Raw genomic sequence first — 57,671 nt, 5'->3', positions numbered from 1 at the left:
AAGGGAAAGAAGGCATTCGGAGCTTATACAAGTTTGGATTAAAAGAAGGGATTATTCAGGCCATCCTTTCGCCACTTGTTTCATCGTTAATTATTGTCGTGCTTGTCCTTATCATTGGATTCGGTGGGATTCGCGTGACGTCAGGTGCGATGACGGCCGGTGAGCTCGTTGCCTTTTTCATCTACTTATTCCAAATAATTATGCCGATTATGCAAATTGTCGTGTTCTTTACCCAGTTTCAAAAAACGATTGGAGCGACAGAGAAAATTTTATCGATTCTCCAGTTAGAAGAGGAACAATTGCATGAAGGGATGGAGGCAACCATTGAAGGGTCTGACATCCATTTTCAAAACGTGACATTTGCTTATGGCGATGAACAGGTGTTAAAAGATGTATCCTTTTCAGCTGATAGTGGGAAAGTGACCGCCATTATTGGGCCGAGCGGTAGTGGGAAAACGACGATGTTCTCGTTAATTGAACGGTTTTATCACCCGTCAAGCGGTCAAATTTTATTAGGGAACAAACCGATTTCAACTTATTCGTTAGCCTCATGGCGTCAAAAGATTGGGTACGTATCCCAAGATAGCCCTATTTATGCTGGAACCATTTTTGATAACATTACGTACGGTTTGGAAGGAAACGTGACGATGAAAGAGGTTGAAGAGGCCGCAAAGATGGCATTTGCCCATCCTTTTATATCGGAACTTCCTGAAGGGTATGAAACAGAGGTCGGGGAGCGAGGAATTAAATTATCTGGTGGACAACGACAGCGCATTGCGATTGCGCGAGCCATTTTACGTCAACCTGAACTGTTGTTGCTTGATGAAGCAACATCTAATTTAGACAGTAAGTCGGAAATGCTCGTTCAACAAGCATTGAGAGAACTAATGAAGGATCGAACAACACTTGTCATTGCGCATCGCCTTTCCACGATCATTGACTCCGATAACATCGTGTTTTTAGAAAAAGGAAAAGTAACTGGAATCGGTAATCATGCACAATTGATGGACCAACATCCATTATACCGTGACTTTGTGGAGCAACAATTAATGCTTCAAAAATAAGTGAATAGTTTGCGAGATGAGACAAGAAAAGCGCAAGCACCTTGCTCATTAGCGTCTTAGCACAAAAAAATACTGGTGCCTGCTTCCCGACTGACTTAACGTGTTGGGGGATAGGCACCAGTATCATAATGTTGACGTTTTTTCAATGAAGTCCATACAACAAGCGGGATTAATAATAAGGATAAATAAGCTCCTATAAATCCTAATATTGCATAGCTTGAATACGCAACAATAATACCTGACAATAAACGACCTATAGAGCCACCAAGTGCAACACCAACATCAACAGAGCCTTGTGTTTTTGCGCGGTTTTGAATGGATGTTGAATCGACAATAATAGCTGTCCCGCTAATTAATCCAAAGTTCCAACCAAGTCCTAACAACATAAGTGCTACTGTTAGGAGGATTACAGAATCTCCTGGTGCAAAAGCTGCTAAAAAGCCAGATACGGTTAATGTAATAGCAGAAGCAATAACCATTTTTATTCGGCCAACTTTATCTACAAGTGCCCCTGTCACTAATGAAGGTAAGAACATAGACGCTACATGTAATCCAATGATTAATCCAATTGCTGATAGTGAACTCCCGTGATGCTTCATATGAACGGGCGTCATCGTCATAATGGCAACCATGACAATTTGAGATAATTTAAGTACGGTAGCTCCAACGATCACACCGGTTCGTTGTACATGTTGTTGTGCTGATGGTTGAAGTGTTTATGTCGCCATCTGTGCTTTCTTTTGTTCAATAAGACGTGCAATAATTAATGGATCTAGCTTTAAGAATAGGAAAAAGACAATCCCCGTTGCACTATAGGCAACTGCTGCTAAAATAAAGGGTCCGGCAAGTGCGGGGATAAAAAAACAAGTAACAATATATTGATTAGCCCATAGCATATGTATAATGAAAGCTTATCAAGAAAAGGAGCATGTTATGTATTATTCTAGGGCTAATCTAAAGCAACCGTGTATTGTTTCGTTTGCAACGGGCGACGTAACCGGGGATGGAGTATCTGATTATGTATATTTAACCGGAATAAAGACTCCAGATAGTCCATTTACTCAAAATATAACCCTTCTTATACAGGATGGAAGAACAGGAATGGTAACAAGTGTCCCACTTCGTGAAAATGCAGGTTATAACCCTTCATTATTCTTAGGAGATTTTACTGGGAATGGGGTAGCTGACATTTTTATCAGTATGGGTACAGGTGGTAGTGGTGCAACGATGTACCATTATATTTATTCCTTTTTAAATAATAGGGCGCAAATACTCTTTGATTTTCAAGTATACAATGATCAATACCAATACGAGGTTACTTATCAAGACAACTACAAAGTGAAAGTTAGTAGTAAGAAAAATAATAAAACGTACATCATTGACATATCGACAAGGGATACGGAGTATTTGCATGAAATCTATGATGAAAACGGAAAGCTCAAAAGTCCAATGACCGGGTTTGTAAATCCTTTGAGTGGCTTATATCCAGTCGATTTTGATTCAAATAACGTTTTTGAGCTATTAGCCTATCAAAAAATAGCTGGAAGATATAATGCAGACTCTCTTGGGTATATATTAAACACTTTAGGATGGAAAGAGAATCGATTTGTTTTGGAAAATCAATATGTAGCGATCTTTGGATCTTAGCAAAAAAACTGATGCCTTTTCTCCACTACTTCACTTTTCTTGCATAAAGAAGTGAAGATTGGCGGAAAAGGAGAGGTTGTGACTAGTTTTAAGAACCTTTGTCGATTTGCAGGAAAAAGCTTCATTACCCCAAGAATATAATAGGAAAGGCTATCTTTTGAGGGGTGAATAAGATGAAGGAGATGAAATTGACGATTTCAAGGGCCGCGAGATTACTTGGTGTGACGACACATGTTTTAAAAAAATGGGAAACGGAATTTCCCTCATTTTTAACAGTGAAACGGGATGAAGATAATGCTCGGGTATATACAGAAGAAAGTATGGATTTCCTCCTTCTCATTAAAGAATTGAAAGATCAAGGGTTGGACGATGGTATCATTCATCAAGAGCTAAAACAGTTTAAGGAAGATTTACTAAAGCAAGAAGAGCATATAGATCCAGAAGAAACTCCTGAAGTGTGTAACGTTTCGGCTACCTTAGAGAAAATTGAAAAGTATTTAGCAGATAAGGAAAAAGAAGAGTGGGAACAGCTTGAGTCTCGTTTTAAGCATTTGGAAAAAAGCTTAGTTGAACAAATTCAGGAAGTCATTAGTGGGAAGGTAGAGGTCGCTCCATCATCAAAACCAGTGATCGATCAAAAAGGCTATTCCGATATAAGCGATAAGGAAGATGATTTAGTCGAATCCACTTTTCAAGAGCAGGATTTACAAGAAGAGATGGAACAGGAACGAGAAATGATCCGAAAAAATATAGAAAAACGAGAAGAGCGATTTGTCGCCTTTGTGCAACGACATCATCGTCGGAAAGAAAAAAAGATGAATGGGCAAAAATCAAGACTAGGTTTTTTGAAAAACTTTATTGAATTTGCTAAGTAGGAGCTGGAGAGTAAATCTTCAGCTCTTTTTCGTATTATCAATGGAAATTAATTTTATGTATGAACGGATTCTTTTTCGTTCAACGAAAGCTATCTAACACCTTTGAGCCAAAAACGCATGAGGCTCACGAATCAAATGTTCGTCGGTTTGACTTTTTACATGAGTTTTATTCGTTGACAAAATACCATACGGGGTATATTATAGTGTTGTAAGTTTTCTTCTCACGTCATTTAGGAGGGTGTATGATATGACGATTTTTGTTCTAAGTTTTATCGTTATTGGTTATTTTGTTTTTATTAGAAATTTTCCAGTCTTAAGATTACGCAATATAAATATGGAAAATTTAGATTTAACTACGATGAACATAGTCGATATAAGGGACTATAATGACGCTTTTAAAAGCCCTGTCCATGGCGCAATTAATGTTCCAGTGGCATACTTTAACAGGTATTTCTCAAAAATACCACAAAGTGATTTAGTTGTCGTTGCTTCTAATCGTCTTGAAAAGAACATAGGAATTCGTTTCTTGCGTAAAAAGGGATTTAAGGTCGTAGGATATACAATGATTAACCAATAAAGAAATTTATCATTACGAGGAGGGAAAAATTTCGCGGATTATATACCCCGATGGGTAAAATCGAATGGATTATTTAGTGGTGATTACGATAAAGCAATGTTAAGGCAGCATATTAAGCTCATGCAGAAATGGGGGATATGTCCCACTACAGTAAGGAGGATTTAGACTTGGAATATGTAAATTATTTATTGATTGCCCTTTTCACTTTTTTTCTCATTACACGAATCATGCCAGCTAAAGGTGTTAGGCAGCTTTCAACAACCGATCTAAAAAATGAGTTAAAAGAAAAGAATAAACAATTTGTTGATGTCCGAACACAAGGTGAGTTTAAAGGAAATCATATTAGAGGCTTTAAAAACCTCCCCCTTCATCAACTCGTACAAAGAGCAGAAAAGGAGCTCTCAAAAGACAAAGAGGTAATCGTAATATGTCAAAGTGGAATGAGAAGTCAAAAGGCTTGTAAAATGTTAAAAAAATTAGGATTTAATAGTGTGACAAATGTAAAAGGGGGAATGAGCACCTGGAGGTAGGAGTAGGAGATTTATAGACCGATCAAGTTTTGAAAATTCAAGAAACGACGGAGTGGACGTTTGTAAAGTACACTACTTTTATATATTTTTTTACTAAAAATAATACCACAGGGGGTAAATAAAATGACAGTAAAAGCAATGACTTCTAAAGAAGTGACAAAAAAATTAATGAACAAAGAGGAGTTATTTATTTTAGATGTGCGAAACGAAAGTGATTTCCAAGATTGGAGAATTGAAGGGGAAAACGTAACATCTGTTAATGTTCCTTACTTTCATTTGATTGATGGAGTAGATGAAATTTTAGATAAATTACCGAAGGAAAATGTGCTAGTTGTTTGTGCAAAAGAGGGATCTTCACTATTTGTTGCAGAGCAGTTAAGTGAAGCAGGTATCGAAAACGTTTCTTACCTTAAAGGTGGTATGAAATCATGGAGTGCATATCTTTACCAAACAAAAGTATATCATGATGAAAATGTAAAAGTTTATCAATTTATTCGGGTAGGCAAAGGTTGTTTATCGTACATGGTTTTATCCGGTAATGAGGCATTAGTGGTCGATCCACTTCGCTTTACTACTGTATATGAAAATGTAGCGAAACAAGAAGGGGTTCAAATTACACATGTTGTCGATTCTCACTTACACGCAGATCATATTTCAGGTGGGAAAGAACTGGCTGAGAAGACTGGAGCAATTTATTACTTAATGAAGAGTGAAGGAGCAATCTTTGACTTCGCTGCCCTCGAAAACTATAGCCAAATCCAATTCGAAAAAGTGAATCTTCAAGTTTTAGCTGTTAAAACACCAGGTCATACACCAGGAAGTGTGTCGTTCTTCATAAATGATAAGCTGCTATTCTCTGGAGATACTATTTTTGTAGGTGGATTAGGACGTCCTGACCTTGGTGGGAAAGCTCATGAGTGGGCACATGATTTATACGATACAATTTATGAAAAGGTAGCCTCCATTGCAGATGATGTAGTTGTGTTACCAGGTCACTATGCTAGTTTAGATGACGAGTTGAATGATGAAGGATTTATTGGAGCTAACCTTGGAGAGATTCGTTCAAAAGTTGAAATGATGCAAGGTAAAAATAAGGAAGAGTTTGTAGAGATGGTGGCTGCAAATGTAAATACCGAGACACCACCAAACTTTGAAGATATTGTTGCGGTGAACCGTGGCGTTAAGGAAGTAACGGAAGAGGAAATGGTAGAGCTAGAAATCGGACCGAACCGTTGTGCACTTCACCATAATCATTAAAAAATAGGAGAGTTGAAGCAACGAAGGTTTTAGCATATCCAATGCCAATTGAATAGGACTAACGACTGTTTTGGGAACAGATAACAATGGAAAAAATCTACCCTTTTAAGCGAATATATGTTAACTTTATGTTATCATAAGGTTACATATGGAGGGGTTAGATTGAAAAATCAGAATTCTAAGCTTAGAGCCATCATAAATTGTGCCATTTTTGCGGCTATTACAGCAGTGCTAGCACAAGTGGAAATACCGTTGCCAGTCGTTCCAATTAGCGGACAAACATTAGCAGTGGGTCTAACAGCAACCATCCTTGGAAGTAGGTATGGTGCTATGGCAATGATTTGCTATGCAGCATTAGGTGCTGTTGGAATCCCGGTTTTTGCAGGGATGAAAGGTGGCCCCCAAGTATTGGTTGGTCCTACAGGTGGATATATTTTTGGGTTTATTGCCACAGCTTTCGTTACAGGACTCATTCTTGAACGTACGAAATACAATCTACAGATGGCAATGGTCGCGAATACAGTAGGAATGATCATTACATTAATATTTGGAATGGTTCAATTAAAGTTTGTTCTCGATTTAAGCTGGGGGCAAGCACTCGCTATCGGCGTATATCCATTTATTGTAGTGGGCCTTATTAAAGCATTTTTAGCAAGCTGGATTGGCATAACGGTACGACATCGTTTAGTTCGGGCCAATCTGTTGACAGATTCAAAGAGTGTAGCTTAATAGCATATAAAAAGTACAAGTGCCTGTCCCCGATCAATTGGGAAACAGGCACTCTTTTTTACACCATAATTTTGCAAATATCGTTTGTAAACTCAACAGGGTCATGAATTGGCAATCCTTCAATGAGAAGGGCTTGATTGTACAATAGGTTCGTGTATAAGGCTAATTTCTCTTTATCTTGTTCGAAAGCTTGTTTTAATGATTGGAATACTTCGTGATTTGGGTTTATTTCTAATACTTTGTCTGCTTTGACGTTTTGGTTGTTTGGCATCGCGTTTAGGACTTTTTCCATTTCGATGGACACTTCACCGTCAGTTGCTAGGCAGACAGGGTGTGATTTCAATCGTTTGGAAAGTCTCACTTCTTTTACTTTGTCAGATAAAATGTTTTTCATCGAATCAAAGAGGTCTTTGTTTTCCTTTTCTTCTGATTCTGAACGCTTTTGATCTTCAGACTCGTCAAATCCTAAGTCACCACTGGATACAGATTTAAATTCTTTTTCGTTGTAGTTCATTAACATTTTGATCGCGAATTCATCAATATCTTCAGTGAAGTATAAAATTTCGTATCCTTTGTCTAAAACGACTTCTGTTTGCGGCAGCTTCTCGATACGCTCAATGGATTCACCAGAAGCGTAATAAATATACTTTTGATCTTCTGGCATTCTTGATACATATTCATCTAGTGTGACAAGCTTCTTCTCTTTAGACGAGTAGAACATGAGTAAGTCTTGTAATACTTCCTTATGCGCTCCAAAGTCACTGTACACACCATACTTTAACTGTCTACCGAATGATTCATAAAATTTTTCATACTTTTCGCGGTCATTTTTCAACAAGCTCTTCAGTTCATTTTTAATTTTTTTACTGATGTTTTTGGCAATGAGCTTTAATTGACGGTCATGCTGGAGCATTTCCCTTGAAATGTTCAAGGATAAATCTTCAGAATCGACCATCCCTTTGACAAAGCTGAAATGATCCGGGAGTAGATCCGGGCATTTGTTCATAATTAGAACGCCGTTGGAATAAAGCTCTAAGCCTTTTTCAAATTCTTTCGTATAGTAATCAAACGGCATATTTTCCGGAATGTATAAAATCGAATGATATCTTACAGCACCGTCCACACTAATGTGAACAGATTTAAGCGGCTTGTCAAAACCGTAATGCTTTTCTGCATAGAACTTTTCATAATCTTCATCTGTTAGTTCATTTTTATTTTTTCGCCAAATCGGCACCATGCTATTGACTGTCTGTTCCTCACGAACATCTTCAAACTCATTTTCGCTTCCTTCTTTGAGTTTTCTCTCGGTTATATCCATTTTAATTGGATAGCGAATGAAGTCCGAATATTTTTTAATGATCGCTTTTAATCGATACTCCTCAAGATACTCGTCATAGCTTTCTTCTTCTGTGTTTTCTTTGATTTTTAAAATAATTTCTGTTCCAACTGAATTTTTCTCATGTGGTTCAATTGTGTAACCGTCAGCACCAGAAGATTCCCATTTATACGCTTCATCACTGCCAAGTGCCTTACTGATCACTGTTACTACATCAGCAACCATAAAAGCAGAGTAGAATCCGACACCGAATTGACCGATAATGTCAAAGCCATCCTTCAGCTCATTTTCATTTTTAAACGCTAATGAACCGCTCTTCGCAATCGTTCCAAGGTTATTCTCAAGCTCTTCCTTTGTCATCCCGATACCAGTATCGATCATTTTAAGCGTACGGTTATCCTTATCCGGTACGATTTTTATGTAGTAATCGTCCTTATTAAACGTCAACGTGTCATCTGTCAATGCTTTGTAGTAAATTTTATCAATGGCATCACTTGCGTTTGAAATTAACTCGCGTAGAAAAATTTCTTTATTTGAATAAATCGAATGAATCATTAAATCCAATAACCGTTTGGATTCTGCTTTGAATTGTTTTTTTGACATGGAAATCTCTCCTTTCAACAAAAAAGCTATGATTATATAGGAAACGAAAAATAAAAAACAATGGATTAGCACTCTGTTCCTTCGAGTGCTAATTCTTATTTAACATATTCTGTTTTTCTATGTCAATATCATACCGCGAAGTATTCATATCATTCTCGTTTAGGTATCGAAATGGGGAATTGAATCAATATAAAAGATAGAATAGAATAAATATTAATAATTTTTGAAAAATAATTATTTAGAAAATTATGAAAAACGATTGGAAATATGGAGGAATGAGTGTGGAATTTGAGTTTTTACCATTAAGTGAAAACAGTATAACGATTAAGCTAGGAAACGAAATGACACGAACCGTTCATGAACAGGTGAGAGGTGTGATGAACCATTTAACAACGCCCCCATTAAAAGGAATTATCGATGTTGTTCCAGCTTATACAACGGTAACTGTTTATTTTGATCCGATGTATTTTTACGATGGTGTAACACTTCCATATGAAAAAGTTTGTTCCACTTTAAAAGAACGACTCGAATCGTTGACCGTTGTGCACATAAAAAAAGGAAAAGAAGTGGTGATTCCGGTTTGTTACGGGGAAGAGTTTGGACCAGATTTGGAAGAAGTAGCAAAATACCTTAACTTAACGCCAAAAGAAGTTGTGAGCATTCATACGAGTGGCCGTTACGATGTGTACATGCTCGGTTTTGCTCCAGGTTTTGCCTACTTAGGAGGAATGTCTGAAAGAATCGCTACCCCAAGAAAAAAAACACCACGGTTACGAATTCCTGTTGGTTCAGTAGGAATCGCTAGTTTACAAACGGGGATTTATCCGATTGAGAGTCCCGGTGGATGGCAATTGATTGGGAAAACACCACTGCCACTGTTTCGACCTAACCACAAGCAACCGAGTCTTTTGCAAATAGGAGATTGTGTGATCTTTCAATCTATTTCAAAAGAAGAGTATCGGCAATTAGAGGAGGAGTATGATGGGAATTCTTGTTATCCGTAGTGGATTACTCACCACCATTCAAGATTTAGGTCGATTCGGCTTTCAAAAAGATGGGGTCATTGTAAGCGGTGTGATGGATTCGTTTGCACATCGCGTTGCGAATATTTTAGTTGGAAATGCTGAAACCGAAGCAACCATTGAAATGACGATGATCGGTCCGATTTTGAAGTTTGAGGAAGATGCGCAGATTGCAATTTGTGGTGGTGAATTTGAAGTCAACCTAGATGGGGAAGAAGTTTCATTTTGGCGTCCCATTTATGTGCAGAAAGGATCGACTCTTACGATTAACCAATGCCAAAAAGGGTGTAGAGCTTATTTAGCCGTCGCTGGGGGATATCAAATCCCGAACGTTATGAACAGTCAATCGACATATTTATTGGCAAAGGTCGGTGGATTAAACGGGCGAGCTATCCAAAAAGGGGACACGATACCGCTAAGGGAGACTAGTAAAAAAAGTTCACACCAAAAAAATTTTGGCGTATCCCATACTCTTCGAAACTATTTCGGTGGTTCAGAGAGAGACATCCGGGTCATTCGAGGGGACGATTTTAACGATTTTACAGAACAAAGTCAAAATCAATTTTTTCACCAGTCATATGAAATCACAACGCAATCAAATCGTATGGGCTATCGTCTTGATGGGTACCCCCTTATTAGAAAAGTACAAAAGGAGATGGTTTCAAGTGCTGTAACGTTTGGAACAATTCAAGTTCCATCAGAAGGTAAACCGATTATTTTAATGGTGGATCGTCAAACAACAGGTGGATATCCAAAGATTGCACAAGTGGCTGCAGTTGATTTGCCTACCCTTGCTCAAATGAGACCGGGGGAAAGAATAACGTTTCAAGAAATTTCATTTAAGGAAGCGCAACAATTATTCGTGGCGCGTGAAAAGGAGATTCAACTTTTAAAGAAGCAAATATTTTTTCAAGCGGAGGTGTAAAGAATGGTTCGTGTCGATTTAAATTGTGATATGGGAGAAAGTTTTGGGATATATCAGATTGGAAATGACGAAGAAATATTAAGTTATGTAACGTCTGCGAACATCGCATGCGGCTTTCATGCTGGGGATCCGACAACCATGCGAAAAACGGTCTCCTTAGCGTTAGAAAAGGGAGTGAAAATTGGCGCACACCCGGGGTTGCCAGACTTACAAGGATTCGGGAGACGGAATATCGCGATCAGAGAAGAAGAGGCATATAATCTCGTTTTGTACCAAGTTGGTGCGTTAAATGCTTTTGTGAAAGCCGAAGGAGGAAAAATGCAGCACGTCAAACCTCACGGAGCGCTATACAATATGGCAGCAAAGGATCGGAACCTTTCTGAAGCGATTGCCAAAGCTGTTTATGACATTGACCCAACACTTGTTATATATGGCCTAGCAGGCAGTGAGTTAATTCACGCAGGTCAAAAAATCGGTTTACAAACAGCGAGTGAAGTATTTGCTGATCGTCGCTATCAGCAAGATGGATCGTTAACATCAAGGAAAGAACCGAACGCCCTCATAACGGATAAAAAAGAAGCCGTACAACAGGTGATACGAATGGTGTTGGAAGGAAAGGTTCGTTCAACATATGGAACCGACGTAGAAATCAAAGCCAATACAATTTGTATTCACGGGGATGGCGAGCATGCACTGCCCTTTGCCAAAATGATTCGTGAAAAGTTAGAAGAGGCAAATATTCGCGTAGCATCTATTTCGTAAATCTTAAGATTAAATAGCTTCCGTATTGGGAGCAATTGTTTTAAAGGTTGGACATAATTTGAACGATCTAGCAGGGAGAGCGTTATATCTAATACTAATAGTGGGGCTGTCCGAAAAGGAGTATTTACGCCCCGGAATCTAAAAAAGTAGACCGAAAGAATGTTGATTTTACAGCATTCCTTCGGTCTTACTTTTGGAGCATTTTACCCTAAAATCGTCTTTTTAGACAGCCCTCCTGTTCCTGAGATTTGGGCCATATTCTAAAAAAGTTGCGGTACTTTTCTCTACTCAATTCCAAAATGCTGTTTCGCTAGTTTTCTGAACGTTTTGTCATCAATCTGTTCTTTTGTGACATGTCCATTTTTCCATTGTGTAAAAGTTGAATTTGTTAACGTAATATTACCGCTACTTGTTAGCCGGGTAATAAGAGGATGTTTGTTAAAAGGAGACTGTTCTTTTTCAATTAAAGTTTTTTGGATTTCATTAAATTCAGATACATCGTTTATAGGGCGAGTTGAATCAAAGGCATAACCTATTCTCCAATCTGTATCCTTATATTTGAGCTTCATTTCGAGAAGATAGTTACCATGGTCGCTATCTTCTTTTTTGATCCGGAATTCTCCGTTAGCCGTTTGAACCATCTTACCGTTTAACGGAACGAGTGTTAATGGTAAATTCCCACCAAATCCAGTATCAACTAAATACTTTTGTTCTTCATACGTTAAAAGGATGGCTACGTGCGTTCTCCCAAGTGTAGGCCACTTTTGTGCAACATGATCATATACGACTCCACGAACTAAAACGACACTAAAACCATTTTCAATTAAGAAAAAATAAAGAAGCGAATTTAATTCATAACATAGTCCACCTTCATTTTTTACGAGCATTTTGTTGATTAAGTTCTCTTTTGTGACCTCAGTAGTATTGTTTGTCATGATGCTTAAATTTTCAAATGGAATCGAGTATGCTGTTTTTTCTAAAATTTGATCCAACGTCTCGAAAGTAATTTTTTCGTTTTCACTGATGCCGATTCGTTTACGAAATAATGTATTGAGCTCACTTGTCATGAGTCATTCCCCCCCCAATGTAACAAAAATAAATGTCTATTTCGATATTAACTTCTTTCTTCATTAAAATATATGGCTTTTTACGTTGTTCATACAAGAAGAGTTTGAGCAGGGGATTGTGACGACATCAATGTAGAAAAAGTCATACCACATCAAATGGCGACCATTTTTTCGCTCTTTGTCATGCTGAATCGTTTAGTCCGTTCAAGACTTTTCGTAAAATTCTTCCAACATATAACGGTTGAAAACTTCTTTTTTTCTGACAGCTCGTGTCATTGTTTCCTATTTTCTGAGAAAGTAAGATAGATAACAAGAGATATTATTTGATATTTCAGAAAAATCTATGTAAGGGTTTACAAAAAAGGGGAGTGAAAAAGATGTTAAATGGTCAGGAGTATTTAGAAAGCTTAAAGGATGGCAGGGCGGTGTATTTAAATGGGGAAAAGATAGCCGATGTAACGGAACACCCGGCTTATCAAAATTCAGCACGCTCGATCGCTCGTATGTATGATGCGCTTCATGATCCTGAGATGGGAAAAATTTTAACGACGGAGACGGAATACGGTGACCAGACGCATAAGTTCTTCAAGACGCCTAAAAGTGCACAAGACTTATTAGAATCAAGGGATGCGATCGCTCAATGGGCTAGATTGAGCTATGGATTTATGGGACGCACCCCTGATTACAAGGCATCGTTCACTGCTCATTTAGATGCTTACTCCACATATTACCAAGGATTTGAGAAAAGTGCAAAGGGTTGGTACAAAAAAACGACGAAAGAAGTGCCATTTGTCAATCACACGATTATTAATCCACAAGTCGATCGCTCGAAGCCACTTCATGAAAATAAAGATGTATTTGTTCGGGCGGTAAAGGAGCGGGATGATGGAATTGTTGTAAGTGGTGCGAAAATGGTTGGAACAGCAGCGGCGCTTACTCATTATAACTTTGTTTCGAACTATGGACCGATGGATTTAGGGGATGGCGATCAAAGTCACGCACTTATTTTCTTTGTGCCGATGAATGCTCCAGGTGTGAAAATGATTAGTCGTCAATCTTATGAGTTGCAGGCGGCAACGACAGGATCCCCTTATGATTATCCATTATCGAGTCGCTTTGACGAAAATGATGCGGTCATTGTATTAGACAATGTTTTTATTCCGTGGGAAGACGTTTTGGCTTACAAAAACATCGATATTACTAATAACTTTTTCGTTCAGACTGGCTTTTTTAACCGTTTTACGTTCCACGGCTGTACACGCTTTGCGGTAAAGCTAGATTTCATGGCAGGGCTATTATTAAAAGCGACAGAAGCTGCAGGCACAAAACAATTTAGAGGGGTGCAAGCGAATATTGGTGAGGTGCTTGCATTGCGTAATATGTTCTGGGGATTAACAACTGCAATGGCGACAGATCCAGAGTTTGGTCAAAACGGAGTCGCCATTCCGAATGGATTCTATGCAAATTCCTATCGTGTGCTTGCGCCAATGACATGGGTACGAGTGAAAAATATTTTCGAGCAAGTAGTCGCAGGAGGATTAATTCAGTTACCATCGAGTGCCAAAGATTTCTTAAGTCCAGAGCTTCGTCCTTATTTAGATAAATATTATCGTGGTTCAGGGATTAATGCTGAAGAACGCGTGAAGTTGATGAAAATGATTTGGGATGCGATAGGTACCGAGTTTGGTGGACGTCATGAACTATATGAAGTGAACTATGCTGGTAATCACGAAAACATACGATTAGAGGCGTTAAAGCACGCTGAAGGAACCGGAGCGGCAAATCAATTCAAATCATTTGTTGACACAGCACTAGCAGATTATGACTTACATGGCTGGACCAATTCTGTTTGGAAAGAAGCTGGTCAAAAAGAGCTAGTTAAATAAGTTTATCCCACTTTTAACGGGAAGTAAGACCCCGAAGATAAGTGGGGGACAACTGTCCGTAAAGGTTCGATTGGTTTAACTAAAATCAGTGGGGGATGAAAAAACACTGAATGAAGTTACACTGTATTCCATTTTTACGGGCAAGTAAAAAGAAAGAAGGAGGAGTCCGAACATGGATGATCGGCAATTTCGAAATGCGATGGGGAAGTTTGCTACGGGAGTGACCGTTATTTTAACGGAAGTAGAGGGCGATGTGCATGGCATGACGGCAAATGCGTTTATGTCCGTCTCGCTTGATCCAAAGCTTGTGGTCATTTCCATCGGTGAAAAAGCGCAAATGCTAGAAAAAATTAAAAACAGTCAAAAATTTACTGTCAATATTTTAGCTGAAGATCAACAAGACCTTTCGATGATTTTTGCAGGACAGATCAAAGAAAAACGAGAGGTGTCTTTTGGGAAACTTGCAGGACAGTCAGTGCTTCCAGGTAGTGTGGCCCAAATTACATGTGAAGTGACAGCAGAGCATGTGGAAGGGGATCATACATTATTTATTGGAAAAGTGACGGCAATTCAAATAGAAGAACGAGAGCCGCTCATTTACTTTAGTGGTCGCTACCGTTCATTGCTACAGGAAGTGTCAACCACTTAAAGGAGGGCTACACTTGAAAACCATTCATTTAGATCCGCAAAAGTTGAGCGAGCTAGAACGACAATCGACACCTTGTGTCGTTGCTCTTGGATTTTTTGATGGTGTACATCTTGGTCATCGCCAGGTAATTCGTGAAGCAAGGGAAATTGCACGAAAAAAAGGTGTACCGCTCGCAGTCATGAGTTTTTTTCCGCATCCGAAAGAGGTGCTATCAAAAGGAAAACAACAAGTGGATTATTTAATGCCGGTCAAAGAGAAGCAACGAATTTTTGAAAAGCTAGGGGTCGATCTTTGCTACATTGTTCCTTTTGATCAGTCATTTGCTTCCTTGAAACCTGAAAGATTTGTAAAGAACTATTTGCTTAATCTTGGCGCACTTCATGTCGTAGCAGGTTTCGATTATGCTTACGGCTACCGTGGCGAAGGGCATATGGATCGTATGAAAATGGACGCACGCGGTCTTCTTGAAGTAACAAAAGTAGAAAAAGTAGCTTGTCATGGGGAAAAAATTAGCTCCACGTTGATTCGTGAGAAAATTCGTACTGGAGCAGTAGAGGAACTTCCTTCTTGTTTAGGTGAAACATATCGCGTGGAAGGTCGAGTTGTAGGAACTATGATTTTGATGAAACCATATTATATGCTTCCTTCCTCAGGACGGTATGTAGTAACGATTCATAGCCAAAAAGGAAGTTTCAATACGGAGGTAGTTGTGTTGAAAAAGCCGGATCAAATTTTAATACGAGATGTGGAAATTTCGAATCTTGTACAAGGGGAGCAAGTCACGATCGAATGGAAACGCTGTCTTTTTACCCAATGGCAAGAAAAAGAGCAGTTACTTGTTTAGGAGGAAAAAAGATGTTTCTTGAACAAAAAACAATTTCCAGAGATCTTGCGATGAGGATGCTAGAAGCGGCTGTGAACAAAGCAGAGGAGCTTCAAATTGCTGTCAACGTTGCGGTTGTGGATAATGGGGGGCATTTAATTGCGTTTACAAAAATGGATCACGCTCCATTGTTAAGTGCAGAAATTTCTCAAAATAAGGCATATACAGCAGCGGCCTTTGGTTTACCTACTCATGAATGGTACGAGTTAATTAAGGATGAACCATCGTTGAAAACAGGGATCGTCCACACGAATCGGCTCACTGTATTTGGTGGGGGCTATCCCGTTCGTTGCGGCACGACACTTGCCGGAGGAATTGGTGTGAGCGGTGGAACGTTAGAAGAAGATCAAGCTTGCTGTGAGGCGGCTTTAATACAAATAAAGGAGGAGGTTAACAAATGAGTAGCATTATGCGGATTGGGCGACTGGAGCTGCGCGTGATGGATTTAGAAGAGTCGGTGAAATATTATACCGACATTATCGGTTTAGAAGAAACGGGACGCGATGGAGAGCGTGTTTATTTAAAGGCCTGGGATGAGTACGATCATCACAGCATTATTTTACAAAAATCAGACTCTGCTGGAATGGATCATATGGCGTTTAAAGTGAAGGATATTTATGAATTAGAGAAATTAGAATATAAAATTGAACAATTTGGGTGCGAGCTTACTCGTGTCCCGAATCAAACAAGGTTAGCAGAAGGTCAGTCAATTCGCTTTAAAATTCCGACAGGACACGAAATGGAATTGTACGCAGAGATTGAACAGGTGGGGACAGGAACAGGCCATGTGAACCCACACCCGTGGCCTGATGGATTAAAAGGCATCGCCCCTCATCGCTTAGATCATGCATTGTTAACTGGGGATGACTTAGAATCCGCGACCCGCTTTTTTACCGAAGTCCTTGATTTTCACCAAACAGAGAGAATCGTTACTGTTGATGGGGAAGTGATGCTTGGAAGTTTCTTAGCGGCGACGAATAAAGCTCATGATATTGCTTTTGTCAAAGGTCCTGATGCGAAGTTTCATCATGCGGGCTTTTATGTAGATAACTGGTATGAAGTATTAAAAGCAGCCGATATTTTAACGAAAAATGAAGTGCCTGTGGAAGTGACACCTACTCGTCATGGGATTACACGAGGCCAAACGATTTACTTCTTTGACCCATCAGGTAACCGTAATGAAGCGTTTGCGAGCGGGTATATATCGTATTCGGATTTCCCAACGATTACATGGACCGAGGATAAAATCGGTACAGGTATTTTCTATCATCGCCGTGAAATGCTGGAGTCTTTCTCCAAGGCCTTGACATAAATAGGGGGTGAAGGTGTGACAATTCAAGAGCGAGCAAGCAAGTTGCTTGAGGCAGAAAGGACGAAAAAGCCCATTGCCCCATTTTCAAAGATGACAGTCGATGAGGCCTATTACACACAATTAGAACAAATTCGCCAAAAGGTTGAAGCCGGTGGGAAAGTAGTCGGGAAAAAAATTGGTTTAACGAGCAAGGTAATGCAGGAGATGTTTCAAGTAAATAATCCAGACTACGGACATTTACTCAATACGATGATGCATCTTGATGGCTCTGATGTATCACTATCTCGTTTTATTCAGCCTAAGCTAGAATTTGAGATTGCGTTTGTGTTGAAAAAGGATTTAAAAGGTCCAGGTGTAACGGTACTGGATGTCGTTGAAGCGACCGATTATATCGTACCGGCGATTGAGATTATTGATAGCCGTATTAAAGATTGGAAGATTTCATTTGAAGATACAGTCGCTGATAACGGCTCCTCCGCTGGAGTCATCATAGGGGGGAAGCCGACAAAGCTAGATGAAGTGAATGTTTCCCATATCGGTATGGCCGTTTATCGAAATGGCACATATTTTGATTCAGCAGCTGGAGCAGCGGTCATGGGAAATCCAGCGCGCGCGGTGGCGTGGCTAGCGAATGCACTCGTAAAATATGATATTTCCCTTTATAAAGGTGAAGTCATTCTTTCAGGTGCATTATCAAAAGCAGTTCCTGTCGAAAGTGGGGATCAATGGACAGTCGATTTTGATCATATCGGATCGGTGTCGGCGACATTTAAATAATAGGAGGGGCGAGATGACAACTGCTAAAGTAGGCATTATTGGTTCCGGAAATATCGGAACGGATTTAATGTACAAAGTCGAACGAAGTAACCAATTACAAATGAGTGTCATGGTTGGGATTGATCCTGAATCAGAAGGGTTGAAGCGGGCGCGTGAACGCGGCTACGAGACGATAGATTCAGGGATTGATGGATTACTAGAAAAGCCGGATTTAGTCGACATTGTGTTTGACGCAACAACGGCCAAAGCCCATCACATTCACAGTGAAAAGCTAGTTGCTTTAGGAAAAAAAGTGATTGATTTAACGCCGGCAGCGATTGGCCCATTCACTGTACCGCCAGTCAATTTAGATGCTCATCTTACAGAAGCGAATGTAAACATGGTCACATGCGGTGGCCAAGCAACGATTCCGATTGTAGCGGCGATTAGCCGAGTCGTACGAGTGAACTATGCTGAAATCGTTGCAACAGTGGCGAGTAAAAGTGCAGGTCCGGGAACAAGAGCGAATATCGATGAATTTACACGGACGACAGCAAAAGCGATCGAACAAGTCGGAGGTGCGGAAAAAGGGAAAGCCATCATCATTTTAAATCCAGCGGAACCACCAATTATTATGCGCGATACGATTCATGCGTTAGTTGAACAAGAAGGACAGGAACAAAACATCGTTACTTCGATTGAACAAATGGTGCAAACAGTACAAGAATATGTTCCAGGTTATCGCCTACGTGGTAAGCCGCAGTTCGAGGGGAGAAAGGTGACGGTTTTTATCGAGGTCGAAGGTGCCGGTGATTTCTTTCCTCCTTATTCAGGAAACTTAGATATTATGACAGCGGCAGCGGCAAAGGTAGGCGATGAGATCGCGAAGCAATTGAAAGAAGTCTCACTGAAGTAGAGGAGGAGAATGATGACAAAACGGGACATTGAAATTGTCGATGTAACACTTCGAGATGGAAGTCATGCGATGCGGCATGCGTTTACGGAGAAACAAGTAAGAGAAACGGCTAAGGGACTTGACCAAGCGGGTATACGCTACTTTGAAGTTTCGCATGGTGACGGATTAGGTGGTTCCTCTTTACAGTATGGTTTTTCTAAAGTAGATGAACTAACACTCATTGAAGCGGCAGCTGATGAGTGTCAAGAAGCACAAGTATCTGTGTTGTTATTACCAGGAATTGGGCTCAAAGAAGATTTGCAAGACGCTGTTAAAGCGGGAGCGAAAATGGTGCGTGTCGCAACACATGTGACGGAAGCGGATGTTGCTCGTCAACATATTAGTCTTGGCCGGGAACTCGGGTTAAAAACAGTCGGCTTTTTAATGATGGCGCATATGGCTCCTATTGAGAAGCTCGTTGAACAAGCGAAATTATTTGAAAGCTATGGTGCCGAAATTGTGTACGTAACCGATTCTGCTGGTACCCTTCTCCCCTATGAAGTAAAAGAACGAGTTGGGGCTTTAAGAGAGGCGCTCCAATGTGACATTGGTTTTCATGGTCATAATAATTTATCGATGGCCATGGCGAATACAGTGGCGGCAGTAGAAGCGGGAGCAACGTATGTAGATGGAAGTTTACGATGCCTTGGCGCTGGCAGTGGGAATACGCAAACCGAAGTGATGGTGGCGGTGTTTAAGCGAATGCATATGGAGACTGGCGTGGATCTTTACAAGGCCATGGATGTAGCCAATGAAGTGGTCGCTTCCTTTATGCCTCGTCCACAAGAAATTACGGGTTCAAGCTTAATCATGGGCTACTCTGGTGTGTACTCTAGTTTTCTCTTACACACAAATGATGCTGCGCGCAAATTCAACGTCGATGAACGCGATATTTTAGTTGAGTTAGGTCGCATGCAAGCGATCGGTGGTCAAGAAGACTTAATTTATGATATCGCCGCTCAAATTGCTACTGCGAGAGGGTAAAAGAATAAAAGGGATAAAGACTCTTTTGACTAGCTCATTCCCGTATCCAAGTAAGAGGTGATAAATAGATGAAGACAGTAACAACTGAATGGATGGATCAAGTAGCCGAACAATTATATGAGGCGGAAAAACAGGCGGAAGAAGTAGGTAAAATGACCGATCGTTTTCCGCAGTTACAAGTTGTAACTGCTTACGAGATTCAAAGAAAGCTGATCAAAATAAAAGAAGAACGAGAACAAACGAGACGTTCAGGCTATAAGTTAGGCTTAACAAGTCGCGCGAAACAAGAAATGATGGGCGTCCATGAACCTACATATGGTGTCCTATTAGAGAATATGCAGTTGTTTGAAGGAGAACAAGTGTCGGTGGCGCCGTTTATTCACGCAAAAATTGAACCGGAAATTGCCTTTGTATTTGATAAAGAAGTGAAAGGGCCTTCGATTACGACGGCGGCGATTTTAGATGCTACTGCTTACATTGCTCCGGCAATGGAGGTCATTGACAGTCGTTATCGCGATTTTCATTTTACGCTCGCAGATGTCATAGCGGATAATTCTTCCTCATCTCGTTTCATTCTTAGTGAAAACCTCCATCGACCTGATGAAGTAGACTTACGGTTAATGGGGATGGTGTTTAAGAAAAATGGAGAAATTGAGTCCACGAGTGCAGGGGCTTCTGTCATGGGACATCCTGCACGAGCTGTTGCTTGGTTAGCCAAGCAATTAATTGAAACGGGCCAATCGATTCAACCAGGGGATATCGTTTTGTCAGGTGCCTTAGCGAAAGCTGTGACGATTGCACCAGGTGATCATTTTTCTGTTCACTTTGATGGAATTGGATCATTGGACATTACATTTAAGGAGTGAGGCGGGATGCCATTTGTTCAAATCAATATACTCCAAGGTCGTTCACCTGAAAAGAAGGAACAGCTTATTAAAGAAGTAACGTGGAAGATAGCAGAGATCCTTGAATGTCCACAGGAAAATATCCGCGTGATGATAAACGAAATGCCGCCGGAGAACTGGGGAATTGCGGGCGAATCGGTGAAAAAGCGACGAACAAAGGTGGAGAATTAAATGGAAAATGTGCAAACGAAAGTAAAAGAAATTAAATTGTTTATTGATGGGGAATATGTGGAATCAGGAAACGGTTCTGTCTTTGAAGTGAAAAATCCTGCAACGCAACAAGTCATTGCTCGTGTTCACGAAGCAACGAAGGAAGATGTCGATCGCGCTTGTTGTGCTGCTCGCCGTGCCTTTGAAGAAGGACCGTGGCGCACGATGTCGCTAGCAGAGCGGTGTGCGAAAATTCGCCGCATGGCGGAAATTATTATAGAACGAAAAGAAGAGATCGCTCGTTTAGAAGCGTTAGATGTTGGAAAACCGTATCCAGTCGCATTAAAAAAAGAGATTCCTCGCGCTGCTCACAATCTTAGTTTCTTCGCAAATTTCATGGAGCAGCAAGGCGGAGAAGTGTATCCAATGGGTGAGGAATATTTAAACTATACACGCTATGAACCGGTCGGAGTGGCGGCGCTTATTACGCCATGGAACTTGCCGTTTATGTTAACGACGTGGAAGCTTGGCCCGTGTCTAGCAACTGGGAATACAGCTGTCATTAAACCAGCGGAAATTACGCCGATGACGGTATCTCTTCTTGGGGAAATCGCAAAAGAGGCAGGCATTCCAGATGGGGTTATTAATGTCATTCAAGGTTTTGGGCCGAATTCGGCTGGGGAATACATGACAACCCATCCCGAAGTTGATTTAATTTCTTTTACTGGTGAAACATCAACCGGAAAAGCGATTATGAAAAATGGAGCGGATTCGTTGAAGAAGGTTGCGTTTGAGCTAGGGGGAAAAGCAGCCAATATCGTCTTTGAAGATGCCAACTTAGATAAAGCGATTCCCGTATCTATTCAAGCTGCCTTTTTAAATTCTGGGCAAGTCTGTCTAGCCGGATCGAGAATTCTCGTGCAGCGTTCGATTTTCAACAAGTTTGTCGATCGTTTTAAAGAGGCAGCTCTTGCCTTAAAAGTTGGCGATCCTCAAGATGAAACGACGGATATGGGACCAGTTGTAAGTGAAGAGCATTATCGAAAAGTGACGAGCTACTTAGACATTGCGCATAGTGAAAATGCAAAGCTTGTTTGCGGAGGAGCTCGCCCTAAACTACCGGATTATTTAAAAGATGGTTATTATTTAGAGCCGACCGTTTACATTCAAGAAAACCCACAAGCACGCATTTGCCAGGAAGAAATCTTTGGCCCGATTGTAACAATTATCCCATTTGATACAGAAGAAGAGGCACTGGAGATTGCGAACAACACCGATTATGGATTAAATGGTGTCGTCTGGACGGAAAATTTGCAACGCGCCCATCGTATTTCCCATCATGTCCGCGCTGGTACGATTTGGGTGAATTGTTGGTTTGTCCGCGATTTACGTGCACCGTTCGGAGGGTTTAAAAAGAGTGGCATCGGTCGAGAAGGTGGGCATCACAGCCTTGAATTTTTCTCAGAGGCGAAGAATATTTGTATCGCTTTGAAATGATTAGACACCACGGGTAAAGTGCAAAAAATAGCACTTTACTCTTTTCCTTTTTTAAGATGTTCGATAATAGGTAGATATTTCTGAAAAATCAGTTAAAATAAAGAGGTGACCGATATTGAAAGCGTTTACCGTGGGGGTTACGATTCCGTTGAGTGAACCGGAATCTTTATTACAAGCGGCTTTGAAGCAGAAAGTGAAGGTTCCTTATGCATGCACTAAGGGTGGGTGTGGGATGTGTAAGGTGAAAATAACAGCCGGACAGTTTCGTCTTGGAGTCTATTCAAAGCGTGCGTTAACGGATGAGGAGCGAGAGGCAGGATATGTACTAGCTTGCCAAACGTACACAAAAGGCGATACAACAATCATCCTTGCTTGAAAAATGAATGAATTAAAAGGGTGAGGATCATGATGAGTGCGGAGAACACGTTTTTAAAACAGCTAAACATTACGTGCAAAAACGGTATGGTTTATGCCGATGATACGCGTTCGATTCTTATTTCGAGCGAAGCTTTCGGCACGCTCAGAAAAGATTTAATTGAAAATATTGGCTTAAATCGGATGAAGGCGTTCTTCTTTCGTTACGGCTGGCAAATTGGTCAGAAAGATGGGGAAAAAGCGCTCGCCTCTTCTTTCGATACGTTAGAGGAGCAGGTGAAATACGGCCCGGTGCTTCACTCTTTGAAAGGTCATGTTCGGGCATCGTTAGAACACTTGAACATTGTAAAGGAAGCTGGAAAAGTCGTTCGCTTTTACATGGAGGGTGTTTGGTGTGATTCTTATGAGGCGATTGAACATGTTCAGCAACTCGGTTTGTCTGATGTACCCGTATGCTTTACGCTCACCGGCTATGCGAGTGGATATGTGACGCACCTTATTGGTGAAACGGTAATTTTTAAAGAAACAGAGTGCGTTGGATCGGGGAGCGATGAGTGTCGCTGGATTGGCAAACTTGCGTCTGAATGGGGAGAGGAAGCGGCGGAGCAAATAGGATATTGTCAAGAGCTTCCGATTCTACGGGAGCTAGAATTAGCCCATGAAAAGCTTTTGGAAGAAAAGAATCAATTAGCAAAAGTGATGCTTGTTCACAAGATGCTAACAGAAGAAATTATAAAAGGTAATCATCTCGATTCAATCGTTCAAGTAATATATGAACAAACAGAAAATGCTGTTTTAATTGAAAATATTCACCATCAGCCGCTCGCATACAAAGGAATTGATGAGGAGTGGTTAAAGCAGGCGCAACAAGAAATCGTTGCAAGATCCCCGCTGGTTGAAAAAACGAAATGGATTCAAACAAACGCATACTACCGCCTTATATCCCCCATTTTTTTACAAGGAAAGAAAGTAGGTTACTGCTCCTTCTTTCTAGAGAAAAGTCAGGTAGATAAACCTGAAATCCTCACGATGTTTATTGAACGTATGTGTTCTGCCTGTTCCTTATTATTGCTATATGAAAAAACGAAATTTGAATCAACCGAACGAATGAAAGGTCGTTTTTTAGATGAAATATTAAGCGGAAAATATGTTGAGAAGCAAGATGTTTTCAAACGAGCAAGTTTAATTTCGCTTGATTTATCTAAAGCATATTATATTATCGTTATTCAATACCATTTATCTGCTAAAGATATAAAAAAGGAACTCATCCTTTACGAACAAATACTTGAAGCAACGGCTCATTTTTTTAAACGAAAAGGATTGAATGTTCTCGTTGGTCAGCGTGATTCTACGATTATCATTTTCTTAACTGAGCCGAGGGAATCGGTATTTGAACTTTGCCAGTCTTTTTTAAAGGAATTAGCCAATCGTTGTATCGTAGTAGAATGTCAAGCTGGAATCAGTTTGAAAAATGACGATATCCTTCATGCACACGATGCTTATGAAGAAGCGTTAACAGCACTAAGAATGACGTCCCGACAGATGCCAGTTGTTACCTTTGAATCGCTAGGGATCGTCGGCATTTTAATTAATAGCAATAATGAAGCGGCTGTAGAGAAAATTGCTAAATATAAGCTTGGAAAATTATATGATGGTGAACTGGATGAGAAAAAAATTGAACTATTAAACACTTTGTATACGTTTTTACTGAATGGTGGAAATTTGGAGGGAACAGCTGAGGCATTAGCCTTGTCTGTAAGTGGTTTACGCTATCGAATGAATAAAATTGATCAAATGCTAGACGGATGCTTAAGGGATCCAGAAACGAATTTTCAACTTTTGCTTTCCTTAAAGTCCCTCAAATCAATTGGCAAACTGTAGCAGGGGTCCCGGCGCCACTATTTTGATTATGATATAATTTAAAAGGGATATCTATTTAAATATGATTCAGAAAGAGAGTGATCTCGTGATTCTAATGAAGGATATTCGCTGGAGATAGAGATTTGAAAATTTCGAAAGGTCATATGACACGAAAGAAGATTACGAATCGATTGATAAATGGGCAAAAAAATATTAGACTAAAGTCACTTCAATAGCACAAATCGTGTTAGAAGTGACTTTTTCAAACATAATAAAAATGTACCCTCAGAAATCATATATAGGAAGAGGAGTTATCACTAAAACGACAGGCGCCTCTGTTCAGAAAAGGAGAACGTTATGACAGAAACTTTACCATTTTTAACAACAATGAAGCCTTTTTTACAGGAGGTTTGGAAAAAGTCTGGATTTAAAAATCCAACCGATATTCAGGTAAAGGCGATTCCTTTGATCATAGAAGGAAAAGACATCCTAGCGAAATCGCCGACAGGAACGGGGAAAACCCTTGCTTATTTATTGCCGTTGTTAGAAAAAATTGATCGTGAAAATAAAAGCATTCAAGTCGTTATTCTTGCTTCATCGCACGAATTAGTCATGCAAATACATAGCGAAATTGTAAAGTGGACAGCGGGAAGCGGTATTTCAGGGGCTTCTTTTATCGGTGGAGCCAATTTGAAAAGACAGATCGAAAAATTAAAAAAGCGCCCGCAAATCATTGTCGGAACACCTGGACGTGTGCATGAGCTGATCAAGATGAAAAAAATAAAAATGCATACGGTTCAAACGATTGTACTTGATGAAGGGGATCAGCTATTAGTACCTGAGCACATCCATACAATTCAAAGCATTGTGAAATCAACGATGAGCGATCGCCAGATTTTATTATTTTCTGCGACCTTAAATAAAAAGACAGAGCAATCGGCAAAAGAAATGATGAATGAGCCTATATTAGTGAAAAGTGAAGCTGTTCAAACAAAGGAAAACGTTGAGCATATTTACTTTGTTTGTGAAGCTAGGGAGAAAGTAGATATTCTTAGAAGAGTAGCAAGAATCGATGGATTAAAGGGACTTGCGTTTGAAAACGATATAGGGGGGCTCGATGTATTAGCGCAAAAGCTTGAGTTTAAAGGAATATCCGTAGGAGTTCTCCATAGTGAATTAAAGAAAGAAATGCGTGCGAAAGCGATAAAAGTTTTTCGTAATGGTGGATATCCTTTACTTTTAGCGACAGATGTAGCAGCGAGAGGCCTGGATATAAAAGGGCTTACCCACGTCATCCATGTTGACTTTCCAGAAACAAAAGCTCAGTATGTTCACCGCTCCGGCCGAACAGGAAGACTAGGCTCTGAGTCTGGTACGGTTATATCGATTGTAACACCGAGAGAAGAACGAAAACTAAAGCAGTTTGCTCGTGAATTAAACATAAAAGTACATAAGAAAGTCTTTGTACAAGGGAAAATGGTAGATGATTAAACGTCAGGGGATGTCCGAAAAGTAGTATTTACGCCCCTAAATCTAAAAAGGTAGACCTAAAGAATGTTGATTTTTACAGCATTCTTTAGGTCTTCATTTTGGAGTATTTTACCTGAATATGAATTTTTTTGGACAGCCCCTTTTGTTGTTAAGGAAATTATAAATTTCTAACATGCGGATTTCTTTCATGACTTGCGGACTATTTTCATAACTTGTGGAGTTATGATCCAAACTTGCGCAAATTTGCACCCAACTTGCGGATACGCTTTTTTTAAGAATGTTATAATAAAATGACAAAAAATATGGTGAGAGGAATGAATAAAATGGGTACATGCAATATCGATCATTCCATAGAGGATGTAAAAAATAAGTTCTTAGCACAATCCAGCGTTCTCCCTGATGAAATCAAAGCATTATTTGAATCGTTTTTTATGAAGGAACATTCTCAAGAGGTACTGAATGAAGTTTTTCATCTATTGAAAAAATATGATTTGTCTTCGGAAGCGGAACAACAGGAGCGAAATGTAAAGTTAACAAAAATAATTACAAACCGTTCGCAGTAGTAACAATAAATGTTTTCTAGATAAATACATTTGTTTTCTCTAAAAATACAAATTTTCTCTTGCATCTTTTCCAAAAACAAGTAATAATAGTAACTAAAATTATTCTGATAATTCTAATATTGGGAGATGTAAAAATGAAAATTGTGAAATTTGGTGGGTCCTCATTAGCATCCGGAGAGCAAATCGAAAAAGTATTTCAAATTGTTGTATCTGATCATGATCGAAAAATCGTGGTCGTTTCTGCACCTGGAAAACGATATGCTGAAGATATAAAAGTAACGGATTTACTTATTGCTTGCGCTGAACAATATTTGAAAAACGGGGAAGTAAACGACTTATTTCATATGGTTATGGAGCGATATGCTAGTATTGCAAGAGAGCTAGGTTTATCTTTTGAAATTATAAAGGAAATTGAAGAGAACTTGTTGGGATTATTGCGCGGAGATCGAAGTAATCCTAATCGGTATTTAGATACGATTAAAGCGAGCGGTGAAGATAACCATGCACGACTGATTGCTGCTTATTTTCAACATCAAGGTATCGAGGCTCATTATGTTAATCCGAAGGAAGCGGGCCTTGTTGTAACCGACGAACCAGGAAAAGCTCAAGTTTTGCCTGAATCATATGATCGTTTATATAAGTTGCGTGAAAGGACGGGTATTTTGATTTTTCCTGGATTTTTCGGGTATAACAAAGACGGAGAGGTAGTTACGTTTTCACGTAGCGGTTCCGACATTACCGGTTCCATCCTAGCTAATGCGACAAAAGCCGACCTTTACGAAAATTTTACCGATGTTGATGCCGTTTACGCTGTAAATCCTTTTATTGTAGAACAACCGAGAGAAATACGCGAGATTACATATCGCGAAATGCGCGAGTTATCTTATGCAGGCTTTTCCGTTTTTCATGATGAAGCGCTTATGCCAGCTTTTCGCGCAGGGATTCCGGTTAATATTAAAAACACAAATGATCCTTCCAAGCCGGGAACACTCGTTGTCAATGAGCGGAACAATACGAATGGACCGGTCATCGGAATTGCTAGTGATAAAGGATTTTGTAGCATTTACGTTCGCAAATATTTATTAAACCGAGAAATCGGTTTCGGACGTAAGCTATTAAATATATTAGAAGATTTTGATCTATCTTTTGAGCATATGCCTTCAGGAATTGATGATGTTTCAGTCATTTTAAGGCAAGATCAGATAGATGATGCAATGGCTGATCAGATTGTCCATCGAATCATGGAGGAGCTTGAAGCAGATGATATCGTGATTGAGTACGATCTTTCCTTGATTATGATCGTAGGGGAAGGAATGCGGCATAATGTCGGAACGATGGCGAGAGCATCTATGGCAATGGCAAAGACCGGAGTGAATATCGAAATGATTAACCAAGGCTGCTCAGAAGTTAGCATGATGTTCGGTGTAAAGGAAACTGACGAAAAAAGAGCTGTTCAAGCATTATATAAGGAATTCTTTGCAGAAGTTCCGGTATAACAAAATAAAGTTGGCATTTGTATTTTTTATCCCACTCTTTACAGGCAGTAAGACCCCCACCACAAGATTCTGTAGTAAAGCAAATGCCCGTAAAAGTCCGAAAGAACGATGTCCTGTAGGTTACAAAAGCCTTTAGGTCAGCCCGTAGGAACTAACATTCAGTGGGGGATGAAAACCCCCCACTGAATGAAGTTTTACTTTATCCCAATCTTGAAAAGATTCTTCTTACCCGACTTTCACAAACTAATGAGGTGAATGTTTCATGAACAAGCTGGTCAAATTACAAAAAGTCATTGACACATTGGAAATGGCGTCTGATGAGCATCTTGCTTTTTTCATAAAGTAACCGGTGAAATCGTTGAGTTTAGTTTAGAAGAATATCGGGCAGATGAGGATGATGAGGATTTGGAAAACTTCCCCGAATGACAGCAGGAAGTCATCGAACGGGCGGATAATGTGATTCTCCTCTACTCGAATTTTCGCTAAAGATCGAATTCAGAGGCACGATAAAAATGAAAATTGTCTATTTTAATCCGATAACTAAACAATTCTTTTAGATTAGGGGGTCTAGTCTCATTATGTTAATGCAGCGCGAGCCAGCCCTTTTTTAACTTTTTGTGGTATAAACATTCGAAATTTTTGGTATAATCTATGTGAAGTAATTCACATAGATTGGTGAAGAGATGAGAGTGAAAAAGAGAGTTCCTAAAGTTCATTTTGAAAGAAATGAGTTGATGAGATGAAAAAGAAAGTAGTCTTAGCTGGTGGCACTGGATTTATCGGTCAATATTTCAAACGAAAATTCATGGATTTAGGATATGACGTCATGATCATTTTCAGAAATCACCCTCATATTACATGGGATCATAAACAAGAAATTGTTGATGCTTTGGAAAATGCAGAAATGCTAATCAATCTTGCAGGAAAGTCTGTAAATTGTCGTTACAATCAGAAGAATCGAGAAAGAATTTTAATGTCGAGAATCGAAACGACCGAAATACTTGGCAATGCGATAGGAAACTGTAAAAATCCTCCTCGATTATGGATAAATTCTAGTACAGCAACAATTTACCGACATGCCGAAGATAGGCCAATGACGGAGGAAAACGGTGAAGTTGGGACAGGCTTTTCGGTTAATGTAGCGAAAGAATGGGAACGTTCATTTTTTGCATTTCAATTACCAAAAACGAGACAAATTGCTTTAAGAATCGCTATTGTATTAGGTGAACATGGAGGTGTGATGACTCCTTATAAAAACTTGGTCAAATTTGGGCTTGGTGGAGTTCAAGGTTCTGGGAATCAAAAGTTTAGCTGGATTCACGTTGAAGATTTATTTAACATCCTTCTCTTTCTGAAAGAGAAGGAGGAATTGAGCGGAGTGTTTAATTGTTCATCACCAAATCCTATTACAAATCGTGAATTAATGGATTGTCTTCGGAAAGCGATGAATCGTAAAGTTGGATTGCCATCTCCGAAATGGATGTTGGAATTTGGTGCTTTCTTTTTAAGGACAGAAACCGAATTGATTTTAAAAAGCCGCTGGGTTATTCCAGAAAGATTAGAAAGAGCAGGATATCAATTTACATATGTACATATTGAAGAAGCAATCCATCAAATACTTGAGAGTCCGGAGTTTGAAATGCAAAAATAATAGGATAACATTCAAAGCGAACATTGGGCCAGTCCTCCAGCGCGCTAAAGTATTTAGAATGCTGGGGCTTGGCCCTTCTATCTCGTGACAGCCTTCATATGTCATAAAACTCTTGTTCTTGGCTGATGAGGAAAAACTTCCTTTATCATCTTTAATTACGCGTTTTGAACTCTTCTTTTGCCTCCACATAAATGGGTACGATCCTACTCATATCATACAGAATTCATAGGGACAGTCTCTTTTACCGGATCATCCCTTCAAAATACGCCAATTTTCATTCACTGTTGCTTCGATCCACTTATTTTGCTCTAAGTATTCAATGATTAATTCAGTCATATCTCGTTGCATTTCTATTACAACTCGTTTATTTTGAAACATCGTATAGCCACCGCCTCCGCTCGCACGATAATTGTTCATGACGACGTGATACAGATGATCCTTTTGTAGTGGCTCACCATTATAAGTCACAGAGATAACCCGATTTCCTGTTTTTTGAGTTAGGTCAATGGTATAGTCGATTCCTTCCCACATATCATAATTAAAATGTTGCGGTTTTGGTTCTGAAAACTGTCTATTTACAATAATTTCATCATTTCGAAGGTCAAAATAGGTAGCACAACGCTCTAATGCTTCTTTTATATCCTCCCCGGTAACTTCAAGTACTTTTAATGTATTGGGATAAATATAATTCGTTACGACATCGCGTATCGTAATGGATTGGCTGAACCCTTTTGCGGCATTATTGAAAAGCGCTGTACATGAAATTGGTGCACCGGTTGCGTGCATTTGAATTTTATTAATAAATTCCACATACGGATGTTCTTTCAAACGTGCTTGAAACGTGTCATGAATCTCAAGCCCTCCATTTGAACGCGCGATTATTTTGTCCAGCCACTTATGAGTTCTCTCTTCAAAAGGGCGTACCGATTGTAAAATGGACTCATCTGGTGTTACATCATCCCACTGAACGACTTGGCTATTCATTTCCTCAACTTCCCAACGGTTATTTCTCTTGGTGAATTCAACTGTCACTTTTCCAATCCCTTGTCCATTAAAGCCTGGTTGAATAATGTGAACCCCATTGATTTGGCTAGCCATTTGCTGGTGTTGATGCCCTGTTAACAAAATATCGATCCCGTTGATTTCTTGACAAATTTTGTATGCTTGATTTTCTCCCGTTTCTTCTTCAATGGCTTCTCCAGTATGGATATCACGTTCAAAGCCACCATGATAGGAAACGATAAATAAGTCGGGTTTTTCAGCTTGTTGAATAGAAGGAACCCATTTTTTTAATGATTGAACGGCATCTTCAAACAGTAGTCCTTCAATATGATGAGGGTCTTCCCAATTCGGAATAAAATGTGTTGTTGCTCCGAGAACAACTACTTTTATCTCACCAAATTTTTTGATTATATACGGTTGACCGAACGTAGGCTCATTCGTTTTTTCGTCTAAAATATTGCACGATAACCATGGGAATTTTGATTCGGACATGGCTTTTTTAAAAAAATCAAGACCAAAATTAAACTCATGGTTCCCAACAACAGCTGCATCGTACCTTGTCTCATTTAAAAGCTGGATAATGGGGTTTGGGTGATCTGATTCATTTTTGACGTGGTACAGCATAAAGGGGGAGCCTTGGATAACATCCCCATTATCAATTAATAATACATGTTCTTCTTCCTTTCGACTTTGCTGAACATAACGATAAATATAGCTTATTCCTTGCTTTATGCGATCGGATTTATCTGCTAGGTATGGGAACATGTGACCGTGAATATCGCTCGTTTCCAAAATTGTAATTCGCATAAACAATCTCCTTTTATCTATTTCGTTTCTATATTCTGCATTATGAAATGAAAATCATGTTTCACTGTTAATCCTGTCGACACAAGTCAAGAAGATTACGACACCTATATACTACCCTTTTTCGGGTAGAAAAATGGTTTGATGTTTATCCCACTCTTAACGGGCAGTATGACCCCCACCACAAGATTCTGTAGTAAAGCAGAGAAGATAGGTGGGGGACAACTGCCCCAATATTCAGTGGGGGATGAAAAAAACCCCCACTGAATGAAGTTTCACTTATTAAATGGCATAACGAGTTCCGAATGAAGGATATTACTGTGAATTAGTAAGAGCTTCAATACGTGTTGTTGTATATAATAAATCCTCTTTGGGAAAGTGCAGTTATCAAAATCATCGTTTCCCCTATGTCACTTTAAAGTGGAAATTTTGATTCTCGTATTCTCCTTTTTTGATAATAATGTTGGATTTTACGAGAATATAAGGTATTATCTAAATATTGACATTTTTAAAGGAAGGGAACGAAATGAAACAAACGTCAACGCTTATCCAACTTCAAAATATGAAAAGAGAAGACATGCCGCACTACTATGATGTGGCTGTTATTATGGGGAAGATAAAAGAAGCGATTTTAGCCGAAACAGGAGAGGAATTTTCTGTATTTTCATATAGTGAAGATATGGATGAATTATTAGAAATCGTACAAGAAACGTTGCTGAAAGATCCAAATGAATCGAAATTAATTGCTCATATTTTTGATAGTCTAGAAAAAGGAAGAATTAAATATAGTACGATTCATGGCGATCAGCGGTTTGTTGAAGAACCGTTGCTGAATAACGCCCTTTATTATTTTCCCCGCTTTCAAGTAGCTATAGCAAAGCTTCCTATTTATCAAAGTCATGAAGATTATGAAGAGATTTTCTTATTAGCGAAAGAAGGGAAAGCGATTACCTCGTTTTTAGATGATTTGTATAAAAAACAGCGTGAAAGCATGAAGGGGTATATCAATTTCATCGTTGGGACAGATGAAGGAATTGAGCGTAGTAAAGAAGAATTTACGGATCAAATTCAACGGGAGGATGTCCTTCTGGCAGAACAAATGAAAAAAGAAATATTCCGTTCAATTGATGAATTTTTCCAAAATGAAGGAGAGTTTTTCAAAAAGTATAACCTACCATATAAGAGAGGGATTCTTTTATATGGAGCGCCGGGCAATGGAAAAACGACCCTCGTAAAGTCAATTGCCGGAAGCACATCAGCTCCAGTTGTGTATTGGCAAATTACTGAATTTACGTTCAGCTATACAATACAAGAAGTGTTTTCAACAGTATATAAATTAGCGCCAGTCATCCTTGTCATTGAAGACATTGACTCGATGCCGGAAGAATCTCGATCTGTCTTTTTAAATACACTTGACGGGGCATCAACAAAAGAAGGAATCTTTTTAATCGGAACAACAAATTACCCTGAAAAAATCGACCCAGCATTAATTAATCGGGCTGGACGTTTTGATCGTGCATATGAAATTAAACTACCAGACAAAGAAACTCGGGAACGTTATTTACGTAAAAAGAAAATACTTGAGTTTATATCAGAAGATGAATTAATACATTTAGTCAAACAGACAGAAGGGCTATCTATTGCACAATTGAATGAATTATATACAATGATCGCCCTGCAATGGCACTATGACAAAAAAGTCGACTTAAAAGCGATTATCAACGATCTTCAAACAAACAATAAGCGAACGTGGCGACAAGATTGGTTAGAAAATCCGATTCATTCGTCCATTGGATTTGGTGGATAAATAGAGTGATCCCTTAGTTACCGAACTAGGGGATTTTCATTTTAGAAAAATTTCTTTAGCTGAATCTTCTTTAAACATTTTTTTAGTTATTTCATAAAGTTTAAACTCGATAAAGTGTGATATAAGGAGATGTTTACGTATAGCGAGGGTCTTCTAGCCACTCATGAATTTAAAGGCAAAGAGCATCTTTTATTTATTTACCCGAGGCTAATCAAGGCGCTTGCACTTTTATTTAAAAAGACTTTCCCTCGGTCACTTTAACTTTTTAGGTTCCAGGTACTATAACGTGCATTGTGACGTTCCCTACCTTTATAATTAAAGAATAAACTGTCTGAAAAATTAAAAAGGTGGGATTCTTTATGGAGAAACATTCTTTTACTGTTAGAGGGCATTGGGAAGGTGACAGGTTCGGACAAGGAAAAATAAATACAGATGATTTTGAGACCGTCGTCTCAGTACCAAAACAACTAGAAGGACCAGGTATCGGAACAAATCCAGAGGAATTATTCATTTCTGCAGCGACAAATTGTTACATGATTACTTTTGCCGCTATTTTAAGCAAGCGAAATGTTGAGTATTCTAAAATTAATATAATCTCTGAAGGCATTGTGACAAAAGATGGAAAGCGCCTAAAATTTGAACAAATTATCCATAAACCTGTTGTTTATGTGTCGAAAAGTGAATCGATTGAAGCCGTTAACAAACTAGCTCATATGGCAGAAAAATCTTGTTTCATCTCACAAACTCTTAAAGGGAACGTTAAAATTACGGTAGAACCTATGGTGAAATCGATCGAAATAGGATGATTTAACATACTCCGAAATATTCTCTTAACATATAAAAATTGGAGTGATGAAATTATTAATCGAAAATTCGTTCAACAACAAATAGAAAAATACACGGCTGACGAATTAAAAAAGTGGAAAAAGCATGCTCAAAAGTGTTTGAATTATTATATGAAATATCGAAATGAATTTGAAATGGAAGAATGTCATTTTGTCCTATCCCATATTGATAAGAGATTAAAAGAGTTAGATGAATAGTGCGGAGTTGATATAATGAAAAATTCAAAATTGGAAATCGTCTCTCTTAATGTCGGCAAGCCGAAAGTGATGAATAATAATGGAAAGGAAGTTTTATCAGGCATCTATAAAACTCCAGTTGATAAACTCCTTTATTTATCAAAGCTTAATTTTGAAGGAGATCAACAAGCCGATTTAGTTCATCACGGTGGAGTGGATAAAGCGATTTGTGTATATCCTTTTGAGCATTATTCTTATTGGGAAAAAGATTTAAACCTAACATTAAACTACGGAGCTTTTGGTGAAAATTTAACGGTAAAAGGAATGACTGAAGATCGAGTGCATATCGGGGACATTTTCCAACTTGGTAGTGCGATTGTTCAAGTAAGCCAGCCAAGACAACCATGCTTTAAGCTGGCAAAACGATACAATATAAAAGACCTCCCATTAAGGTTTCACCGGTTTTTACTTTCGTGTTTTGAAAGAAGGGGAAGTTGAAAAAAATAGCCCGTTGAACCTTCTTGAGGCTGATCCAAAGAAGATTTCCATTCAATTTGCCAATCAGATTATGCATCATGATAAAAAGAATATTGACGCCATAAAAGAAATTTTAAATGTAGAATCCCTTTCGACAAGCTGGCGAAATACGTTCGAAAAAAGGTTTAATGGAGTAGAGACTGATTCGACGAAAAGGTTGGAAGGATAAGAAGTAGAGTTCACAACTAATGGGTAGTATTACCTTTTACCATTCATATATTTTTTGACAAATGTATACACGGAATCGGCCAATGTTTTTTTCCGTTCTTTAAGATAGGTGAAAAGTGCTTCTCTGTCTTCAAGTGACACGTCCCAATCCTCAGGAATATCCCGAATGACTGCTTCGATTGATGCTTCTGGCAATGACAAAATTTGTTCAATATAAGAAGATATAATCGTTAAGTCTTCCAGCATACCTACTGTCCATATATGAACGACTGAATCCTTTTTAAACTTTTTAGGTTTTTGCAGCGTTTCTGCATTCCATTTGTATCCTCCTAGAAAACATTTTCCGTGATCAATCATATGAATGTCATATTGGCCATCCGGCAGTCGCTCTAATAGAATGTTGCTTTTTGTCCGATCGGCTCCATGCACCCAATGGTCGAATACGAGAATGCCGGCTAAATCTTTAGGATTTTTAACATCCTTTTTAGCCGGATGTGGAGGTTTCTTCGCAAGACCAACGCAATGATCTATAAATAGACTGGCAAACTGGTTGCCAGGTTTGTAGTTAGAAGAAAACGTTTTTGGAATTTGCTGAATTTGCTCCTCTGACATATTGACAATTTCAAATGGTACAACAGGCAAAGACAGTAGTTGTCCTAATCTAGCAACGACGAATTCATTTACGAGCTCCCTTGTTCCATGGAAATTATTTTTACATTTAACCGCATAACGATTACCATCACTAAACGAAAATAAATGTGCAGCTTTTCCCGGCAGCGTCTCTAAATATTTTACCGGTTCTATCGATGTCATGTTCGACTACCCTCCCTTTTATTAGCATACATTACTATATTCAATAGAAGTAGAAGAGTGTTGGACAAAGGGATAGATGGAGGAGAATTCCGCGAAGTTTAATGATAAAGCTTCCCAAGCAATTTTTGCAATCATATTATGTATTTGTCATAACTCAAAAGGGTATTGTCCCGTAATTCTACCCCATTAACTTGGAGTGTTAAAATAGTATTAATCATGATGAAGGAGATTGAGATAGGATGAATCTGCATAACTTTGAAGAGTATTTTGATGATGTCATTTTAAACCGTGGTAAGGATTATATCGATCAAGGACATATTGAAAAAATAGAAGAAATGGCTAAAAATCGATACATTGTAGAGGTTCTGGGGTCGGAGATCTATACTGTAGATGTTTTATTAAGTGACGCGGGAGAAATTGTTGATACGTATTGTGATTGTCCATATGATTGGGGAGATTACTGTAAACATCAAGCGGCAGCATTTTTTGCATTAAGAAGTAAAACAATCGAAAAAATGGATAAATCAAAGGCTACAAAATCTTCTGAACCTCAGAAAAAAGTACACATCAAAACGATTTTGTCTTCCCTTTCAAAGGAAGAGCTGATGAAGATAATTTTGCAGTTTTCAGCAGAATACCCAACCATTGAACAGAAGATTCTTTTCAACTATTCAACTTCTGAAGATGAGATTATTCAAAGTAAAAAGCTGATAAAAGAGTTTATTAATCAAGCGATGCACCGAGGTTTTATACCATGGGATAAAACTTTTGACGCGGTTCGAGGTGCGGATATGACGCTTGAGAAAGCACAAAGAAAGCTAGAAGATGGTGAGGTGGAAAGTGCTGTATTTCTTTGTATCACCGTCTTATCCATCGTTGTTGATATGCTACAATATTGTGATGATTCAAGTGGATACGTGGGTATTATTATAGATGAAAGTTTGGAAATGATAGATGAGGCTGTTTCTAAAGGTGTTAAGGCATTAAGTGTTAGTCAACAAGATAAGCTATTTGCAGCGATAATGAAAGAAGCTTTTAATGACCGTTATGAGGGGTGGAGCAACTGGCGTTTAAGTCTATTAGAGGCTTGCGTCCATTTTTCGGGTAATACAAAGTTAAGAAAAAAGCTTGAAACTCAGCTTGAAATACTTGAGAAAGGAACTGCTGATTCTTGGATGTCAAAATACGAAATTCAACATATAAAACGGCTCAAATTATAAAAGAAGCTTTACTAAGAATAATAGAGATAAGCATTATGTCACGAATTTAGGTAAATATTGATATGAAAATTGTTGACAAATTTGGTGAAAAAAATGAGTATAGTACTATAGTATGGAATTTTGAAAAAGTTTAGCTCAAACTAGATAATAAAGAGGCTAAATAAATTAGGAAAAGCAGCCCTGATCATTAGAGCGTATTCGTCAGCTACTTAAAAAATTAAATTAATTAATTGAAATGCAAAAGAAGGAAAGTCAACTTAGAAAAGCAGAAGGTTACCGATTAAGTATACCTCTGCTTTTTGTTTAATGTTTTTCTGTTTTTTTATCAATGTTTTGTGGAGGTTTAGATGAATTATATTGCTCATATTCGTTCAAATGATAAACAAGTACAAACTGTTGAAGATCATTTATTAGAAGTAAAAGAATTGGCGGAATCGTTTGGGGAAAAGATTGGTGTAAAACATTTAACTGGTCTCGCCGGAATGCTTCATGATCTCGGTAAATATACGAATGAATTCCATGAATATCTATTAGAAGCTGTAAATAACCCTGACTCTCCTCCTAAAAGGGGAAGTGTTGATCATTCGACTGCAGGAGGCAAACTTTTATATGACCTTTTCCATACAAAAGAGACTATCTCTCGAAATAAATACATAGGGATAGTAGCTGAAATTGTAGGAAATGCCATTATATCTCATCACTCGTACCTTCAAGATTTTTTAAATCCAAATCTAGAATCGAATTACTTAAATAGGGTTCGAGATAAAGAATTAGCTGAATTTGAGTTGACAAAGAAATACTTTTTTGAGTATGTCATGAGTGAATCGGATTTTTATGAGTATGTTGAAAAGGCTGCTGTTGAGCTAGAACATTTTTTGGCGAAAGAGTCTTCGGAAAATAATGAAAAACAATTAATGTTTTTAACAAAGTTTATTTTTAGTGCATTAATTGATGCTGATCGAACGAACTCTCAGTTGTTTGAAGAAAACAAATCAAATGAGTTGTTATATGATTCTGAAGAACTATTTGATAAGTACTATAAAAGGCTTATGGGAAAAATCGATTCATATAGGAATCAACCAGGTGCAGACACACCTATAAACCTTCTAAGAGCAAAGATGTCAGAACAGTGTGATCGATTTGCTGAGAAACCATCAGGAATATTTACTTTATCAATTCCAACTGGGGGCGGAAAAACTTTAGCTAGTTTAAGATATGCGCTAAAACACGTCAAATTTTATAACAAAAAACGTATCATTTATGTTGTTCCATATACAACAATTATTGAACAAAATGCAGATGAAGTACGGAAAATACTAAAAGATGATGCCAATATTTTGGAACATCACTCAAACGTAATAAATGATGAAAATGATAATGATGAAAATCAAGATGGCATCATTAATGTGGAGCAAAAATTAAAACTCGCAAAAGATAACTGGGATTCACCAATTATTTTCACAACAATGGTACAGTTTTTAAATGTGTTTTACGCAAAAGGGAGCAGAAATATTAGGAGGCTTCATAATTTAAGTGAGTCAGTGATTATTTTTGATGAAGTACAGAAAGTTCCTATTTCATGCGTGTCTTTATTTAATCAGGCATTAAACTTTTTAAAAACATATGGTCATTCGAGTATCGTTCTTTGTACAGCAACTCAGCCGGCATTGGACTTTGTTGAACATAAATTGGAAATAAATACGGATGCTGAAATTGTTGAAGACTTAGAGCATGTTATTGAAGCGTTTAAACGAGTAGAAATCATTGATATGGCCACTAATGAGCGGTTTAACAATAATAAACTTACTGATTTTATTCAATTAAAAATAGAAGAAGTTCAAAGTGTTCTTGTTATTTTGAATACGAAAACTGTTGTTAGAAATCTATATAATCAACTAAAAGATAAAGAAGACCGAATTCCAATCTACCATTTAAGTACAACAATGTGTGCGGCACATAGAAGTAAAATTTTAGATGAAGTAAGACAGCATCTTAAAGAAGGCAATAAAATCATATGTATAAGTACTCAACTAATTGAAGCTGGTGTAGATGTTAGCTTCGATTGTGTAGTTCGTTCGCTTGCTGGACTTGACTCCATTGCACAAGCGGCTGGCAGATGTAATAGACATGGAGAAAAGGACTTACAAAATGTTTATGTGATTGACCATGAGGAAGAAAACCTCGACCATTTGAAAGAGATTAATATTGGTAAACGGGTGGCAAGAAGAATACTAATTGATATTAGAAGTGATAAAGCTAGTCATGGTGGTCAAATCTTATCTAAGCAAGCAATGGAGAGGTATTTTAAAGAGTTTTATACGGAATTTAAATCTGATTTGAATTACTTCATTCCAAAACTGAAAAAGGAAATGACTGAATTATTAACTGCAACAAAAACAAAATCGAGTTATTATCGTGCCTACTTTCATAACGAGAGAAAGCACCTTCCGCTATTCATCGTAAACAGTTATAAAACAGCAGCAGAACATTTCCGTGTAATTGATGATTACACCACCTCTGTTCTTGTTCCTTTTAAAGAGGGAAAAGAAATTATTGCGGAGTTAAACAGTAGGAGAACGATTGCTGATTTTACGAGACTAATGCGAAGAGCCCAACAGTTTACGATTAATCTTTATGAATATGAGCTTCGAAAATTAAACGAAAACAATGGGGTAGTATCTTTATTAGATGGGAAAATTTTAGCTTTAAAGGAAGGAGCGTATAGTCAGGAATTTGGTCTCAACCTTGAAAATGATAGTTCGTTTGATTTAAGAATAATTTGAAAACCTATCTTTAATTGAAGATAGGTTTTCAAATAACATACTATATTTTTCAATCCGCGCTTCAAAAGCGACAATTTATTATAACATAATCAACAATGTTAAATTTAAGTTCATATAATATGTAATTTGACAAAAAGTATAAAGAGGTGTATTGTTGAATTGTAAGAAAATTTTGGATGAAAGGGGTGGAAAAATGAGAAATGCAATTGAATTTGAAGTGTATGGTAATTATGCCTTATTTACTGACCCTTTAACGAAAATGGGGGGAGAAAAGCTTTCATATCAAGTACCAACGTATCAGGCATTAAAGGGAATTGTAGAATCCATTTATTGGAAGCCGACACTTCTTATGGTAGTTGATAAGGTTAGAGTTATGAATCCAATAAAAATGGAGTCTAAAGGGATTCGTCCGATTGAATACGGTGGAGGAAATACACTGGCTAATTATACTTATTTAAAAGATGTGAAGTACCAAGTAAGAGCTCATTTTATCTTTAACCCTCATCGACCTGATATGGCTTTTGATCGTAACGAGAATAAACATCACAATATACTGAAACGTGCACTTAAGGTTGGAGGACGAAGGGATATCTTCTTAGGTGCTAGAGAATGCCAAGCTTATGTAGAACCATGTGTCTTTGGTGAAGGGAAAGGATATTATGATAATTATGGCGAGATTCATTTAGGTACGATGGTTCATGGTATTAATTATCCTGATGAAACGGGTCGTAACGAAATGGAAGTACGTCTATGGAATCCGGTTATGAAGGATGGAGTGATTCAATTTATCAGGCCTGATCAGTGCTTGCAAATTCGAAAGATTAAAGACATGCAACCGAAGCATTTCGATCAGTCAAATGTTGAATTAGTAGATGATCTGTTACTTCGACTAGAAAGGAGGGGTGAATAAATGAGCTGGTTACTGAATTTATATGAGACGTACGATTCTAATTTAGACCGGGTAGGCGTGATTGAAAAGAAGCATAATGACAAGGAGTATACACTATTACCAATTTCGCATACTACCCAAAATGCACATATCGAAGTGACGGTCACTGAGGACGGGGAGTTTCATTCAGCGGAAGTAATTGATAAAAGTCACGCAAACACACTAATCCCTTGTACGGAAGAATCGTCAAATAGAGCTGGATCTAAAATAGCTCCCTATCCACTACACGATAAGTTGAGTTATGTAGCGGGAGATTTTACAGCTTATGGCGGGAAAATCAAAAAAGAGGAGCCTTTTACATATTACATTGCACAGCTAAAAGAGTGGGCAAACTCACCATACAGCAACGCTAAAGTGAAAAGTATTTGTAACTATTTAAGCAAGAAAAAATTAATTAAAGATTTAGTGGAAGCGAAGATATTGTATTTAGACGCTGATGGGAACTTAATAGACAAATGGGATAAAAAGTATGAACCCTTGCATGGAGAGAAACCGTATATATTTACAGTGGTTAGTGGTGGACAAGAAAGCGCCTTTGTTCGATTTAATGTTTATTCATCAGAAAAGATTTTATCGAAAGTTTGGAAAGATAAAGAAATGTACGCTTCTTTTATTCGTTTTTATCAAGACTTGGTAGGGGATGATGACCTTTGCTATGTATCTGGGAAAGTGTTACCAAGTACAGACAAGCATGCTAACAAAATTAGAAATGCAGCAGATAAGGCAAAGTTAATTTCGGCGAATGATACAAGTGGTTTTACGTTTAGAGGGCGCTTTAATAAAAGTAACGAAGTGGCAAGTATTAGTTATGAAGTATCCCAAAAAGCACATAATGCGTTAAAATGGTTGATTAACCGTCAAGGGAAAACGATTGATCAGCGCGTATTCCTTGTATGGGGCAATGATGAAATTGATATTCCTGATCCTAATGAAGATACTTACGACGTTTTTTCGATTGAGCCAATACTAACTGAAAAGAAAGAGAGAATCAGTTATACGAATCAAGAGTTTGCTGATGAAGTTGCTAAAGCTTTAGATGGATATAAAAATAATTTATCATCAAAATCAAATGTAAATATTTTAATTCTTGATTCAGCTACAACAGGACGATTAGCGGTGCTGTACTATCGAAATATGAATAAAGAACTATATTTAGATAGGCTCGCAAAGTGGCATTCGACATGTATGTGGCTTCATCGTTATCGTAAAGCAGAAGATGGTTCATATATTCAATTTTACGGAGCACCTTCAACGAAAGATATTGCCTATGCTGCATATGGATCAAAAGCTAATGAAAAAGTAGTTAAAGGATTAATGGAACGCATACTTCCATGTATAGTGGATGACAAGAAAATTCCTTTTGATATCGTCAAAAGCGCTTTTCATCGTTCGTCAAATCCAGTTTCGATGGATAAGTGGGAATGGGAAAAAACAATCAGCATTACATGTGCATTAATAAATAAACAGGAGGGATATAATGTGGCTTTAGATACAGAAAATAATGACCGTGATTATTTATTTGGTCGTTTGTTAGCGATAGCAGATGTTTTAGAAAGACGTGCATTAGGCTCTGAAGAAACACGTTCTAGTAATGCTGTTCGTTATATGAACTCTTTTTCAAAACATCCAGAAAGAACGTGGAAAACCATTCAGGCGAGTTTACAGCCTTATCAAGCCAGACTTGGTACGAAGGCATTGTATTTATCTAAGTTAATTGATGAGGTAGCTTCCAGAATTAATATTGAAGATTTTAATAACAAACCATTATCCGGTAAATATTTATTAGGTTTTTACAGTCAACGTCATGATTTATATCAGAAGAAAGAAAAAGATAATACGCCCAATGAGGCAATAAATTAAAGGGAGAGATGAATATGCCAATTTTAGACCATAAAATAGATTTTGCCGTTGTATTATCTGTTACAAAAGCTAACCCAAATGGGGACCCATTAAATGGTAATCGTCCGAGACAAAATTATGATGGTCACGGGGAGATTTCAGATGTAGCGATTAAACGGAAAATTAGAAATCGTTTACAAGATATGGGGGAATCTGTTTTCGTTCAATCGAATGACACAAAGATAGATCATTTTAATAGTTTAAGAGAACGTGCAGAAGCTAATCCTGAACTAGATAAAATATTAAAATCGAAAGGTAGCTCGAGTGATGAATTTGCAGCGATTGCTTGTAAAGAATGGATTGATGTTCGAAGTTTTGGACAAGTATTTGCATTCAAAGGCACAGGTAAAGGGACTGGTGTATCTGTCGGTGTAAGAGGACCTGTATCAATTCATACTGCTACCAGTGTTGATCCTATTGATATAACAAGCATGCAAATAACAAAAAGTGTGAACTCTGAGCCTGGAAAAGAAAAAGGTTCAGATACGATGGGAATGAAGCATCGAGTCGATTTTGGCGTTTATGTTTTTTATGGCAGCATTAACACACAATTAGCAGAAAAAACAGGATTTACTATTGAAGATGCAGAGAAGATAAAACAAGCACTTGTTACATTATTTGAAAATGACGCATCATCAGCACGCCCTGATGGCAGTATGGAAGTAAATAAGGTTTATTGGTGGGAGCATAATTCTAAATTAGGTCAATATTCTTCTGCAAAAGTTCATCGTTTAGTAGAGATTAGACCTAATACTGAAGAACCAAAAACGTTTGACGACTATTCGATCACATTAAATGAATTAGAAGGTTTAACAGTCGAGGTGATTGATGGACTATAATGAGGAAGACAACTATCTGATGTTGTCTGGTATACAACATTTTCAATTTTGTAAACGCCAGTGGGCTCTAATCCATATCGAGCAACAGTGGGCAGAAAACGTTAGAACAGTAGAAGGACAATTTCTCCATCAAAAAGCTGACAAGCCATTTATTAGAGAGAAACGTGGTAATAAACTCATTGTTCGAGGGATGCCTGTAAAGTCAAATGAACTCCAAATTACAGGTGTTTGTGATGTCGTAGAGTTTGCTAAGGATAATAGTGGTGTTGAAATAAATGGTTTGGAAGGAAAATACATTGCTTACCCTATTGAATATAAACGAGGGAAACCAAAAAAGAATGATTCTGATATTTTACAATTAACTGCACAAGCAATTTGTCTAGAGGAGATGTTACTTTGTGAAATAAACATAGGGTATATGTTTTATAATGAAATTAAGCACAGAGTCGAAGTTCCGCTAACTATAGAAAATAAAAATAAAGTAAGAAATGTTGTAGCAGAAATGCAAAATTATTTTAAACGTAGGTATACACCTAAAGTAAAGACAGGTTCCTTTTGTAAAAGCTGTTCCCTTCAACATATTTGTTTACCAAAATTAATGAATAAACGTTCTGTAAAAAGTTATATTGAAGGGAAGATAAAGGAATGAAAAAGCTTTTGAATTCGTTATTTGTCACTCAACCAGACGTTTATTTATCTTTAGACGGAGACAATATTGTCCTTCTCAAAGAGCAGGAGAAGCTTGGTAGGCTACCGCTCCATAATTTAGAATCTATCGTATCCTTTGGTTATACTGGTGCAAGTCCAGCACTAATGGGTTATTGTGCAGAAAGAAATATTTCTTTAGTATTTCTAACGAGCAGTGGTCGATTTCTTGCTCGGGTGATCGGGAAAAGTAAAGGTAATGTTGTTCTAAGAAAGAAGCAATATCGTCTATCAGAAGATGAAGTGTTTTCAGCGAAAATTGCTCGTAACTTTATTGTTGGGAAGATTTACAATAATAAATGGATTATCGAGAGAATGACAAGGGATTATCCATTACGAATAGATGTAACTCAATTCAAAGAAATCTCTCAATATTTATCATCGATCATTCTTGAGGTAAGGAAATGTGAGGATTTAGAAAGATTAAGAGGTTTAGAAGGACAAGCTGCTATTAGTTACAATAGATTGATTAATCAAATGATTTTACAACAAAAAAAGGATTTTTATTTCCACTCGCGTTCTAGAAGGCCGCCGTTAGATAACGTGAACGGGATGTTATCATTTGCTTATACTTTATTAGCAAATGATATGGCAGCTGCGTTAGAAGGTGTTGGACTGGATGCATATGTCGGTTTTTTACATCGAGATCGACCAGGAAGGGTATCGTTAGCTTTAGATGTTATGGAAGAGTTGCGAGGTGTATATGCAGATAAGTTTGTTTTGTCATTAATCAATAAAAAAGTTGTAAATAACAATGATTTTCTAAAAAAAGAAAATGGGGCTGTGATTATGACGGATGAAGCTAGAAAGAAATTTTTAGCGGCTTGGCAAAACAAAAAGCAAGAAAAGATAACTCATCCATATCTAGGTGAAAAAATTTCTTGGGGATTAGTACCGCATGTACAAGCTTTATTATTAGCTCGCTATTTACGTAATGATTTAGATGAGTATCCACCATTTATGTGGAAGTAGGTGCAAAAATTGTTAGTATTAATTACGTATGATGTAAGTACTGTTAGCAGTGCGGGACAAAAAAGGCTGCGAAAAGTTGCGAAAGTATGTCAAAATTATGGTCAAAGAGTCCAAAATTCGGTATTTGAATGCATTGTAGACGCAACTCAATTTGTTTCTTTAAAAATTGAACTTGCTGATATTATTGATGAAGGTCAGGACAGTCTCAGATTTTATCGGTTAGGTGATAATTATAAGACCAAAGTAGAGCATATTGGTGTGAAAGAATCAGTTGATCTTGAAGGCCCATTGATTTTTTAGTGCGAATGTATAGCTCACATCAATTTCTGGATACATTCGCACCTGAATAATCATGAGAACGCTGATAAATTATGTGAATTTTTGTGTTGTTCTTTATTTTAATAAAGAAAATAGCGAGTTTTTGATCAAAAATAATGTAATTTATAGTTGTTTAGGTCGAAAATCGCTGTCGCATCCTACATGGATGCGTGGATTGAAATGTAACAAGTGATAAATATTTTTTGATTTCGTCAGTCGCATCCTACATGGATGCGTGGATTGAAATCCGTCTAAAATTTGATTGCCGACGCCGCCTCCAAAGTCGCATCCTACATGGATGCGTGGATTGAAATACCTCTTACTGATATGGATGTAACGTATAACTCGGTCGCATCCTACATGGATGCGTGGATTGAAATCCAAACCTTACTCATGTTATGGTCGAGTGCAATTGTCGCATCCTACATGGATGCGTGGATTGAAATACCGATATCGAGCTCTAAAAGGAAGTGCGGGATCAGTCGCATCCTACATGGATGCGTGGATTGAAATTGAAAAAAGTCCAAACAAGGCAACAAATCGAATTGTCGCATCCTACATGGATGCGTGGATTGAAATTCTTTAGCTAAATACGAACCGTCCATAAAATCACGTCGCATCCTACATGGATGCGTGGATTGAAATCTCAAACTCCCATCCCTAAAAATTTGAGAACGCTGTCGCATCCTACATGGATGCGTGGATTGAAATAAGAAGAACAATCGAATATGAATATCCTTCAGCAGTCGCATCCTACATGGATGCGTGGATTGAAATAGCTATACTTAAGAATGGTTTTTCCGAAACGTAGGTCGCATCCTACATGGATGCGTGGATTGAAATAATTTGAGAAATCGTGAAAATGCAGTTTTTGAGGTCGCATCCTACATGGATGCGTGGATTGAAATCATTTTAGAAAATGATGAGTCAGCAGACCTTGATGTCGCATCCTACATGGATGCGTGGATTGAAATAGAAGTCCAAGTTTTAACAGATTCCCATTTTTGAGTCGCATCCTACATGGATGCGTGGATTGAAATACCCATACGAGCATCAGCTAATGCTTCCATTGCGGTCGCATCCTACATGGATGCGTGGATTGAAATTCCGATGTGGCTAAGTGGTTGTAAAAGGGTATAAGTCGCATCCTACATGGATGCGTGGATTGAAATAACACGAAACTCTTTTACAGCATCAGCTAATTGATCGTCGCATCCTACATGGATGCGTGGATTGAAATTTAAATACGACAACGGTTGTCAATGATGGGAAACGTCGCATCCTACATGGATGCGTGGATTGAAATCCGTCTCTATGCAGACGTTTAAGAACGTTATTGGGTCGCATCCTACATGGATGCGTGGATTGAAATATGTATTAACTAAACCGTCATCTACACTGCTCACAGTCGCATCCTACATGGATGCGTGGATTGAAATTAATCACAGAATCGGAGATTATCGACCATATACCGTCGCATCCTACATGGATGCGTGGATTGAAATGATTGAATTGACCAAGACGGTACAAACACTGAACGTCGCATCCTACATGGATGCGTGGATTGAAATGTACGTGGATAAATCCGAATATAGTTGGAGACATCGTCGCATCCTACATGGATGCGTGGATTGAAATGGATCGAGGAAGGTCAACGAGTGTGGCTATATGAGTCGCATCCTACATGGATGCGTGGATTGAAATAACAGACCTAGTGGGGACAGAATCAATCCGTATATGTCGCATCCTACATGGATGCGTGGATTGAAATTCTGGTGCATCAGCTCCACCACAAAGGAAGTCGAGTCGCATCCTACATGGATGCGTGGATTGAAATGTTCAACGGGATTTGGATGATAATTGGTCCTGGTCGCATCCTACATGGATGCGTGGATTGAAATCAGCATTATTGAAACACTTGGCGATCGCTCCTATTGTCGCATCCTACATGGATGCGTGGATTGAAATCCGTTATTTCCGTAAACGTGATAAACATATTGTCGTCGCATCCTACATGGATGCGTGGATTGAAATATACTCGTCCATACGGAATCGACTTTCTCCCACCGTCGCATCCTACATGGATGCGTGGATTGAAATTTGAAAAGCTATATCCCCCTCAACTTCCGCTAAAGTCGCATCCTACATGGATGCGTGGATTGAAATTTGAGAAGGAGGCTGAATTATATGCAACTAGCACAGTCGCATCCTACATGGATGCGTGGATTGAAATATTTAATGTGACTTGTAAGTATCGGGAACGTTTCAGTCGCATCCTACATGGATGCGTGGATTGAAATACTAAATTTATATCCGTAAAATGACAACTGGCTGTCGCATCCTACATGGATGCGTGGATTGAAATAAATATAAAGCAGCAAAAGAACTACAAGAACGTCGTCGCATCCTACATGGATGCGTGGATTGAAATACAGGGATAAAGTACAAGTGTATGTTCTCAACTTGGTCGCATCCTACATGGATGCGTGGATTGAAATTCTAAAGAGCATCCAGAACTTTACCAGCAGTATGGTCGCATCCTACATGGATGCGTGGATTGAAATAGCATATGTCAAGATTTTAATCGTGGAAAAATTAAGTCGCATCCTATATGGATGCATGGAGTCAAGGACATATTGAAAATATAGAAGTACTAGTCGAATCCTACATGAATGCGCGGATTGAAACGCTTTATCGGGTACGGTCTAATCTTTGGTCACGACAACTCTTAAATGTAACATTACGCTAGCTTTCGTCTTGCAGAATGTGGCGCAAGGATTTTGAGATAGACTCATACACATTTTGGAGGAATCTATTACATTTAAAGGGTTCGTTTCAGGGTGAAAATTCCATCCTGAACACTTGACATTTTTGTTTTTATTTAATGCAATGATACGGATTTATTATCTTTTGTAATCGCAAATGGCATAGGAGAAAGGTTTGGGTCATTAAGTGAAAATGAAAAAAAGCATGACCCTCAGCATTAAATGTTTGTTAGGGACATGCTCTCTTTATTATCCACTTTTAATATTTAGTTTCTTCATCCGATACTGTAGGCTTTGTCGGCTAAGTCCAAGTTGTTGAGCTGTTTTCGTAATATTATGCCCGTTTTTATTCAGAGCTTGTTCAATATAATGTTTTTCAAATGCTTCTAATTGATCTTTTAAATTCATGGTAACACCGGTATTTTCTTGGGAGAAAGATTCCATCTTTTTATCAGGATGAATTTTTTTCTTTACTTTAAATTTGTTCCGATATTGATAAGGAAGATGTGAATATTGGATGATGTCTTCATCCATCATTATATTCATAGAGGCTTCAATGATATGTTCTAATTCTCTCACGTTCCCAGGCCAATCATAGGCATAGAAAGATTCGATTACTCTGTCGTCTATTCCTTTTACATCCATTTGAAATAATCCATTGTACTTGTCAATAAATTTCTCAGCTAATAACGGTATGTCTTCTTTTCTATCTCTTAAAGGAGGAATAAATAATGTGACGACTCCAAGTCGATAGTACAAGTCTTTTCGTAAGTGATTAGAACTAATAGCGTCAATTGGATCTTCGTTCATATTTGCGATAACGCGAACATCAATAGGTGTATCTTTTGTATCGCCTATGCGTCTAATCGTTTTTTCTTGAAGGACACGTAAAAGCTTTGCTTGAAGATTTGGATTTAAAGAATTAATTTCATCAAGTAGCAAAGTTCCACCTTCTGCTTGTTCAAATAGTCCAGGATGGTCAGCAGCACCTGTAAAGGCACCGCGCTTTGTTCCAAATAAAAGGCTTTCAATTAAACTATCAGGTAAAGCTGCACAGTTTTGTGAAATAAAGGGGCCTGTTGATCGACTGCTGCCATTATGAATACTTTGCGAAAATAACTCTTTCCCTGTTCCGGTTTCGCCTACAATAAGTACGTATGAGGAAGTTCGGGTTGCACGTTTAGCACTTTCAATAACCTCTTTAATGGAAGAGCTTTTCCCAATGATACTGTCAAAAGTAAATCGCGCATTTCCTTTTCTACTCATGTTACCCTTTATTAATCGCTCCAGCTTCGTCACATCTTTTGCCATTTCGACTGCGCCTTGAATCTTTCCGTCCTCTATTAGTGGAAACGTATTGTTAATCGTCGTAATTTCTTTCCCTTTGTTATTGAAATACGTTTGCTTTACATTTTTCGTTTCTTTTCCCTCTCTTAATGCTTGAACGAGGGTGCTTTCTTGGTTTTCTTTAAACATAAAAACATCTAACAAATTTTTATTCAAAACTTCTTTACTGTCCATAGCCTCTATTTGCATCATTTTTTTGTTATATATGATCGTCTTTCCAGTTGCGTCAACGGCATGAAGACCGACATCCACTTCGTCTATGATTCTTTCATATATATTGATAAGGTGCTGTAAAGATTGAATCGTTTGTTTTGAATGTTCAACCATATCGTAATCGTAATCCTCCTCTCATCGGGAAACTAATAATAAAAAAAGAGCAAAAAAATTTGGCGTTTCTAGATGTTTCTATTTTACAAAAATTATAAAAAACTGACAATGAATAATATTTAGGAATTTCTTTGTGCAAAAAAATTTTTCGGTTACGCTATATTAAAATTTGAGAGCAAAAAAAATTGGCAATCCTAAATCATTTTTATTAATAAATGAACAAAATGTATAGGAATTTATCATGATTTTTCTATAAAAAGAATATCTTTTCGTAAGATAAAGTTGGCATAATATTTGCTTGATAATAAATGAGTAAATTCAACTATTAAGATGAAATGCTATGTCGATGAAAAAGCTTTGGGCAGGACAAGAAAAGGAGAAAGAAAATGGAGGGACTTTCTATGTGGATTATTACAGTTCATTCAAAGAACAATATTAAAATGTTTGAATATGACAATGAAAAAGACGCAAGGAACGCCTTTAAAGGGATGAAAGGGAACAAAATTCTTTCTGAAATTGTTTAATAGAGGGTGGAGCTTGATTAATAGGAGAGAGGGATGTGTATAACCTTATTAATCACATCCTTCTCTCTATTACACAGCTTCTTTTACAGTGACACGCCGTTTTTTCCCTAAAAAATTTACAACAATCACACCGGAAATTGCAACAACTCCTCCAATAATGGAAAGGGTACTCGGCCATTCTTGAAGCCAAATCCATGCAACGATGATAGCGATCACTGGTTCTGTGTACAGCATACTGGAAACAGTGCTCGCTTTACCTAGAGACAATGCGATTGTCCATGTGACATATGCGATACCTGCTGGGAAGATTCCGACATAAATAGTTGATAAATGTGCTTCTAAACTAGCATGTTGAATCGTCTCAAAAAGTCCTGGGGAGAACAAGAAGAACGGAATGGTCCCTGCCCAAGTAAAATAAGCCGTTAATTCAATAGGTTTATAACGATTCAAAAGCGGCTTTTGAAAAACAAAGAAAATCGATGTTGCTAGTGCAGCGACTAACACATAAATGGCTCCGAATGTAATTGTAAAGGAAGAACCAGCAGCACCTAAAGAAATCATGAAAATACCTATAAATCCAAGTAAGAGCCCTAGCCAACCAAGAAAATCGAGCCGTTCTTTTAATACGAAAACAGCAATAATTGTTGTAAAAATGGGGGATGAACCAACTAGCATGGCAGTTGTTCCTGCTGAAACGGTCACAGAACCGAATGTAACCCCAATATGATAAACGCTAATGCCGATCCATCCAAGCAGTAAAATTTTTATCATATCCGCTTTTTTAGGTAAATGAAACTTTACACCTGGCCATAAAGCATAAAGGAGAAAGGCTATTGATGCGATAAGGTAACGAATAAGGACTAAATGTCCTGCAGAATATCCCCCTTGTAAACTAGCACGAATTGCCGCAAATGTAGATCCCCATATAATGACCGTAACAAATGCCATCCAAAAAGCCTTTTTAGTCAAAAGTCTCCCCCCAATCACTTCATTTTTGAAGGTATCACTGAAAGAGGGGAAATGCAATGACGAAAGTAGCGAACCTTTTTACATCATCGGTGTCAAAATAGTGAGAGGGGGAAGAGTGAAAGGGGGGATATACATAAATATTAGTGATCGGTATGGCTTTTCTAATAGGCTGTCATACATACTGTAGCTTTTAATTAATAAACAGCTGTACAGTAATGTTTGTAATTTGGAAGTTTGCCTCTCACCATTAACTCGTATAGTTGTTGAATTTTTTCTGTTATCGGCCCTGATTTACCTTGACCAACAGGTCGGTGATCTACCTCTACAATTGGCTTAATTCCGATGGCTGTTCCTGTGAAAAAAAGTTCATCCGCTCGATATAATTCCGATCTGGATACACTTCGTTCAATTACTTCCATACCAAGCTCATTTTTGGCTAATGTCATAACAGTATCTCTTGTGATTCCAGGCAAAATGCCGTCTGATACTGGTGGTGTCATGAGTTGATGTTCTTTTACTAGAAAAATATTTTCGGAGGAACCTTCACAGACGAACCCGTTTGTTGTCAAAAAAATGGCTTCATCGAACCCATTTTGATTAGCTTCCAGTCTAGCAAGTGCAGAGTTTAAATAGCCAGCTGTTGACTTCGCTTGTGGAGGAATCATATCATTGCCATTTCTTCTCCAAGAACTGACACTTACTTTTATGGAAGGTTTCGGTACATACGTAAGTGTTTCTTGGAAGATTGCTACGCGGTTTATAGGTTCTAACAATGTTGGGGTGATGGTTTGCTCACCTTTAAAACAAATGGGGCGAATGTAAACATCCGACATGACCTTGTTAATTTTCATAAGTTCAATGGTAATTTGATTTAAGGCATCGACGGACAAGGGAATAGGCATATGAAGAATGTTCCCTGATTGATGAAAACGGATGTAATGGTCTTCCATTCGAAAGAGATATAGTTGGTTTTCTTCGCGATTCCAAAAGGCGCGGATTCCTTCGATAAAACCGAGTCCATATTGCAGTCCTTTATTTTTAATGCTGACAGTTGCCCATTTGTCTTCAATAAAATTCCCCTGATCATATATATAAGGCATAGAATCTCTCCTATTCATAGCGTTTACTTTAAATGTGTATGTAACGTAATCGACTTTCATTATATAGAATTGGATGTACTGAGGGACAGAATAGACCTTTTATGTTATAATATTCTGAAAAAGAGGAGGAAAATGATGGTGGAAAAAGTACTAAAAGGGATTCAAGATGAATATTCAGATGATTTTGCATGGTGCTACGGTTGTGGTCGATTGAATAAAGAGGGGCATCATTTTCAAACAAATTGGGAAGGGAATCAAACAATTACAATTTATACACCATTACCAGAACATACAGCCATTCCGGGCTTTGTTTACGGTGGTGTAATTGCATCGCTAATTGATTGTCACGGCACAGGTTCAGCCGCATTAGCTTTACATAGAAAGAATGGGCACGAAATAGGAGATGGAGTTGAGCCTCCACGATTTGTGACCGCGGCCTTAAATGTTAACTTTATAAAGCCGACGCCACAAGATGTTCCATTAAAAGCAATCGGATCTGTTGAAGAAATTCATCCGAAAAAGTGGAAAGTTCAAACAGAAGTATATGCTAATGAAACACTCTGTGCTACTGGAGAGGTCGTTGCTGTCGTGATGCCTAGTACGTTTACGAAGTAGAACACTATCGGTATAGGAACATGAAAGAAAAGACGAACAACTTTAAAATAAAAATGGAAAAGCTTGTAGACCCTACATTATCGTCTACAAGCTTTTTTGGTATTTAAGCATGGCTGTAATTTGAATCGATAAGAAAAAAGGTTACAGCTTTCGCACCGAAGCTGATTTAATTACAATTGCGAGTAGTCTTCAATAGCCGAAACAGCTGTTCTGTATGATGGGTTAAATTTTGTAAGGTGATATGAGGTTTCATCGCTTCATCGAGTGACATCGGTTTGTTTAAGATAGAAAAATAAGACGTCATACCAACCTCATGTAACCAAGATGCTTCATCTCTACTAATACTCCCCGCTAAAGCAATAACGGGCTTCTCATATTTTTTCGCGAGCTTTGCTACACCGAGTGGCGCTTTTCCCATCGATGTTTGTCCATCTATTTTTCCTTCGCCTGTAATGATCATATCCGCCTTTTTAATTTTTTCTTCTAATAAAACCATCTTAAACAGAATGTCTGTACCAGGAGCTAAAACACCATTTAAATAACCTAAAAAAGCTGCACCAAGACCACCAGCGGCACCTGCCCCTTTTATGTGTTGAATCTCTATTTGTAATTCACGTCTCGTTACGTTGGCAAAGTTTTTTAAACCTTCGTCAAGCTCTTTTACCATATGTTCATTGGCGCCTTTTTGAGGGGCAAAAACATACGCTGCTCCGTTATTACCGTATAACGGATTTGTCACGTCACACGCAACCCGAAATGTACATTGCTTTAAACCAGGCAATACATGTGTAAAATCAACTTTCGCAATGTTGCGTAATTCTTTTCCGCCGAGTCCAATGCGCTTATTTTCACGAGTAAAAAAATTAAATCCTAGTGCCTGAAGCATACCGACGCCTGCATCATTTGTAGCACTTCCACCGAGCCCAATAATAAAATCACGACAGCCATTTTCAATAGCATGGATGATCAGTTCACCAACTCCGTATGACGTTGTTAGCAAGGGATTTCTTTTCTTAAGTGGAACGAGGGGAAGTCCACAAGCAGCGGCAATTTCAATCACAGCCGTACGCCCATCTTCTAAAATTCCGTATGTACCGATTGTTTTTTCGCCAAGTGGTCCTGTCACTTCAGTTGAAATGAGTTGCCCTCCCACTGCATGAATGAAAGCTTCGACCGTTCCTTCGCCACCATCTGCAAGCGGAACAACGTCGATATCGGCATTGGGGAAAACGGCTGTAACTCCATCTGAAATCGCTTTACTCGCCTCAAGTGAAGAAACACACCCTTTAAACGAATCAATCACAATCACAACCCTCACTTGAAAACACCACCTTTTAGAAAAGTTTATCAAAAGAAGGGAGGAGGGAGTAGACCAAAAAGTTCAAAAATGAGTGAGTTCAAGTCCGCTTCAAGTAGTGGCAAATGCTACCCAATCTTTTATTTTTTGCTAATGCCATTGTTTATATTCTTCAATTTTGGAAAAGATGTTTAAAGATGAAGTTAGTAAGGGTAGGAGGGGATTTGAAATTGGATAATCATTTAAATCATGTTCAAGAGATTTTAGATCGATCAAAAGATGCACTAAATCAATTTATGGAAATTTTAATTCCAGCGATTGAAGAAGCGAAAGATGAACATGAACGATTATATTGGCATCATATTTATGAGGAGGAAGAGCATCGTTTAGATCGATTAGATGCGTTATTGCCAAAGATTCATACACAAATAGAAAATTCATCATCTCTTTCTAAGGAAAATGGAGATTTTCTTCGTTTACTACAAGATATTAGCTTAGAAAAGTTTGGTTTACATAATTTTTTAGAGCATCTTGATTTATCACTTTTTCACTATAAAGATACAGATTATCAAGAAACGATTGAACAGTTAAGAAATATGACAGCTTCTGATTATCAAACATTTAAACATACGTTTGATGAATTAAATAATGAATTAGACGCACCAGTTCATCTTGCAGCATCGATCCCTACGGATGAAAAGGAGAATAAATCAAGTAATTTAAAAATTGATACGTATACACAAGAGAGTCAAACGGTTACACAACAGCCTACTTTTCCAAAATCATCTTTAACTGTCGGAAATTTAAAAGGAATGTAAGGAGGAAGACATATGGATCAAGCATCACTTTTCGCTGATGCTCCTTTAAATAGCGAGCAATGGAGAGAATTAGAAGAAACGGTCATTGAAACAGCCCGTAAGCAGCTTGTAGGGAGAAGGTTTATCGATATTTATGGCCCATTAGGTGAAGGGGTTCAGTCGGTTGCAAACGATATTTATGAGGAACCTGAACATGGAGGGATTAGCTTCCATGGTGATAAAACAGAACTTTCTGAACCAACGAAAAGAGTGCATTTAACGATTCCATTTATATATAAGGACTTTATTTTATACTGGCGTGATATACAACAAGCTAAACAACTTCATAATCCGATTGATTTTTCGGCTGCAGCAAATGCGGCGCAGCAGTGCGCATTGTTGGAAGATGAATTAATTTTTAATGGGTCTAGTCAATTTGACCTCCCTGGAATTATGAATGTAAAAGGGAAAATTGCTCATATTCGCAATGACTGGATGAAGTCTGGAAATGCTTTTAGTGATGTAGTAGAAGCGCGAAATAAATTGCTTCAATTAGGTCATACAGGACCTTATGCACTTGTGCTTTCACCAGAATTATATGCTCTTATTCATCGAGTTCATGAAGGAACGCATGTGTTGGAAATCGAGCATATTCGAGAATTGATGACGGCTGGTATTTATCAAACGCCAATGATTAAAGGCAAAAAAGGTGTCGTGATTGACCCAGGAAAGCAAAATATTGACCTAGCAATAGCTGTCGACTTCCAAACAATCTTTTTGGATGATGAAAACATGAACTTTATCTTCCGGGTGTATGAGTCGATCACACCAAGAATCAAGCGGCCAACGGCGATATGTACGCTAGAAGATCCAGATGGCGACGACTAATAACACGATAAACAGCAACTGCTGTTTGTCGTGTCGTTTAAGAAATACGCTTTAATTCAGTCTCTATACTAGAAATATTCGTAGACAAATCTTGGTCCTCGATGTTAAAACCGATATCATCAAGAATCATTTTGACTTCTTGATAGAAATGTATCGTATAATTTCCTTGATAAACTCTGAAGAGACGAGCTAAGTATTTGAATTTTTCTTTTCGAATTGTCTCTTTATAATATTGATTATTTAGATTTGCTATTTTTTTATGTTCTGGTGAAGAAATCATACTAATTTCGTTTACATTTACAATCATTTTTTCACCTTTTTCTGTAACAAAACCGATTGAATAATAGTTTGATCCTAATTGATCAACATTCACTATACATGCATTTGAATATTCTTCACCTGAGCGAAGGCGGATACTTGAGGCTTCAATCACTCCGCCAATTTTTCTTTCATTTGTTAAAATCGCATTCATATCTCGTAAACCATTAATTTGGTAACCCATAATATTCGCCTCCCCTATTCATATGATAACAATTCTCAATATAGTTGTAAATGAGATTCATTTTCAAAATAATGTGGTAATAAATGGATTGGAGGGACCGACGTGGATAGAAGGTTAACGGTGGGGTCATTAATTAAAGGAAACGCCTTAAAGATAATTGAGGATACGATTTCTGAGAATAAAAAGGATCCTATAAAAACGACTTTTATTGAAGTAAAGCAAAAAGGTCAACTGTTTAAGGTAACTCCTGTTTCTAACGAAGTATTGTTAGATCGTGCATTATCGGAAAATATCCCACTAGACTTTAAGTGCAGGAAAGGAACATGCGGGAAGTGTGCTGTCGAAATTGTTAAAGGAGCAAACCTTTTACATCCGCCAAACGAAAAGGAATTAAAAAAGTGCGGGGATGTGAATGTTCGGTTAGCTTGTCAAACGATAATAAAGTGACTCTACAAATGAGGCTGTTCGAAAAGTAGTATTTACGCCTCGAAAAGGTGTAAGATTGTCCCTCGTGCGGTTGCGTTTTTTTTTTATGAACTTGCGGATACGCTTTTTTCTGCTTGTCTATAAATGAAAAGGACAGCAAGCGTGCTGTCCTTTTCTTATAAATTCGATGTCAAAATATTTATTTGTTTACACGGAATTAGGTTAGAAACGGGCGTAGGAAAAAGCTTGCAACTTTAATCGGGTTTAGCCTTGTGTGTTGGAACAACTTTTCGCCTATGTAACCGTCGAGCTGCTTGACGATAAGATCAAGTTTTTCGTTATCCAGCTTTTCCACCATTCTTCGTAAAACGAGCGAATCATCATAGCTTTTATAAATTTGCTTTGTAAGTTGTTCATAGCTTTCTACACCAAGGATATCGTAAGCGGCATAAATCCCTGATAATATGGC

The 57,671-nt window shown here is 38.1% G+C and carries 51 protein-coding genes, 3 pseudogenes and 1 CRISPR repeat array (1 of these 55 running past the window's edge); of the genes and pseudogenes, 43 read left to right on the top strand and 11 right to left on the bottom strand.

Going from position 1 to position 57,671, the window contains the following annotated elements:
* On the top strand, window positions 1-1,064 hold the 3' portion of the coding sequence (locus MLD65_RS05820) for an ABC transporter ATP-binding protein (RefSeq protein ID WP_243290944.1). The gene continues 676 nt to the left of window position 1, outside the view; only the last 1,064 of its 1,740 coding nucleotides appear in the window; its start codon lies off the left edge, out of view; its stop codon occupies window positions 1,062-1,064.
* A 95-nt stretch (window positions 1,065-1,159) separates the two neighbouring features.
* Here MLD65_RS05820 and MLD65_RS05815 read toward each other — a convergent pair.
* Window positions 1,160-1,921, bottom strand: a pseudogene (locus tag MLD65_RS05815) (MFS transporter); the annotation flags it as partial.
* Between the two features lie 76 nt (window positions 1,922-1,997).
* Here MLD65_RS05815 and MLD65_RS05810 point away from each other — a divergent pair.
* The 6 genes from MLD65_RS05810 to MLD65_RS05785 all read left to right on the top strand — a co-directional run bounded on the left by MLD65_RS05810 (window position 1,998) and on the right by MLD65_RS05785 (window position 6,679).
* On the top strand, window positions 1,998-2,711 hold the full coding sequence (locus tag MLD65_RS05810; RefSeq protein WP_243290943.1) for a VCBS repeat-containing protein: 714 nt from the start codon (window positions 1,998-2,000) through the stop codon (window positions 2,709-2,711).
* A gap of 173 nt (window positions 2,712-2,884) precedes the next feature.
* A complete protein-coding gene (locus MLD65_RS05805) occupies window positions 2,885-3,586 on the top strand; it encodes a helix-turn-helix domain-containing protein (protein WP_243290942.1) in 702 nt (233 codons plus the stop codon).
* A gap of 247 nt (window positions 3,587-3,833) precedes the next feature.
* Entirely contained in the window at window positions 3,834-4,163 is a 330-nt protein-coding gene (locus MLD65_RS05800; RefSeq protein ID WP_243290941.1) for a rhodanese-like domain-containing protein, read from the top strand.
* A 167-nt stretch (window positions 4,164-4,330) separates the two neighbouring features.
* Entirely contained in the window at window positions 4,331-4,693 is a 363-nt protein-coding gene (locus MLD65_RS05795) for a rhodanese-like domain-containing protein (protein WP_243290940.1), read from the top strand.
* A 123-nt stretch (window positions 4,694-4,816) separates the two neighbouring features.
* Window positions 4,817-5,950 (top strand): MBL fold metallo-hydrolase, encoded by a 1,134-nt coding sequence (locus MLD65_RS05790; protein WP_243290939.1) that lies wholly within the window; start codon window positions 4,817-4,819, stop codon window positions 5,948-5,950.
* Window positions 5,951-6,112: 162 nt separating this feature from the next.
* Entirely contained in the window at window positions 6,113-6,679 is a 567-nt protein-coding gene (locus MLD65_RS05785; protein WP_243290938.1) for a biotin transporter BioY, read from the top strand.
* A 58-nt stretch (window positions 6,680-6,737) separates the two neighbouring features.
* On the opposite strand, the gene htpG is transcribed toward MLD65_RS05785, so the two are convergent.
* Window positions 6,738-8,618: a molecular chaperone HtpG gene (htpG, locus tag MLD65_RS05780; RefSeq protein WP_243290937.1), complete on the bottom strand. Its 1,881-nt coding sequence runs from the start codon at window positions 8,616-8,618 to the stop codon at window positions 6,738-6,740.
* 275 nt (window positions 8,619-8,893) lie between these two features.
* Here htpG and pxpB point away from each other — a divergent pair, with 275 nt between their 5' ends.
* The 3 genes from pxpB to pxpA are packed head-to-tail and all read left to right on the top strand — an operon-like array spanning window position 8,894 to window position 11,327.
* Window positions 8,894-9,622: a 5-oxoprolinase subunit PxpB gene (gene pxpB, locus MLD65_RS05775; RefSeq protein WP_243290936.1), complete on the top strand. Its 729-nt coding sequence runs from the start codon at window positions 8,894-8,896 to the stop codon at window positions 9,620-9,622.
* Window positions 9,597-10,565: a 5-oxoprolinase subunit C family protein gene (locus tag MLD65_RS05770; protein WP_243290935.1), complete on the top strand. Its 969-nt coding sequence runs from the start codon at window positions 9,597-9,599 to the stop codon at window positions 10,563-10,565. The genes pxpB and MLD65_RS05770 overlap by 26 nt, the downstream gene beginning before the upstream one ends.
* Window positions 10,566-10,568: 3 nt before the next feature.
* Complete coding sequence (pxpA, locus tag MLD65_RS05765) at window positions 10,569-11,327, top strand: 5-oxoprolinase subunit PxpA (protein WP_243290934.1); 759 nt, start codon at window positions 10,569-10,571, stop codon at window positions 11,325-11,327.
* A 284-nt stretch (window positions 11,328-11,611) separates the two neighbouring features.
* Here pxpA and MLD65_RS05760 read toward each other — a convergent pair whose 3' ends face one another.
* Window positions 11,612-12,394, bottom strand: a complete 783-nt coding sequence (locus MLD65_RS05760; protein ID WP_243290933.1) for an arylamine N-acetyltransferase family protein — start codon at window positions 12,392-12,394, stop codon at window positions 11,612-11,614.
* 377 nt (window positions 12,395-12,771) lie between these two features.
* On the opposite strand from MLD65_RS05760, the gene MLD65_RS05755 reads away from it, so the two are divergent.
* The 17 genes from MLD65_RS05755 (at window position 12,772) to MLD65_RS05675 (ending at window position 29,807) form a co-directional block, all read left to right on the top strand.
* On the top strand, window positions 12,772-14,280 hold the full coding sequence (locus MLD65_RS05755) for a 4-hydroxyphenylacetate 3-hydroxylase family protein (RefSeq protein ID WP_243290932.1): 1,509 nt from the start codon (window positions 12,772-12,774) through the stop codon (window positions 14,278-14,280).
* 172 nt (window positions 14,281-14,452) lie between these two features.
* A complete protein-coding gene (locus MLD65_RS05750; RefSeq protein WP_243290931.1) occupies window positions 14,453-14,929 on the top strand; it encodes a flavin reductase family protein in 477 nt (158 codons plus the stop codon).
* Window positions 14,930-14,942: 13 nt separating this feature from the next.
* Window positions 14,943-15,773 carry an FAD synthetase family protein gene (locus MLD65_RS05745; protein ID WP_243290930.1) on the top strand — a complete coding sequence of 277 codons (831 nt, stop codon included), beginning with the start codon at window positions 14,943-14,945 and terminating at the stop codon, window positions 15,771-15,773.
* Between the two features lie 11 nt (window positions 15,774-15,784).
* Entirely contained in the window at window positions 15,785-16,213 is a 429-nt protein-coding gene (locus MLD65_RS05740) for a GlcG/HbpS family heme-binding protein (RefSeq protein WP_243290929.1), read from the top strand.
* The gene (locus MLD65_RS05735) at window positions 16,210-17,124 is read left to right on the top strand and encodes a catechol 2,3-dioxygenase (RefSeq protein WP_243290928.1); all 915 of its coding nucleotides are present in this window, start codon (window positions 16,210-16,212) and stop codon (window positions 17,122-17,124) included. The genes MLD65_RS05740 and MLD65_RS05735 overlap by 4 nt, the downstream gene beginning before the upstream one ends.
* Window positions 17,125-17,139: 15 nt before the next feature.
* On the top strand, window positions 17,140-17,901 hold the full coding sequence (locus MLD65_RS05730; RefSeq protein WP_243290927.1) for a 2-keto-4-pentenoate hydratase: 762 nt from the start codon (window positions 17,140-17,142) through the stop codon (window positions 17,899-17,901).
* A gap of 13 nt (window positions 17,902-17,914) precedes the next feature.
* Entirely contained in the window at window positions 17,915-18,796 is an 882-nt protein-coding gene (locus MLD65_RS05725; RefSeq protein WP_243290926.1) for an acetaldehyde dehydrogenase (acetylating), read from the top strand.
* 9 nt (window positions 18,797-18,805) lie between these two features.
* Window positions 18,806-19,819, top strand: a complete 1,014-nt coding sequence (gene dmpG, locus MLD65_RS05720; protein ID WP_243290925.1) for a 4-hydroxy-2-oxovalerate aldolase — start codon at window positions 18,806-18,808, stop codon at window positions 19,817-19,819.
* Window positions 19,820-19,887: 68 nt separating this feature from the next.
* Window positions 19,888-20,685 (top strand): 2-keto-4-pentenoate hydratase, encoded by a 798-nt coding sequence (locus MLD65_RS05715; RefSeq protein WP_243290924.1) that lies wholly within the window; start codon window positions 19,888-19,890, stop codon window positions 20,683-20,685.
* Between the two features lie 6 nt (window positions 20,686-20,691).
* Window positions 20,692-20,895 (top strand): 2-hydroxymuconate tautomerase, encoded by a 204-nt coding sequence (locus tag MLD65_RS05710; protein ID WP_243290923.1) that lies wholly within the window; start codon window positions 20,692-20,694, stop codon window positions 20,893-20,895.
* The gene (locus tag MLD65_RS05705) at window positions 20,896-22,371 is read left to right on the top strand and encodes an aldehyde dehydrogenase (protein ID WP_243290922.1); all 1,476 of its coding nucleotides are present in this window, start codon (window positions 20,896-20,898) and stop codon (window positions 22,369-22,371) included.
* 130 nt (window positions 22,372-22,501) lie between these two features.
* Window positions 22,502-22,747 (top strand): 2Fe-2S iron-sulfur cluster-binding protein, encoded by a 246-nt coding sequence (locus tag MLD65_RS05700; protein ID WP_347709272.1) that lies wholly within the window; start codon window positions 22,502-22,504, stop codon window positions 22,745-22,747.
* Window positions 22,748-22,776: 29 nt separating this feature from the next.
* Entirely contained in the window at window positions 22,777-24,627 is a 1,851-nt protein-coding gene (locus MLD65_RS05695) for a XylR N-terminal domain-containing protein (RefSeq protein WP_243290921.1), read from the top strand.
* A gap of 336 nt (window positions 24,628-24,963) precedes the next feature.
* Entirely contained in the window at window positions 24,964-26,097 is a 1,134-nt protein-coding gene (locus tag MLD65_RS05690) for a DEAD/DEAH box helicase (protein WP_243290920.1), read from the top strand.
* Between the two features lie 323 nt (window positions 26,098-26,420).
* Complete coding sequence (locus tag MLD65_RS05685) at window positions 26,421-26,660, top strand: group-specific protein (protein ID WP_243291014.1); 240 nt, start codon at window positions 26,421-26,423, stop codon at window positions 26,658-26,660.
* Window positions 26,661-26,794: 134 nt separating this feature from the next.
* Window positions 26,795-28,156: an aspartate kinase gene (locus MLD65_RS05680; protein ID WP_243290919.1), complete on the top strand. Its 1,362-nt coding sequence runs from the start codon at window positions 26,795-26,797 to the stop codon at window positions 28,154-28,156.
* A 739-nt stretch (window positions 28,157-28,895) separates the two neighbouring features.
* Window positions 28,896-29,807: a TIGR01777 family oxidoreductase gene (locus MLD65_RS05675; protein WP_243290918.1), complete on the top strand. Its 912-nt coding sequence runs from the start codon at window positions 28,896-28,898 to the stop codon at window positions 29,805-29,807.
* A gap of 249 nt (window positions 29,808-30,056) precedes the next feature.
* Here the strand turns inward: MLD65_RS05675 and MLD65_RS05670 are convergent, their stop codons facing one another.
* A complete protein-coding gene (locus tag MLD65_RS05670) occupies window positions 30,057-31,616 on the bottom strand; it encodes a bifunctional metallophosphatase/5'-nucleotidase (protein WP_243290917.1) in 1,560 nt (519 codons plus the stop codon).
* Between the two features lie 523 nt (window positions 31,617-32,139).
* Between MLD65_RS05670 and MLD65_RS05665 the strand changes: the two genes are divergently transcribed.
* The 3 genes and pseudogenes from MLD65_RS05665 to MLD65_RS05655 all read left to right on the top strand — a co-directional run bounded on the left by MLD65_RS05665 (window position 32,140) and on the right by MLD65_RS05655 (window position 35,148).
* Window positions 32,140-33,420, top strand: coding sequence for an AAA family ATPase (locus MLD65_RS05665; RefSeq protein WP_243290916.1), 1,281 nt, complete (start codon window positions 32,140-32,142; stop codon window positions 33,418-33,420).
* 359 nt (window positions 33,421-33,779) lie between these two features.
* The gene (locus tag MLD65_RS05660; RefSeq protein WP_243290915.1) at window positions 33,780-34,226 is read left to right on the top strand and encodes an OsmC family protein; all 447 of its coding nucleotides are present in this window, start codon (window positions 33,780-33,782) and stop codon (window positions 34,224-34,226) included.
* Between the two features lie 252 nt (window positions 34,227-34,478).
* Window positions 34,479-35,148 (top strand): annotated as a pseudogene (locus MLD65_RS05655) (MOSC domain-containing protein).
* 29 nt (window positions 35,149-35,177) lie between these two features.
* On the opposite strand, the gene MLD65_RS05650 reads toward MLD65_RS05655, so the two are convergent.
* Window positions 35,178-35,960: a HipA family kinase gene (locus tag MLD65_RS05650; protein ID WP_243290914.1), complete on the bottom strand. Its 783-nt coding sequence runs from the start codon at window positions 35,958-35,960 to the stop codon at window positions 35,178-35,180.
* Between the two features lie 239 nt (window positions 35,961-36,199).
* On the opposite strand from MLD65_RS05650, the gene MLD65_RS05645 reads away from it, so the two are divergent.
* From MLD65_RS05645 to cas2, 8 genes are all read left to right on the top strand, one after another.
* Complete coding sequence (locus MLD65_RS05645) at window positions 36,200-37,180, top strand: SWIM zinc finger family protein (protein WP_243290913.1); 981 nt, start codon at window positions 36,200-36,202, stop codon at window positions 37,178-37,180.
* A gap of 347 nt (window positions 37,181-37,527) precedes the next feature.
* The gene (gene cas3 / locus MLD65_RS05640) at window positions 37,528-39,963 is read left to right on the top strand and encodes a CRISPR-associated helicase Cas3' (RefSeq protein ID WP_243290912.1); all 2,436 of its coding nucleotides are present in this window, start codon (window positions 37,528-37,530) and stop codon (window positions 39,961-39,963) included.
* Between the two features lie 193 nt (window positions 39,964-40,156).
* Window positions 40,157-40,873 (top strand): type I-C CRISPR-associated protein Cas5c, encoded by a 717-nt coding sequence (gene cas5c, locus MLD65_RS05635; protein WP_243290911.1) that lies wholly within the window; start codon window positions 40,157-40,159, stop codon window positions 40,871-40,873.
* Window positions 40,874-42,772, top strand: a complete 1,899-nt coding sequence (gene cas8c, locus MLD65_RS05630) for a type I-C CRISPR-associated protein Cas8c/Csd1 (protein ID WP_243290910.1) — start codon at window positions 40,874-40,876, stop codon at window positions 42,770-42,772.
* 14 nt (window positions 42,773-42,786) lie between these two features.
* Window positions 42,787-43,650 (top strand): type I-C CRISPR-associated protein Cas7/Csd2, encoded by an 864-nt coding sequence (gene cas7c / locus MLD65_RS05625; protein ID WP_243290909.1) that lies wholly within the window; start codon window positions 42,787-42,789, stop codon window positions 43,648-43,650.
* A complete protein-coding gene (gene cas4 / locus MLD65_RS05620) occupies window positions 43,640-44,299 on the top strand; it encodes a CRISPR-associated protein Cas4 (protein WP_243290908.1) in 660 nt (219 codons plus the stop codon). The genes cas7c and cas4 overlap by 11 nt, the downstream gene beginning before the upstream one ends.
* Window positions 44,296-45,327: a type I-C CRISPR-associated endonuclease Cas1c gene (gene cas1c / locus MLD65_RS05615; protein ID WP_243290907.1), complete on the top strand. Its 1,032-nt coding sequence runs from the start codon at window positions 44,296-44,298 to the stop codon at window positions 45,325-45,327. Before cas4 ends, cas1c begins: the two co-directional genes overlap by 4 nt.
* A gap of 9 nt (window positions 45,328-45,336) precedes the next feature.
* The gene (gene cas2 / locus MLD65_RS05610) at window positions 45,337-45,627 is read left to right on the top strand and encodes a CRISPR-associated endonuclease Cas2 (RefSeq protein ID WP_243290906.1); all 291 of its coding nucleotides are present in this window, start codon (window positions 45,337-45,339) and stop codon (window positions 45,625-45,627) included.
* Between the two features lie 168 nt (window positions 45,628-45,795).
* Window positions 45,796-48,333: direct repeats of the CRISPR family, unit length 32 nt; unit sequence GTCGCATCCTACATGGATGCGTGGATTGAAAT.
* A 326-nt stretch (window positions 48,334-48,659) separates the two neighbouring features.
* On the opposite strand, the gene MLD65_RS05605 is transcribed toward cas2, so the two are convergent.
* Complete coding sequence (locus MLD65_RS05605) at window positions 48,660-50,084, bottom strand: sigma-54 interaction domain-containing protein (protein ID WP_243290905.1); 1,425 nt, start codon at window positions 50,082-50,084, stop codon at window positions 48,660-48,662.
* A gap of 386 nt (window positions 50,085-50,470) precedes the next feature.
* Between MLD65_RS05605 and MLD65_RS05600 the strand changes: the two genes are divergently transcribed.
* On the top strand, window positions 50,471-50,608 hold the full coding sequence (locus MLD65_RS05600) for a hypothetical protein (protein ID WP_243290904.1): 138 nt from the start codon (window positions 50,471-50,473) through the stop codon (window positions 50,606-50,608).
* 69 nt (window positions 50,609-50,677) lie between these two features.
* Here MLD65_RS05600 and MLD65_RS05595 read toward each other — a convergent pair whose 3' ends face one another.
* Window positions 50,678-51,577, bottom strand: coding sequence for a DMT family transporter (locus MLD65_RS05595; RefSeq protein WP_243290903.1), 900 nt, complete (start codon window positions 51,575-51,577; stop codon window positions 50,678-50,680).
* A gap of 194 nt (window positions 51,578-51,771) precedes the next feature.
* Complete coding sequence (locus tag MLD65_RS05590; protein ID WP_243290902.1) at window positions 51,772-52,677, bottom strand: branched-chain amino acid transaminase; 906 nt, start codon at window positions 52,675-52,677, stop codon at window positions 51,772-51,774.
* Between the two features lie 135 nt (window positions 52,678-52,812).
* Between MLD65_RS05590 and MLD65_RS05585 the strand changes: the two genes are divergently transcribed.
* Window positions 52,813-53,292, top strand: coding sequence for a PaaI family thioesterase (locus tag MLD65_RS05585; protein WP_243291013.1), 480 nt, complete (start codon window positions 52,813-52,815; stop codon window positions 53,290-53,292).
* A 166-nt stretch (window positions 53,293-53,458) separates the two neighbouring features.
* On the opposite strand, the gene MLD65_RS05580 is transcribed toward MLD65_RS05585, so the two are convergent.
* Window positions 53,459-54,610 carry a glycerate kinase family protein gene (locus MLD65_RS05580; RefSeq protein WP_243290901.1) on the bottom strand — a complete coding sequence of 384 codons (1,152 nt, stop codon included), beginning with the start codon at window positions 54,608-54,610 and terminating at the stop codon, window positions 53,459-53,461.
* A 209-nt stretch (window positions 54,611-54,819) separates the two neighbouring features.
* Between MLD65_RS05580 and MLD65_RS05575 the strand changes: the two genes are divergently transcribed.
* Together MLD65_RS05575 and MLD65_RS05570 are read left to right on the top strand one after the other, a co-directional pair.
* Window positions 54,820-55,407, top strand: coding sequence for an IMEF encapsulin system ferritin-like cargo protein (locus MLD65_RS05575; RefSeq protein WP_243290900.1), 588 nt, complete (start codon window positions 54,820-54,822; stop codon window positions 55,405-55,407).
* Window positions 55,408-55,419: 12 nt separating this feature from the next.
* Window positions 55,420-56,274: a family 1 encapsulin nanocompartment shell protein gene (locus MLD65_RS05570; protein WP_243290899.1), complete on the top strand. Its 855-nt coding sequence runs from the start codon at window positions 55,420-55,422 to the stop codon at window positions 56,272-56,274.
* Between the two features lie 37 nt (window positions 56,275-56,311).
* Here MLD65_RS05570 and MLD65_RS05565 read toward each other — a convergent pair whose 3' ends face one another.
* Complete coding sequence (locus MLD65_RS05565) at window positions 56,312-56,776, bottom strand: hypothetical protein (protein ID WP_243290898.1); 465 nt, start codon at window positions 56,774-56,776, stop codon at window positions 56,312-56,314.
* Between the two features lie 102 nt (window positions 56,777-56,878).
* Here MLD65_RS05565 and MLD65_RS18230 point away from each other — a divergent pair, with 102 nt between their 5' ends.
* Window positions 56,879-57,223: a 2Fe-2S iron-sulfur cluster-binding protein gene (locus MLD65_RS18230; protein WP_243290897.1), complete on the top strand. Its 345-nt coding sequence runs from the start codon at window positions 56,879-56,881 to the stop codon at window positions 57,221-57,223.
* A 196-nt stretch (window positions 57,224-57,419) separates the two neighbouring features.
* Here the strand turns inward: MLD65_RS18230 and MLD65_RS05555 are convergent.
* Window positions 57,420-57,671, bottom strand: a pseudogene (locus tag MLD65_RS05555) (NAD(P)/FAD-dependent oxidoreductase); the annotation flags it as partial.

Origin of the sequence: Bacillus sp. FJAT-47783, from assembly GCF_022808615.1 — a bacterium.
Classification (GTDB): Bacteria; Bacillota; Bacilli; order Bacillales; family Aeribacillaceae; genus Bacillus_BZ.
The sequence above is the reverse complement of the archived record's forward strand: the minus strand, read 5'-3'. Positions and strand labels throughout refer to the sequence as shown.

Bases quoted from the DNA above. Each gene is read 5' to 3' on its own strand.
- cas8c (WP_243290910.1), top strand. From the start codon at position 40,874: ATGAGCTGGTTACTGAATTTATATGAGACGTACGATTCTAATTTAGAC.
- MLD65_RS05705 (WP_243290922.1), top strand. From the start codon at position 20,896: ATGGAAAATGTGCAAACGAAAGTAAAAGAAATTAAATTGTTTATTGAT.
- MLD65_RS05715 (WP_243290924.1), top strand. From the start codon at position 19,888: ATGAAGACAGTAACAACTGAATGGATGGATCAAGTAGCCGAACAATTA.
- MLD65_RS05665 (WP_243290916.1), top strand. From the start codon at position 32,140: ATGAAACAAACGTCAACGCTTATCCAACTTCAAAATATGAAAAGAGAA.
- MLD65_RS05790 (WP_243290939.1), top strand. From the start codon at position 4,817: ATGACAGTAAAAGCAATGACTTCTAAAGAAGTGACAAAAAAATTAATG.
- MLD65_RS05660 (WP_243290915.1), top strand. From the start codon at position 33,780: ATGGAGAAACATTCTTTTACTGTTAGAGGGCATTGGGAAGGTGACAGG.
- pxpB (WP_243290936.1), top strand. From the start codon at position 8,894: ATGAGTGTGGAATTTGAGTTTTTACCATTAAGTGAAAACAGTATAACG.
- MLD65_RS05645 (WP_243290913.1), top strand. From the start codon at position 36,200: ATGAATCTGCATAACTTTGAAGAGTATTTTGATGATGTCATTTTAAAC.
- MLD65_RS05570 (WP_243290899.1), top strand. From the start codon at position 55,420: ATGGATCAAGCATCACTTTTCGCTGATGCTCCTTTAAATAGCGAGCAA.
- cas4 (WP_243290908.1), top strand. From the start codon at position 43,640: ATGGACTATAATGAGGAAGACAACTATCTGATGTTGTCTGGTATACAA.
- MLD65_RS05770 (WP_243290935.1), top strand. From the start codon at position 9,597: ATGATGGGAATTCTTGTTATCCGTAGTGGATTACTCACCACCATTCAA.
- MLD65_RS05585 (WP_243291013.1), top strand. From the start codon at position 52,813: ATGGTGGAAAAAGTACTAAAAGGGATTCAAGATGAATATTCAGATGAT.
- MLD65_RS05565 (WP_243290898.1), bottom strand. From the start codon at position 56,776: ATGGGTTACCAAATTAATGGTTTACGAGATATGAATGCGATTTTAACA.
- MLD65_RS05695 (WP_243290921.1), top strand. From the start codon at position 22,777: ATGATGAGTGCGGAGAACACGTTTTTAAAACAGCTAAACATTACGTGC.
- MLD65_RS05810 (WP_243290943.1), top strand. From the start codon at position 1,998: ATGTATTATTCTAGGGCTAATCTAAAGCAACCGTGTATTGTTTCGTTT.
- MLD65_RS05750 (WP_243290931.1), top strand. From the start codon at position 14,453: ATGGATGATCGGCAATTTCGAAATGCGATGGGGAAGTTTGCTACGGGA.
- MLD65_RS05600 (WP_243290904.1), top strand. From the start codon at position 50,471: ATGGAGGGACTTTCTATGTGGATTATTACAGTTCATTCAAAGAACAAT.
- MLD65_RS05710 (WP_243290923.1), top strand. From the start codon at position 20,692: ATGCCATTTGTTCAAATCAATATACTCCAAGGTCGTTCACCTGAAAAG.
- MLD65_RS05760 (WP_243290933.1), bottom strand. From the start codon at position 12,394: ATGACAAGTGAGCTCAATACATTATTTCGTAAACGAATCGGCATCAGT.
- MLD65_RS05755 (WP_243290932.1), top strand. From the start codon at position 12,772: ATGTTAAATGGTCAGGAGTATTTAGAAAGCTTAAAGGATGGCAGGGCG.
- MLD65_RS05670 (WP_243290917.1), bottom strand. From the start codon at position 31,616: ATGCGAATTACAATTTTGGAAACGAGCGATATTCACGGTCACATGTTC.
- pxpA (WP_243290934.1), top strand. From the start codon at position 10,569: ATGGTTCGTGTCGATTTAAATTGTGATATGGGAGAAAGTTTTGGGATA.
- MLD65_RS05735 (WP_243290928.1), top strand. From the start codon at position 16,210: ATGAGTAGCATTATGCGGATTGGGCGACTGGAGCTGCGCGTGATGGAT.
- MLD65_RS05685 (WP_243291014.1), top strand. From the start codon at position 26,421: ATGGGTACATGCAATATCGATCATTCCATAGAGGATGTAAAAAATAAG.
- cas5c (WP_243290911.1), top strand. From the start codon at position 40,157: ATGAGAAATGCAATTGAATTTGAAGTGTATGGTAATTATGCCTTATTT.
- MLD65_RS05800 (WP_243290941.1), top strand. From the start codon at position 3,834: ATGACGATTTTTGTTCTAAGTTTTATCGTTATTGGTTATTTTGTTTTT.
- cas7c (WP_243290909.1), top strand. From the start codon at position 42,787: ATGCCAATTTTAGACCATAAAATAGATTTTGCCGTTGTATTATCTGTT.
- MLD65_RS05650 (WP_243290914.1), bottom strand. From the start codon at position 35,960: ATGACATCGATAGAACCGGTAAAATATTTAGAGACGCTGCCGGGAAAA.
- MLD65_RS05590 (WP_243290902.1), bottom strand. From the start codon at position 52,677: ATGCCTTATATATATGATCAGGGGAATTTTATTGAAGACAAATGGGCA.
- MLD65_RS05680 (WP_243290919.1), top strand. From the start codon at position 26,795: ATGAAAATTGTGAAATTTGGTGGGTCCTCATTAGCATCCGGAGAGCAA.
- dmpG (WP_243290925.1), top strand. From the start codon at position 18,806: ATGATGACAAAACGGGACATTGAAATTGTCGATGTAACACTTCGAGAT.
- MLD65_RS05675 (WP_243290918.1), top strand. From the start codon at position 28,896: ATGAAAAAGAAAGTAGTCTTAGCTGGTGGCACTGGATTTATCGGTCAA.
- cas1c (WP_243290907.1), top strand. From the start codon at position 44,296: ATGAAAAAGCTTTTGAATTCGTTATTTGTCACTCAACCAGACGTTTAT.
- MLD65_RS05805 (WP_243290942.1), top strand. From the start codon at position 2,885: ATGAAGGAGATGAAATTGACGATTTCAAGGGCCGCGAGATTACTTGGT.
- MLD65_RS05725 (WP_243290926.1), top strand. From the start codon at position 17,915: ATGACAACTGCTAAAGTAGGCATTATTGGTTCCGGAAATATCGGAACG.
- htpG (WP_243290937.1), bottom strand. From the start codon at position 8,618: ATGTCAAAAAAACAATTCAAAGCAGAATCCAAACGGTTATTGGATTTA.
- cas3 (WP_243290912.1), top strand. From the start codon at position 37,528: ATGAATTATATTGCTCATATTCGTTCAAATGATAAACAAGTACAAACT.
- MLD65_RS05605 (WP_243290905.1), bottom strand. From the start codon at position 50,084: ATGGTTGAACATTCAAAACAAACGATTCAATCTTTACAGCACCTTATC.
- MLD65_RS05690 (WP_243290920.1), top strand. From the start codon at position 24,964: ATGACAGAAACTTTACCATTTTTAACAACAATGAAGCCTTTTTTACAG.
- MLD65_RS05740 (WP_243290929.1), top strand. From the start codon at position 15,785: ATGTTTCTTGAACAAAAAACAATTTCCAGAGATCTTGCGATGAGGATG.